57 protein-coding genes (1 of these 57 only partly in view) are annotated in these 57,671 nt (G+C 45.3%); 49 read left to right on the top strand and 8 right to left on the bottom strand.

Annotated elements, in window-relative coordinates; genetic code table 11:
* The 8 genes from AAB523_00370 to AAB523_00405 all read left to right on the top strand — a co-directional run.
* A partial coding sequence (locus AAB523_00370) for a hypothetical protein (GenBank protein MEK7555722.1) occupies positions 1-233 on the top strand: 233 nt, incomplete at its 5' end.
* A gap of 143 nt (positions 234-376) precedes the next feature.
* Positions 377-883, top strand: a complete 507-nt coding sequence (locus AAB523_00375) for a hypothetical protein (protein MEK7555723.1) — start codon at positions 377-379, stop codon at positions 881-883.
* Positions 858-3,827 (top strand): peptidoglycan-binding protein, encoded by a 2,970-nt coding sequence (locus AAB523_00380; GenBank protein ID MEK7555724.1) that lies wholly within the window; start codon positions 858-860, stop codon positions 3,825-3,827. Before AAB523_00375 ends, AAB523_00380 begins: the two co-directional genes overlap by 26 nt.
* Before the next feature lie 57 nt (positions 3,828-3,884).
* Positions 3,885-4,493 carry a hypothetical protein gene (locus tag AAB523_00385; protein ID MEK7555725.1) on the top strand — a complete coding sequence of 203 codons (609 nt, stop codon included), beginning with the start codon at positions 3,885-3,887 and terminating at the stop codon, positions 4,491-4,493.
* 282 nt (positions 4,494-4,775) lie between these two features.
* A complete protein-coding gene (locus AAB523_00390) occupies positions 4,776-5,630 on the top strand; it encodes a SipW-dependent-type signal peptide-containing protein (protein ID MEK7555726.1) in 855 nt (284 codons plus the stop codon).
* A 79-nt stretch (positions 5,631-5,709) separates the two neighbouring features.
* Positions 5,710-7,092: a SipW-dependent-type signal peptide-containing protein gene (locus AAB523_00395; protein MEK7555727.1), complete on the top strand. Its 1,383-nt coding sequence runs from the start codon at positions 5,710-5,712 to the stop codon at positions 7,090-7,092.
* Positions 7,093-7,240: 148 nt separating this feature from the next.
* Entirely contained in the window at positions 7,241-7,768 is a 528-nt protein-coding gene (locus AAB523_00400; GenBank protein ID MEK7555728.1) for a signal peptidase I, read from the top strand.
* 17 nt (positions 7,769-7,785) lie between these two features.
* A complete protein-coding gene (locus AAB523_00405; GenBank protein MEK7555729.1) occupies positions 7,786-9,480 on the top strand; it encodes a lamin tail domain-containing protein in 1,695 nt (564 codons plus the stop codon).
* Positions 9,481-9,541: 61 nt separating this feature from the next.
* On the opposite strand, the gene AAB523_00410 is transcribed toward AAB523_00405, so the two are convergent.
* On the bottom strand, positions 9,542-10,867 hold the full coding sequence (locus AAB523_00410; protein ID MEK7555730.1) for a S8 family peptidase: 1,326 nt from the start codon (positions 10,865-10,867) through the stop codon (positions 9,542-9,544).
* Positions 10,868-11,208: 341 nt separating this feature from the next.
* Between AAB523_00410 and AAB523_00415 the strand changes: the two genes are divergently transcribed.
* The 4 genes from AAB523_00415 to AAB523_00430 are packed head-to-tail and all read left to right on the top strand — an operon-like array spanning position 11,209 to position 14,977.
* The gene (locus AAB523_00415) at positions 11,209-11,688 is read left to right on the top strand and encodes a hypothetical protein (protein ID MEK7555731.1); all 480 of its coding nucleotides are present in this window, start codon (positions 11,209-11,211) and stop codon (positions 11,686-11,688) included.
* 31 nt (positions 11,689-11,719) lie between these two features.
* A complete protein-coding gene (locus tag AAB523_00420; protein ID MEK7555732.1) occupies positions 11,720-12,976 on the top strand; it encodes a glycoside hydrolase family 1 protein in 1,257 nt (418 codons plus the stop codon).
* Between the two features lies 1 nt (position 12,977).
* The gene (locus AAB523_00425; protein ID MEK7555733.1) at positions 12,978-13,946 is read left to right on the top strand and encodes a hypothetical protein; all 969 of its coding nucleotides are present in this window, start codon (positions 12,978-12,980) and stop codon (positions 13,944-13,946) included.
* Complete coding sequence (locus tag AAB523_00430; GenBank protein ID MEK7555734.1) at positions 13,946-14,977, top strand: cellulase family glycosylhydrolase; 1,032 nt, start codon at positions 13,946-13,948, stop codon at positions 14,975-14,977. Before AAB523_00425 ends, AAB523_00430 begins: the two co-directional genes overlap by 1 nt.
* Positions 14,978-15,053: 76 nt before the next feature.
* Here the strand turns inward: AAB523_00430 and AAB523_00435 are convergent, their stop codons facing one another.
* Positions 15,054-15,422 carry a hypothetical protein gene (locus AAB523_00435; GenBank protein MEK7555735.1) on the bottom strand — a complete coding sequence of 123 codons (369 nt, stop codon included), beginning with the start codon at positions 15,420-15,422 and terminating at the stop codon, positions 15,054-15,056.
* A 200-nt stretch (positions 15,423-15,622) separates the two neighbouring features.
* Between AAB523_00435 and AAB523_00440 the strand changes: the two genes are divergently transcribed.
* The 10 genes from AAB523_00440 (at position 15,623) to ychF (ending at position 21,026) form a co-directional block, all read left to right on the top strand.
* The gene (locus tag AAB523_00440; GenBank protein MEK7555736.1) at positions 15,623-15,922 is read left to right on the top strand and encodes a hypothetical protein; all 300 of its coding nucleotides are present in this window, start codon (positions 15,623-15,625) and stop codon (positions 15,920-15,922) included.
* 145 nt (positions 15,923-16,067) lie between these two features.
* Entirely contained in the window at positions 16,068-16,349 is a 282-nt protein-coding gene (locus tag AAB523_00445; GenBank protein MEK7555737.1) for a hypothetical protein, read from the top strand.
* Positions 16,350-16,361: 12 nt separating this feature from the next.
* The gene (locus tag AAB523_00450) at positions 16,362-16,865 is read left to right on the top strand and encodes a hypothetical protein (GenBank protein MEK7555738.1); all 504 of its coding nucleotides are present in this window, start codon (positions 16,362-16,364) and stop codon (positions 16,863-16,865) included.
* 2 nt (positions 16,866-16,867) lie between these two features.
* Positions 16,868-17,323, top strand: a complete 456-nt coding sequence (locus AAB523_00455) for a hypothetical protein (GenBank protein MEK7555739.1) — start codon at positions 16,868-16,870, stop codon at positions 17,321-17,323.
* Positions 17,324-17,333: 10 nt separating this feature from the next.
* The gene (locus AAB523_00460) at positions 17,334-17,657 is read left to right on the top strand and encodes a hypothetical protein (protein ID MEK7555740.1); all 324 of its coding nucleotides are present in this window, start codon (positions 17,334-17,336) and stop codon (positions 17,655-17,657) included.
* A 25-nt stretch (positions 17,658-17,682) separates the two neighbouring features.
* Positions 17,683-18,261 (top strand): NAD(P)H-dependent oxidoreductase, encoded by a 579-nt coding sequence (locus tag AAB523_00465; protein ID MEK7555741.1) that lies wholly within the window; start codon positions 17,683-17,685, stop codon positions 18,259-18,261.
* A gap of 131 nt (positions 18,262-18,392) precedes the next feature.
* Positions 18,393-18,674 carry a helix-turn-helix domain-containing protein gene (locus tag AAB523_00470; GenBank protein MEK7555742.1) on the top strand — a complete coding sequence of 94 codons (282 nt, stop codon included), beginning with the start codon at positions 18,393-18,395 and terminating at the stop codon, positions 18,672-18,674.
* 2 nt (positions 18,675-18,676) lie between these two features.
* Entirely contained in the window at positions 18,677-19,108 is a 432-nt protein-coding gene (locus AAB523_00475) for a type II toxin-antitoxin system death-on-curing family toxin (protein MEK7555743.1), read from the top strand.
* A gap of 26 nt (positions 19,109-19,134) precedes the next feature.
* Positions 19,135-19,842: an alpha/beta fold hydrolase gene (locus AAB523_00480; protein ID MEK7555744.1), complete on the top strand. Its 708-nt coding sequence runs from the start codon at positions 19,135-19,137 to the stop codon at positions 19,840-19,842.
* Positions 19,843-19,922: 80 nt separating this feature from the next.
* On the top strand, positions 19,923-21,026 hold the full coding sequence (ychF, locus tag AAB523_00485; GenBank protein ID MEK7555745.1) for a redox-regulated ATPase YchF: 1,104 nt from the start codon (positions 19,923-19,925) through the stop codon (positions 21,024-21,026).
* A 295-nt stretch (positions 21,027-21,321) separates the two neighbouring features.
* On the opposite strand, the gene AAB523_00490 is transcribed toward ychF, so the two are convergent.
* Complete coding sequence (locus AAB523_00490; protein MEK7555746.1) at positions 21,322-21,792, bottom strand: hypothetical protein; 471 nt, start codon at positions 21,790-21,792, stop codon at positions 21,322-21,324.
* 139 nt (positions 21,793-21,931) lie between these two features.
* Here AAB523_00490 and AAB523_00495 point away from each other — a divergent pair, with 139 nt between their 5' ends.
* The 6 genes from AAB523_00495 to AAB523_00520 all read left to right on the top strand — a co-directional run bounded on the left by AAB523_00495 (position 21,932) and on the right by AAB523_00520 (position 29,621).
* Complete coding sequence (locus tag AAB523_00495) at positions 21,932-22,912, top strand: DUF5671 domain-containing protein (GenBank protein MEK7555747.1); 981 nt, start codon at positions 21,932-21,934, stop codon at positions 22,910-22,912.
* A 77-nt stretch (positions 22,913-22,989) separates the two neighbouring features.
* Positions 22,990-25,401, top strand: a complete 2,412-nt coding sequence (gene leuS, locus AAB523_00500; protein ID MEK7555748.1) for a leucine--tRNA ligase — start codon at positions 22,990-22,992, stop codon at positions 25,399-25,401.
* A gap of 198 nt (positions 25,402-25,599) precedes the next feature.
* Positions 25,600-26,625, top strand: coding sequence for a sigma factor-like helix-turn-helix DNA-binding protein (locus AAB523_00505; protein MEK7555749.1), 1,026 nt, complete (start codon positions 25,600-25,602; stop codon positions 26,623-26,625).
* Positions 26,626-26,712: 87 nt separating this feature from the next.
* A complete protein-coding gene (locus AAB523_00510; protein ID MEK7555750.1) occupies positions 26,713-27,954 on the top strand; it encodes a hypothetical protein in 1,242 nt (413 codons plus the stop codon).
* 40 nt (positions 27,955-27,994) lie between these two features.
* Positions 27,995-29,023, top strand: a complete 1,029-nt coding sequence (gene mltG, locus AAB523_00515) for an endolytic transglycosylase MltG (GenBank protein MEK7555751.1) — start codon at positions 27,995-27,997, stop codon at positions 29,021-29,023.
* Between the two features lie 37 nt (positions 29,024-29,060).
* Positions 29,061-29,621, top strand: coding sequence for a 3'-5' exonuclease (locus AAB523_00520; protein MEK7555752.1), 561 nt, complete (start codon positions 29,061-29,063; stop codon positions 29,619-29,621).
* Here AAB523_00520 and AAB523_00525 read toward each other — a convergent pair.
* A complete protein-coding gene (locus tag AAB523_00525; GenBank protein MEK7555753.1) occupies positions 29,608-29,880 on the bottom strand; it encodes a hypothetical protein in 273 nt (90 codons plus the stop codon). The two genes, AAB523_00520 and AAB523_00525, sit on opposite strands and share 14 nt — an antisense overlap.
* 104 nt (positions 29,881-29,984) lie before the next feature.
* Here AAB523_00525 and mnmA point away from each other — a divergent pair, with 104 nt between their 5' ends.
* The 8 genes from mnmA (at position 29,985) to AAB523_00565 (ending at position 36,510) form a co-directional block, all read left to right on the top strand.
* Entirely contained in the window at positions 29,985-31,094 is a 1,110-nt protein-coding gene (mnmA, locus tag AAB523_00530) for a tRNA 2-thiouridine(34) synthase MnmA (protein MEK7555754.1), read from the top strand.
* A gap of 254 nt (positions 31,095-31,348) precedes the next feature.
* A complete protein-coding gene (locus AAB523_00535) occupies positions 31,349-31,882 on the top strand; it encodes a hypothetical protein (protein ID MEK7555755.1) in 534 nt (177 codons plus the stop codon).
* Between the two features lie 19 nt (positions 31,883-31,901).
* Positions 31,902-32,321, top strand: a complete 420-nt coding sequence (locus AAB523_00540) for an EamA family transporter (GenBank protein MEK7555756.1) — start codon at positions 31,902-31,904, stop codon at positions 32,319-32,321.
* Positions 32,322-32,382: 61 nt separating this feature from the next.
* Positions 32,383-32,673 carry a hypothetical protein gene (locus tag AAB523_00545; protein MEK7555757.1) on the top strand — a complete coding sequence of 97 codons (291 nt, stop codon included), beginning with the start codon at positions 32,383-32,385 and terminating at the stop codon, positions 32,671-32,673.
* Positions 32,674-33,196: 523 nt separating this feature from the next.
* Complete coding sequence (locus tag AAB523_00550) at positions 33,197-33,805, top strand: GGDEF domain-containing protein (protein MEK7555758.1); 609 nt, start codon at positions 33,197-33,199, stop codon at positions 33,803-33,805.
* Positions 33,806-33,872: 67 nt separating this feature from the next.
* Positions 33,873-34,655 carry a PD-(D/E)XK nuclease family protein gene (locus AAB523_00555; GenBank protein ID MEK7555759.1) on the top strand — a complete coding sequence of 261 codons (783 nt, stop codon included), beginning with the start codon at positions 33,873-33,875 and terminating at the stop codon, positions 34,653-34,655.
* A gap of 28 nt (positions 34,656-34,683) precedes the next feature.
* Positions 34,684-35,757: a DNA recombination protein RmuC gene (locus AAB523_00560; protein ID MEK7555760.1), complete on the top strand. Its 1,074-nt coding sequence runs from the start codon at positions 34,684-34,686 to the stop codon at positions 35,755-35,757.
* Positions 35,758-35,826: 69 nt separating this feature from the next.
* Positions 35,827-36,510, top strand: coding sequence for a class I SAM-dependent methyltransferase (locus AAB523_00565; protein ID MEK7555761.1), 684 nt, complete (start codon positions 35,827-35,829; stop codon positions 36,508-36,510).
* A 53-nt stretch (positions 36,511-36,563) separates the two neighbouring features.
* Here the strand turns inward: AAB523_00565 and AAB523_00570 are convergent, their stop codons facing one another.
* Positions 36,564-36,926 carry a hypothetical protein gene (locus tag AAB523_00570; GenBank protein MEK7555762.1) on the bottom strand — a complete coding sequence of 121 codons (363 nt, stop codon included), beginning with the start codon at positions 36,924-36,926 and terminating at the stop codon, positions 36,564-36,566.
* Between the two features lie 367 nt (positions 36,927-37,293).
* On the opposite strand from AAB523_00570, the gene AAB523_00575 reads away from it, so the two are divergent.
* From AAB523_00575 to rplU, 12 genes are all read left to right on the top strand, one after another.
* Positions 37,294-37,746, top strand: a complete 453-nt coding sequence (locus tag AAB523_00575) for a GtrA family protein (protein MEK7555763.1) — start codon at positions 37,294-37,296, stop codon at positions 37,744-37,746.
* A 2-nt stretch (positions 37,747-37,748) separates the two neighbouring features.
* Complete coding sequence (locus AAB523_00580) at positions 37,749-40,109, top strand: glycosyltransferase (GenBank protein ID MEK7555764.1); 2,361 nt, start codon at positions 37,749-37,751, stop codon at positions 40,107-40,109.
* Position 40,110: 1 nt separating this feature from the next.
* Positions 40,111-42,537 (top strand): glycosyltransferase, encoded by a 2,427-nt coding sequence (locus AAB523_00585; GenBank protein MEK7555765.1) that lies wholly within the window; start codon positions 40,111-40,113, stop codon positions 42,535-42,537.
* The gene (locus tag AAB523_00590) at positions 42,534-43,517 is read left to right on the top strand and encodes a glycosyltransferase family 2 protein (GenBank protein ID MEK7555766.1); all 984 of its coding nucleotides are present in this window, start codon (positions 42,534-42,536) and stop codon (positions 43,515-43,517) included. The genes AAB523_00585 and AAB523_00590 overlap by 4 nt, the downstream gene beginning before the upstream one ends.
* Positions 43,510-44,439: a glycosyltransferase gene (locus AAB523_00595; GenBank protein MEK7555767.1), complete on the top strand. Its 930-nt coding sequence runs from the start codon at positions 43,510-43,512 to the stop codon at positions 44,437-44,439. The genes AAB523_00590 and AAB523_00595 overlap by 8 nt, the downstream gene beginning before the upstream one ends.
* 11 nt (positions 44,440-44,450) lie before the next feature.
* A complete protein-coding gene (locus AAB523_00600; protein MEK7555768.1) occupies positions 44,451-45,650 on the top strand; it encodes a polysaccharide pyruvyl transferase family protein in 1,200 nt (399 codons plus the stop codon).
* A 14-nt stretch (positions 45,651-45,664) separates the two neighbouring features.
* Positions 45,665-47,716, top strand: a complete 2,052-nt coding sequence (locus AAB523_00605) for a glycosyltransferase (GenBank protein MEK7555769.1) — start codon at positions 45,665-45,667, stop codon at positions 47,714-47,716.
* Between the two features lie 21 nt (positions 47,717-47,737).
* Entirely contained in the window at positions 47,738-48,892 is a 1,155-nt protein-coding gene (locus tag AAB523_00610) for a glycosyltransferase (GenBank protein MEK7555770.1), read from the top strand.
* Positions 48,882-50,417 carry a hypothetical protein gene (locus AAB523_00615; GenBank protein ID MEK7555771.1) on the top strand — a complete coding sequence of 512 codons (1,536 nt, stop codon included), beginning with the start codon at positions 48,882-48,884 and terminating at the stop codon, positions 50,415-50,417. The genes AAB523_00610 and AAB523_00615 overlap by 11 nt, the downstream gene beginning before the upstream one ends.
* On the top strand, positions 50,407-52,104 hold the full coding sequence (locus tag AAB523_00620) for a glycosyltransferase family 39 protein (GenBank protein MEK7555772.1): 1,698 nt from the start codon (positions 50,407-50,409) through the stop codon (positions 52,102-52,104). The genes AAB523_00615 and AAB523_00620 overlap by 11 nt, the downstream gene beginning before the upstream one ends.
* A complete protein-coding gene (locus AAB523_00625) occupies positions 52,088-53,359 on the top strand; it encodes a hypothetical protein (GenBank protein MEK7555773.1) in 1,272 nt (423 codons plus the stop codon). Before AAB523_00620 ends, AAB523_00625 begins: the two co-directional genes overlap by 17 nt.
* Before the next feature lie 124 nt (positions 53,360-53,483).
* Entirely contained in the window at positions 53,484-53,804 is a 321-nt protein-coding gene (rplU, locus tag AAB523_00630; protein MEK7555774.1) for a 50S ribosomal protein L21, read from the top strand.
* 98 nt (positions 53,805-53,902) lie between these two features.
* On the opposite strand, the gene AAB523_00635 is transcribed toward rplU, so the two are convergent.
* Together AAB523_00635 and dnaB are read right to left on the bottom strand one after the other, a co-directional pair.
* A complete protein-coding gene (locus tag AAB523_00635; protein ID MEK7555775.1) occupies positions 53,903-54,517 on the bottom strand; it encodes a toprim domain-containing protein in 615 nt (204 codons plus the stop codon).
* Positions 54,518-54,644: 127 nt separating this feature from the next.
* The gene (gene dnaB / locus AAB523_00640; protein ID MEK7555776.1) at positions 54,645-56,018 is read right to left on the bottom strand and encodes a replicative DNA helicase; all 1,374 of its coding nucleotides are present in this window, start codon (positions 56,016-56,018) and stop codon (positions 54,645-54,647) included.
* 189 nt (positions 56,019-56,207) lie between these two features.
* Between dnaB and AAB523_00645 the strand changes: the two genes are divergently transcribed.
* Positions 56,208-56,465, top strand: a complete 258-nt coding sequence (locus tag AAB523_00645) for a hypothetical protein (protein ID MEK7555777.1) — start codon at positions 56,208-56,210, stop codon at positions 56,463-56,465.
* 108 nt (positions 56,466-56,573) lie between these two features.
* Here AAB523_00645 and cysS read toward each other — a convergent pair whose 3' ends face one another.
* Positions 56,574-57,671, bottom strand: the 3' portion of a protein-coding gene (gene cysS, locus AAB523_00650) for a cysteine--tRNA ligase (protein MEK7555778.1). Its footprint extends 285 nt past the window's final position; 1,098 of the gene's 1,383 nt are visible here — the last part of the coding sequence; its start codon lies off the right edge, out of view — the gene reads right to left on this strand; its stop codon occupies positions 56,574-56,576.

The following is a 57,671-nucleotide window of genomic DNA, read 5'->3' on the forward strand; positions in this document are numbered from 1 at the left end:
TTGTAGCTATGGCGAACACCGGCGACAACTCTGCTGATGGAAGTTCCGGCGGCGAGGGAGGCAATGGCGGTGACATTGACAACAACGGTGACGATGTTGACGACAGTACAACCGGTTCCGGCGGAACAGGCGGTCAGGGAGGTCCTGGCGCGTTGATCCAAACGGGTCATGCAAACGCAAACGCAGGTGTGATCAACGTTATCAATCGCAACCTGACACGCATTCTGCGCTAACAAATACATAGGACGGTCCTGTGTGTTTAAAGAAGGTGTGGGAAAGGGCTCTTTCAAGAGTGTTTTCCCGCCTTCTACTAAGGTCTTGATTAAATTGCACTTGTGTTGTATAAGGAGCTCATTGAGATCTTAGAGAGGGAACTATGAACAAGGCACATAAAAAAGTGAACATAGTGTGCGGCGCGCTCGGGGTGCTCCTTCTCATGCCCATGTTCTCTGTTACGGCGGCTACGAACTCGATTACCAACACGGTTTCCAGTTCTGCTGGAAGCGGGGGCAACAGCGCAGAGGGGGGTGAAGTAGTGGAAGGAACAACGTCGGCTAACGTGTTCATTAAAACGGTCGTAGACGGTAAGGTCATGGAGTTCATCAACGAACACACCGATAACGCCGGGGAAGGAAAAGAGTTTAATACATTTTACAAAGACGAGACGGTGGAAGTAACCACAAAAGGGGAAGCCGGAGCAAATAATCCTAATCTTGAACCGGGAGGGGGTGCGCTCACGGGGGAAATAATTAACAATACGGAAGAGAATACACCGAATGAAGTAGTGGATGAATCGGTCGGAATATTCACGGAAACAAAATTTTCCTTCATCAAGTTTTTCTCACAAATGATGGCTTATGTATTCAATATATTCACAAAATAAAGTAACCAAATTGACGATGCGATTCGTCGGCTTCTTGGTGCTTATCCCTCTCTCGTTCGGCAGTTTGACCGGTGTCGCGTTCGCAGAAACTTTAGGAGACGACACTGCATCTTCCACACCTGCGTCACTGAACACAGAGGGTAGCGCTGGCGACAGCGGTACTCCGGCCGAAGAAGGCGCGTTTATTAAAACAGGCGACGCGGGTGCGGGAGCAAACGTAGGAAATACTGCAAATACGAACATAACTGATACAACGGGAAACGCCTCATCCACGCCGGAGATGACAGAAGGCGACACCGCGTCTTCCACGCCGGAGCTGTTGACCACAGAAGAAGAAGCGACGACCACCGCCTCAACAACCGTAACGAATACCAATGAAGCGACCACTACGAACACGGTAAGCGCGAGCGCCGCTACGGGTGACAATAGCGCGGAAGGAGGCGGAGACTCGGTGATAGATACAGGCGATGCGTTTGCCTACGCGAATATCATCAATGTGGTCAACACGAATATTTTAAATTCAAACGGTTTCCTATTCTTTCTCAATAGTTTGTTTGGCAACGGTACCCTTGATCTGAACGACTATTTCAGCTTCTTTGAAAACGGCGGGGGAGAAGGATCACCATGTACACTGGAATCCTGCGAAGGGGGAGGAGCGACACTGAATGTCAAAAATGACAACAATGCGACAATCACCAACACTGTTATCGTTCGGTCAACGACTGGCGGCAACAACGCGACCAGCACAAGTGGCTCTGCCAACATCTATACCGGTGACGCGTACGCCGCAGCGAATGTGTTCAATCTCGCGAACACGAATATCACGAACTCAAATTATCTTTTATTTGCGTTCAATAATTTCGGCGATTACGACGGTGATGTTCTGCTTCCCGGAGAGAATTTCTTTTCTCATCTTCTGGGCGCGAACGGCTCCTCGCCTTCCGGTGGTGATGTTACGGTACACAATACGAATGAAGCTACTGTTGAAAATAGCGTGAACGCGGAGGCAAATACGGGAGAAAACAGCGCGAACAACACCGGCACGAGCAGTGCATTTATACAAACCGGCAACGCGTACGCGGGCTCAAATGTAGCCAATGTCGTTAATACCAATCTCTTTGGCGGCAGTACGGTTATCATGATGTTCCGAATCTATGGAAATTGGTCGGGAAGCGTCTTTGGTACGCCACCGGGGATCTCGTGGGCCGAAACACCCTACGGCGTCCAATTATTCAACACACCGGAAGAGACAGACGGCGCGCCAGCGGAAAATTCCGACGGCACTCTAGGCGGGTCGCTTCATGTAGAAAACAACAATACGGCGCTTATAAAAAACAACGTGCAAGTGTACGCACTCACGGGAGAAAACAAAGCGTATACGGAAAACGGTCAGGCGGCAATACGGACAGGTAATGCGTACGCGGGAGCAAATGTCGCCAATGTTGTTAATACTAATATAGTTGGGAAGAACTTGATGTTCCTGTTCTTCAATATCTTTGGCAATTGGCGCGGTAACATTTCATTCGGACAACCGGATCTGTTGACCGTAGGGTCAGCACATTCGGAAGCAAGCTCCATCGGTCCCGGTTCGGATATTACCTATAACTTTACGGTTTCCAACTTGGGCAGCGCCCGCGCGACAAACGTGAAATTAAAGAACATCTTTGACGACACGTTCCTCTCCTTTGACGAGCATGACAGCGTGTTCCCCGAGGGTATCACCTGGAACATCGGGAATATTCCGGCCAACGGAAGTGTGAATGTGTCGTATATGGCGCATGTCGGCAGTGATATTCCCTACGGAGAAACACTGCTTCGCGCGAGCGTGACCGCCACTCTTAACGAAACTGACAGTGATCCGTCAAACAACACGGAAGTGATTGACGTCATGGCGCTGCGAAGCAATCCTTCTTCCGGAAACAACAACAGCGGCGGTACAGGCGTTTCTTATACCCCTGATCCGGTATTGAAAATTACAAAAACATCCAATGCAAGTTCAACGGTTGCTATTACCGCCTCAAGCACCGTTGACTACACAATCGTAGTCAACAACGAAGGCGGAATGGCATACCACGCAGTATTGGTTGATACGATTACCGACGAAGCCGAAAAAATCATCCATGAAGAATACTGGGAACTTGGCGAGATATTACCCAATGAGGAAATCACCGTCACTTATACGGTTGTCTTCAACGCAAGTACAACACCGGGAGTGTATAAAAATCATGCCCAGGTGCTTTCTATCGGCAGGCATCCTTCCGTTAATCCATTCTACGGCTATTTTGCAGATTCAGCCGTTGTGACGAGCGATGTAATAATTGTGGGCAACGAAGTGATATCTGCCCCGGAGTTAGCACCCGCACCTACCTGCGAGCCGTATCTGCGCGGATTTATCCGCACCGGCGCCAACAATGACCCGGCGGAAGTCACGAAACTCCAGCAATTCCTGAAAACGTATGAAGGGTTTACCGACCTTGCGGTAACGGGAACGTACAATAGCGCGACGCTCGCGGCGGTAAAAGCACTCCAGAGCAAGTACCGCGATGACATTTTGGGTCCATGGGGACTTGAACGCAACACGGGGTTTGTGTATTTCACTACGAAGAAAAAGATCAACGAACTCTATTGCGCCGGACAAGCAGAGTTTGCGCTTAGTCTGGAAGAACAGCTGGAAGTGAACGCGTTCAAGGCGCTCATCGGGAGATTGAAGACACAAGTGAACGAATTGCCGGAATTTACCCAAGTGGGCGTGGTGAATGCGGCAAACGAGGGAATTGCCGCCGTGGAAACACCGGAGAGCGGTACAGAAAATAACGGCAACAGTCTTGTCGCGGGAGCGATTGAGTCGCTCCGCGGAGATGCCAACAAGGCTCTCCGCTCGGTTACCGACGCGGTAAAGAACGGTGTTGGAAGAATGGTTTCGTGGCTTCTATTCAATTTCTAGCCACAAACAATAAAAAGGTCGGACTTATTAATTATAAGCATTAAAAGAAATAAAAATATGAAAAAATATATTATGAAAATTCCTACACTTATCCTTACTCTGGCGATCCTCATTACTCCGACATTTGTGTTTGCAGCACCAACAACATGCGCGGTCATTGGTGATGGCACTATTACTGATTCAGTCGGTAACCCAATAACAACCGGTTATGATGAATTCGGTTATAATTATCAAGCGCACATGTTCAACGGGACATACGACAGCTCAGATAGAAATATTGACGGAACATATTGGGGTTCAACCGGTGATTACGTTGACGATTCATTGATGATGAAGTGGAGCGATGCGTGGCTTAGCAATAAGGATTGCAATAATGACGGCAAGTTAGATCGCGGATTGGTAAATGGAGCGGTATCCGGAACAAGCATGGGATGGTTAACCAATCAAAATGAGGGCGATTATGATTCCGACGGAAACGGCTCGCAGGATGCTCACTACACTTATTTCACAAAGATAGTCTGGACGGGGCCCGGAAGCTCACTTTGGGGACAGTATACTACTATCCAAGAGGTTTATAACGATCCGGTAGGAGGGTTCAACGGCCTTCTCACTAAAATCGGAACTCCAGGATTTGGTCTTAACGATCAGTGGACAATGCTTCCGTAAACATACAAAGACGCCTTCATGAAGGCGTCTTTGTTTTCGTCAGTTAACCACAGCTTATCTACACTTTATCCACTTTTTTTGCAATAGAATTTGCTGAAAAATGCATAGCTCACAACATACTTTGTTTTTGTGAGGATGGATAACGCAAATAAGCGTGGTAGAGAGTGATATAGCTTCTGCGTCATATACTTGCGATACTTTGATTAACAAGAGTACGAGATGTGGTCTGACATCTCGGCACTAATTATTATTTATTAGTTTATTAATTATTTGTTAATTCGTATGAAAAAAATATTACTAAGTTTAAGTGCAATCGCTTTTGCGGGAGTTATTGTAGCGGGCGCCACTGGCGCATTCTTCCAGGATACGGAAACTTCAACGGGCAATACGTTTGCGGCTGGAGCAATTGATTTGAAAGTAGACAATGAGAGCTATTATAACTCTCAAGTTTCAACAAGTACTTCTTGGCAACTTACAGACTTGACCATTGAGAAATTTTTTAATTTCTCTGATGTAAAGCCGGGTGATGACGGAGAAGACACGATCAGTCTTCATGTCAATAACAATGATTCGTGGCTTTGCGCGGATGTAACTCTTACCAGCAACGACGACAACGGCATTACAGAGCCGGAAGGTGAAGATGGTGATGTTACTGATGGTCCCGGAAACGGAGAATTGGCAAATCACATTGAATTCATGTGGTGGGCTGATGATGGAGACAATGTATTTGAGTCGGATGAGGCAACTCTTCCTGGAACGGGAGGTACTCTTGGCGCTTTGAGTCTTAACGCGACAACGAGTGTGACATTAGCAGACGCAAGCTTCAATGTTTGGAGTGCTACGAGTAGCGACCCTGTTCCAGGAGATGGATCAACTCGCTATATCGCAAAAGCATGGTGTTTTGGTGATATTGGGCAAGCTGCGCTTCCTCAAAACAGTCCTACAGGTGACTGGAGCCCGGCGACGAACAACAATGGGGATGGAGTTATTGACGAACTTGATGGCGGATTCAGTTGCAGTGGCGCTTCAAGTCTCAACAATGTTACTCAAACCGACAGCTTGACTGCCAACATTGGTTTCTATGCCGTGCAAAGCAGAAACAATGCCGGTTTTCTTTGCAGTCAGAGAGATCTCTAGTAGGTTTATCAATTAATACGTCAAATCTAAGTTTCGAGTTTGAGGGGAATTTCTTGATATTTAGGAGCGGCATAAACCTATGAAAAAAATTCTGTTAAGTCTTGGAATGATGCTCGCGGTGATCGCGGTAGTTACCGTGGGTACCGGCGCGTTTCTTTCGGATACCGAAGTTTCTGCCGACAATACGTTCACGGCGGGAGAAATTGACCTGAAGGTAGATAACGAAAGTTACTACAACGGGGCGGTTTCAACTTCGACGACATGGCTTGCTTCGGATCTCGTCAACGGCCTGCTCTTCTTCAATTTCACCGACCTTAAGCCGGATGATGAAGGAGAGGACACCATTTCGCTTCACGCAGGCACGAATGACGCGTACGCATGTATGGACATCTCGCTTACTTCGGATGACGACCGCTCTTCAAACGAACCCGAACTTGGGGCCGGCGACGTAGCGGAGGATATCAACGATACATGGGACGGCGAGCTTGCCGACAATCTCCAAATGTTCTGGTGGGCCGATGATGGTGATAACGTCTTTGAAGACGACGAGAATTCCATTTCCGGCGGCGTTAAAACACTTACGGAACTCGCGACAACCTCAACCTTCTCTGTTGCCCTTGCCGATTCATTAAACAACATCTGGACGAACGCGCCCGGACCAATTCCCGGAAATGAGACGCGCTACATTGGAAAAGCATGGTGCTTTGGAACATTAACTCTTGACCCGGTAGCAGCCGGACAGGGGGTTGATCCGACCGTAAACCCGGGTGTTGACTGCGATGGAACGACGCTTAATAACCTGACACAGACCGATGGAGCAACGCTTGATATTGCTTTCAGAGCAATTCAGGCCAGGAATAATCCTAATTTCCTCTGCAGTGGGCAGGAAACCCGCACGGCCGAGCTCACCGTCGTTAAGATAATTACAAACGATAACGGCGGAAACAACGTTATTGCCGATTTCCAGCTTCAAGTTGTGGGGACGGTGGTAACCAATGTGACGAGTGGCGCAACGACAACGTTTGCGGCGGATAATTACATAATCACGGAGACAGGTATCTCTGGTTATGTCGCTTCGTTTAGCGGCGATTGTGATGCTTCAGGTCAAATCACCCTTAATCCGGGCGATGCCAAAACCTGCACGATCACGAACAACGACCTTCCGGGAAATATTACTCTTATTAAGAGCGTAATTAACAATAACGGCGGAATCAAACAACCGGTTCAGTTTCCACTCCTTGTTGACGGTAGCTTGGTGCAGAACAACACAGCAACTTCAACCCTCGCGAATATAGCTCATACCATTAATGAAACACAGCAATCAGGATACACATTTATCTCAATGTTAGGCGTGTCTAACTATGGGCAATCATGTCCGGCAGTGCTTGGAGGTTCAATCACTCTTGCTGAAGGCGAAGCCATTACCTGCACCATCACGAACGACGATAATCCGCCTCTGTAAATTTCGCCGCGGATATAATGCCTCTCGCCCAACTCCACATTCTTATGAGTGGGGTTCTAGATTGAGGCATGAATAGTCGCACCACACGGGCACTTCTTGTTTTCTAAGTCGCTTCGCGCCTAAGAAAACAATGTCGCGCTCTTCATATATGGTAACAAAAATTGTATCGTACCTATTCGGAGCAATGGTGGTGATTATCACGGCACTTTTAATCGCTTCAGTCTTTCCTATCGCGGGCAACTTCAAGATACTCATTGTTCAATCCGGTTCTATGGAGCCGGCGATCAATACCGGAGGCATTGTCGTGGTGAAGCCCGTGTCTCAATATAGTGTGGGAGACGTGATCACTTTCGGTCCCGTATCAAAAACGAAAGCGCCCACCACCCACCGTATCGTTGATATACGATTTCAAAACGGAAATCCCGTGTATGTGACGAAGGGCGACGCGAACGAGGATACAGACACGCAAGAGGTATTGGCGAGACATGTGATCGGAAAAGTGCTTTTTGATATTCCCTTTTTGGGATATGTACTCGCGGCGGCGAAAACGCCCATCGGATTCGTGGTTTTGATCGTCATCCCCGCGGGACTCGTCGCGATTGACGAAGTGTACAAAATATATAGAGAGGTAAGAAGGATGAGGGGTAAAGCAAGAGAAAACGGGAAGAGGGCATAAACAGTAAATATATTTGTATGGCACGACATATATTACAACTGAAAAAAATCAAAGAAACTCACGCTCATACTCTTAATTTGCGTGGTGCAATGCCTATTTCCGCGCGGGGAAAAAGAAGGAAGATCATTGATATCAAGATTCTGCCTGTTCTCAAAAAACCGACTCTGACGACAGCGCGACCATCCGTTGCCCCATCGTACGCACGAATAATTGCGGTGTTCCTTATCGTTGTGGGGAGTGGAATGGCGCTTGGAACCGTGGGAAAGACTGTCTCCGTGTTCAACGACCTTGAAAGATCGTCGGCAAATTTGTTTGCGAGCGGTGTCATTGACTTTTCACTTACGCTCACGCCATGGAGCAATTCCGTATGGCTTAATATGGAGCAGGGTACATCAAGCGCATACGATGTGGGCGTCTCGGCGCTTGCGGGAAGCAATCCGTTCCAGTATTACGCGTCAAGCACGAATTTTGGCGGCGATCCGGATTTTTGCGGCGCGCTTTCAACAAGAGCGATAGTTGGCAGTGAAGAACCATACAACGGCTTACTGCGCGACATGCTTACGGCGACAACGACGACTCTTGGAGCCTGGAATTTTGAATTTTCCACCGGTCAAAATTTTGCGAACCGGATATGCCGCTTTGACACCGACTTTAACGGCTGGCAGACGAGGCATAACCTGCCAAATTATGAAGAGGGTGGGTTTAAGGACACGGAAAAAATAACGCGGAGCATTTATTCCGCGGGATTGCGTATCAATAAGGTATATTTTGAAAAAGAGGGCGAAGAAGACGGAGGCATCCACACGGGGGACGCTTCTTCAACAGTGACCGTCATAAATATCATCAATCAAAACGAAACGGATATTAACACCTGCGCGTGCGGAGATCCGCTTCATGATACGTACGGAGATGACAACGAAGCGCATTGCGATCAAGAGGGAGGAGACACTATTGTCGTGAACGACAATAGTGTGATAGTCACGAATAATGCGACCGCAACAGCAAATACCGGCGGAAATAACGCAGAGGGCGGCGGCACGTTCCATGCGGATCACGAATGGGTTGAACTTTACAACCAAACGGATGAGGAGGTTAACATATCCGGTTGGACGATATGCGACAACGCGTCATGTGATGAACTTCTCGCTGACGCCCCCATTCCTCCTCATGGATTCGCGATCATTGCAGGCTCTGCGGAGGCATGGGACACGCACGACATCCCTCCAGGGGTGGTAACAATCGTTGTTTCTGATGGGGTCATTGGTGACGGACTCGGTAACGGCGCGGACATGCTCGTGCTTAAACGTCCGGACGGTGAGATTATTGACCAGATGAATTGGGGTGCGCCTGATGGGAGTTGGACGAATTATAATGCCGATATATGGAATCCCGGAGTCGTGCCGCCCGGCGCGGGTGGCACGCTCGGGCGCGTACCGGATGGCTACGACACGAATAATCCAAGTGATTTTTCCTCACTTCTTACTGTTTATCGGGAAGCCCCACCTTTAAATTTAAATGATGGAGAAGAAGGTTCTCTAGACGCGACAGAGGACGCCGAGATACAAGAGGAAACTTCGCAAAACACCGAGAACGAGGGAGAGCCAGAACCGGCACGCGCGCCGCGCGATGCGAGAGATTCCGAACGGTCGCAAAGAGGCGCACAACGTGAAGAAGATGTGACTAATGAAGAGAATATTGAAATTAGTTCTTAGAAAACAAAAACCCCCGCGCGGGGGTTTTTGTTTAACCGGTCTAACTAGGAATAGGGTTCAGTTATGGCCTCCAGTCGAGCGCCGCCGCAGCATTCACCAAGCCGTTTCCATACGTGTTGTCTTTTCCGGGAGCGCCTAGGTCTTGGGCGGTTGTTTCAATTGCCGCTCTTACATCGGCAGGTGTGGTGGCATAGCCGTTTGCAATGAGCAGTGCGGCGACTCCCGCCACATGAGGGCTTGCCATGGATGTTCCGTTATAGAAATAGTATCCCCAATTATTTGTTTGTCTGCTGAATGTTTGCTGTAAGACGCCGTCTCCGTAGCCGTCGCCATTTTGATCAACCGAGAGATCGCCGCCTGGAGCAACGATGTCAATACTTGCGCCGTAGTTTGAGTATGGCGCCAGGGTTTCATCATAGCGAGTCGCTCCAACTGAAATGACATACGCGTCATATCCGGCAGGGTAGGAGGGGGTGTCATTCCCGCTGTTGCCTGCCGCGGCGACGATGGTCACCCCTTTTCCATAGGCGTAAGCGAGCGCCTCTTCAAGGTAGGAAGCTTTTGCGGAACCGCCAAGCGACATGTTGATGACTTTCGCGCCATTATCGGCCGCGAAACGCACACCGAGGGCTATGTCTGCGTAGGTGCCGCTTCCATTTTTATTGAGTACCTTGATCGGCATAATGCGCGCTTTGTGGGCAACACCCGCTACGCCGACGCCATTGTTGGTACTTTGTGCGATAGTGCCCGTCACATGCGTTCCGTGGCCTTCGTCGTCATTAGGATGAGTGTCTTTGTTCACAAAGTCGTAACCGGGAGCAAAGAGCGTGACAGCGAGGTCGGGGGCGCGATAATATTTATTCCGGCGATTCTTCTCGGTATAATTTTCATACGCCACTCCGGTGTCAATGACCGCAACGGTAACACCTGAACCTGTTGAAGTATTCCAGGCCTCTTCTGCTTCAATGCCTCCGTACACAGGGTTATCCAAGTGCCATTGATATTTATAGAACGGGTCGTTTGGCACCATGAATGAGTGTGCGATATAATTCGGTTCGGCATAGAGAACATCCGAGTTTGATCGGTATTTGCCCAATGCTGTTTCAAGTGTTTCTCCTGGTGAAAGACGTATCCTCTGGAAACGGGATTCGTTTTTGAATTTTACGATAACCTCGTCTTCTGCGCGGAGCGCTCCCTCGCGCGCGTTCATGTTCCTTAATTCCAAACGCGAACTTCTTTCGCGAGAAACGACGCCGTTCTCAAGCCGCTCTTGCATGACCGTGAAATCCACTGTGATGCCGGGAGTTGCGTATACCGCTTGAGAATATACGAATCCGAGCGACAACATAAGAGCAAAGAAAAGAATGTATTTTTTCATATTTTTCATGGTTTTTTGAGATATTAAAACGAGTAAACAACGACATTGTTTTCTTAGATGCGAAGCAACTTAGAAAACAAGAAGTGCGCGTGTGGTGCGACCTTTTTGAGAACTTGCATATTTCAAGCTTAGCACCACCGTTTCAGGTGTCAATAGGTATATTTGATATGCCGGAGCAGCGTTTTTTACGGAGGGCGGCAAAGCGTTTTGTTTACCGAGCACCACTTTTACTAACTTCTTCGTTAGGTATCTACAGAAACAATAATATGCCATGCGCAAAAAACCTCCTGTTTCAAGGGTAAAAGTGGTGCTCGGTTTACCTGTGGTGCTGTGTGCGGTACAATAGACTCATGTTAAACGAGAAGATCATATTTTTGTTTCTACTGCTTATCCTTGTCCTCGCCGGCATAGCCGGCGCTATTTTAAATAGCGTGGAAATGCAAAAGGAAAAAATCAGGAAAAATAATACCGCGGATCTCATAAACACATTTGAAGAATGCGCCGCGGCGGGGTTTCCTGTCATGGAGTCTTATCCGCGCCAATGCAGAACATCGGAAGGAAAGCATTTCACTGAAGAGATTGAGGCGCCTCTCAAAGAAACACCTACCGCAGATGTCGGATCTAAGAGCGGCTGTGTGCCTGCCGGATGCAGTGGTCAGTTGTGTCTTGAAGAGGAACAAGCGGGCAACATCATGACCACGTGCGAATACAAACCCGAGTATGCCTGCTATCGGAGTGCGGTGTGTGAGAGGCAAAAGAGCGGTGCGTGCGGTTGGAGAGAAACAGAGGAGTTGCGAATATGCAGAACGGAAGCCCTAAGAGAACAGTAGGACAAAAGTTTTTATGGTATAATTTTTAATAATGGAAAAAAAGGCATTACAATTTCCGAAAGGATTTCTCTGGGGCGCGGCAACTTCCGCGCACCAAGTGGAAGGAGGGAACACCAATGATTGGTCGGAATGGGAGAAGGAACACGCGGAGCGTTTTGCAGAGGAGGCGAAAAAACACTGGGAGCCATGGCAACAGGAGCGATTTCCCGAGATGTTTGACCCGGCGAACTATATTTCAGGGAAAGCGGCGGATCACTACAATCGGTACGAGGAAGATTTTGATATCGCGAAGTCGCTTGGGCACAATGCTCATCGGTTTTCCATTGAATGGTCGCGTATTGAACCGGAAGAGGGAAAGTTTGATACAAAAGAAATTGAACATTACCGGCAGGTGATCCAAGCGCTCAAAAAGCGTGGCTTGGAGCCGTTCGTAACGATCTGGCACTGGCCTCTGCCACTATGGCTTGCGGAGAAAGGAGGATGGGAAGCACCCGGGGCGACCATGTATTTTGAGCGTTATGCGGCAAAGCTCGCGTCTCTCTTCAAAGACGATGTGCGTTTTTGGATCACCATCAATGAGTCGCAAATATACGCGCTCCATGGATATACCACAGGGGAATGGCCTCCGGGAAAAAAAAATGTATTTCTCTATTTCTGGGTCATCCACAAAATTATCGGCGCGCACAAAAAAGCATATCAAGCGATTAAGGCAATAGCGCCCTTGGCGCAGGTGGGAGTCGCGACTCATAATATTTATTTTGAAGCGCACCAAAATACGTTTATCAATAGAATGTTGAAAAAGGCGGTTGACTGGTGGTGGAATGATTATTTTTTAAACAAAATTTCGCGCTATCAAGATTTCGTCGGTCTCAATAATTATCTTCACAACCGAATAGACTACGGCTTCAACAAGAACGAAAACATGAAGCTTTCTGATATGGGATGGGAGCTGTATCCGGAAGCGCTCTATTATACTTTGATGGGGCTCAAAAAATATCATGTGCCCGTGTATGTCATGGAAAGCGGATTGGCGGATGCGGATGATTCCCGTCGAGAATGGTTCATCAAGGCGCTCGTTGAACAAGTGTATCGCGCCAATAAAAGTGGTGTGGACGTAAGAGGATTTTTATACTGGTCGCTTCTGGATAATTTTGAATGGGATAAGGGATTTTGGCCCAGGTTTGGATTGGTGGAAATTGATTACCAGACGCTGGAACGCAAGATTCGCCCAAGCGTCCGAGCCTACGCGGAGATTTGCAGATCAAATTCTCTTATCCAAAAAGAATAATATGATCAGTTGGGTATATATTGCCATTGTCGCGTACTTTCTCACGGCTCTCAATTCCGTTGTTGATAAGTATTTGTTGGGACGATCCATTCCGCATCCCGTGGTGTACGCATTTTATGTTGGCGTGTTCAGCATCTTTACGATAATCCTTACGCCATTCGGCTTCATGTGGCCCGGATGGGTGCAATTCGGCGCGGCGCTTTTTGTCGGTATCGTGTTTCTTTTGGCTCTTATTTCGTTCTTTGCCGCTCTGAAGGCGGATGAAGCGTCGCGTATGGTTTCCATTGTTGGCGGCGTTACGCCAATTTTTATTCTTATTTTGTCCGCGGTCGTATTTGGGGATAGTCTCAGGGGAAATGAGTATTACGCGCTCGCTCTTCTCGTCTTAGGGACAGTGGTTATTTCCGCACGCCGCAACCGCACGTGCAGTATTTTTCAACTGAACAAACACGAATGCGCGCGCAGTACGGAACTCGCGATTCTCGCGGCGCTCTTTTTCGCGCTCTTTTTTATTTCCGCGCGATTTGTCTTTGATAATCAAGAATTCATTTCCGGATTTATATGGACACGCATCGGAAGTTTCCTCGCCGCATTTCTGTTGCTCTTGATACCAAGCAACAGAAAACTTATTTTTAATACAACAAAAAAAGTGGGCGCAAAAATGGGCGGATTGTTTGTCGCAAACAAGACGCTGGCCGGATTTGCATTTTTGATGCTTAATTACGCGATTGCCATCGGAAACGTTACGCTAGTGAACGCTCTTGAGGGGGTGAAGTATATATTTCTCTTGGTGCTTGTGTTTATTATCTCAAGATTCCGCCCTTCCATACTGCAAGAAGAGACAACCTTTTTGATTTTACTGCAAAAGACCACCGCCATCACCCTTATTTTCTTGGGAATACTATTATTGTCCGGACTATCATTGACTGATCTATGGGGGACGTTATCACCCGTTAACTATTATCAATAATGCGTTTTAAACGACTCACAATCATTTCGGTGCTCGTGCTCATACTTGTTGTCGCCGTACTAGCATTTTCGTTGAAAAGGCCCGCGAGCGCGACCGGCGTAGAACGTTGGGGTGTAACGTTTTCTCATCAATTTGGGCAATATCTGGAGATTGATTGGCGTAAAGCATATATTGCCATACTCGATGAATTGAAACCGCCGATGATACGCTTGCCGTTTTACTGGAATGATATTGAGAAAAACGAAGAGGAATTTAATTTTGAAATATATGATTTTCTTGTTGATGAAGCGGAAAAACGAGGAGTGGAGCTTACGCTTGTCGTAGGCATGCGGGTGCCGCGGTGGCCGGAATGCCATATTCCGCTTTGGGCAAAAAGCTTGCCGCTCGCAGAGCAAAAAGAAGAAGTCAAAGACGTGATTGTTGCTGTTGTTGAAAGGTATAAGCAGAGGAAGAGCGTTGTTATGTGGCAGGTGGAGAACGAGCCGTTCCTGCCGTTTTTCGGGGACTGTCCCGCACCGGATGGCGATCAACTTGATGAAGAAATTAAAATTGTGCGTTTTCTTGATCCGGAACGCCCTATTTTAGTGACTGACAGCGGGGAGCTTTCTACGTGGGTTCCTGCCGCTAAAAGGGGAGATGTATTTGGAACGACCATGTATCGCATCGTGTGGAGCGATCTGTTCAGTCCATACCTTGGGTTCATTGATTATCATTTGCCCCCAAAATTTTTCTGGCTGAAGGCGAACATTGTTCATTTGTTTTTCGGTAACAACAAGCGGATTATCAACGTGGAATTACAGGCAGAGCCGTGGAATCCGGAATTTTATCAAGGCGTTTCAAAAAGTCTTGACGGAAACTCGCCATCAATGAATCTTCCGCAGTTTCTTGACAACATAGAGTATGCGCGCGAAGTGGGATTTCCCGATGTCTATTTATGGGGTGTTGAATGGTGGTATATAATGAAAGAAGAATTTGACGATCCTCGCTTTTGGGAAGCGGCAAAGGACGTCATCGCGACCTCTTCGCGTTAGCGTTAACAAAGACTGCAGGGTAACCCTTGGCAAAACAAAAAGCCGAGCGAGAAGCTCGGCTTTCACAATATATGTATCACAAAGAGGGAGGAACTGACGCGCGTTGAAAGAATTTTTCCAGAATTTTTTGCACACATCCTCTGTTGTAACGCCCCCATTCCCATAAGGTGTTGTACTGACGATGGGTCCAAAATTCTTCTCGTTGTACATAAAAGAGCTTTGTTTTGGTTACAATCCGATAGTTCATCGTACCGTCAGAAGATCTGCGTGTGTCGATCACCCGGAGCCATTTGCCGATCAGGTGGCAAACACAATTATGTGCAGGCGAGTGGATGGCACAAACACATCTTTTTATAAAGACTGACTGATCGACTATTGATGGGGTATCTTCCGGGTTGGTTGATACCAATCGCAACACAATATGATGTTTTTGCGCCTGGAGCATGGTAATCTCCCTGTGTGTTTCCTAAATAAAATGATACCTATGGATATGCCGTCTGTCAATATTCACCCGACCAACACTTGACATTAATATAAAGATAGTGTATTATGCATGCATCGACCTTCTCTGGGCCGATTTCATCTTTTGCCATGCGGCCAAAAGTGAATGTTCCTTCAACCAAAACTACACGGAGATTCATAACGATGAACAATCCTAATGGTAACGTACAAAAGGTTGTTGTTATGCAGGGGTCAAGTAAGAATGTCATGGTGGCATTTCTGCTCTCCTTTTTCTTCGGTCCCCTGGGTATGTTTTACTCAACGGTGTCGGGTGCCCTCATCATGCTGGTAATTTCCATCGTGGTCGGCATCTTTACACTCGGTTTCGGACTGTTCATTACTTGGCCGATCTGCATCATCTGGGCATGTGTCGCGGCAGGTAATCATAACAAAAAAGAATCGGCGGCATTTGCCAAACCGTGTGGTGGTGAGATTCCATTGTGAAAGTAATCGTTAGCCGGTAAGTGAACGCGGAAGTCAAAACCGAAGACGGTCCTTCAAAAGGACCGTCTTTTTTTTGCTCACTTTTGTTGCCAAGTGCTACCCTTAACAACATGAGCTTGGAGCTTTAGCGGCACCGAAAGGTGCTATGCCATTTTTCACTACGGGGCTTGCCTTGCGGTTTAATGCCCTTTATAATATTGGGAATATGCTGAAGAAATTTTTAATGAAAAAAATGATGAAGTCCCAGCTTAAAAATGTGCCGGAAGACCAGCAGGAGAAGATACTGAAAGCAGTCGAAGAGAACCCCGATCTGTTTCAAAGCATCGGTCTGGAGATACAGGCAAAGATGAAGGAAGGGAAGGACCAGATGTCCGCGACGATGGAGGTTATACACAACCACCAAGAGGAACTGCGCAACATAATGTGATAGCATTTAATCATGGAGTGGCACACTTTTTTAATAGTTGTTCACCTCATTGGCGCCGCTCTTGGTGTCGGCGGGGCGACATTTGCGGAAATTTTTCTTCTCAAAGCGGTGCGAGACGGGGAAATTGATCCCGTTGAAAGCAGTTTCATGCAAGTAACTTACCGCGTCGTGCGGGTGGGGCTCTTCCTTTTGATACTTTCCGGTTTCGGATTTCTTATTTTGTATCGTTTCACCGGTCTGGAAGAACGCTTGTATAGTCCGCTTTTGTGGTCGAAACTGAGTATTGTGGTAGTGATCCTTATTAACGCCATCCTTTTGCAAGCACGGCATATTCCGCTTTGGCTCGGCAGCGCGCTTTCTTTTGCCTCATGGTACGCGGCAATGCTCATTCTCCCCCTACGTTCAGCAATCATGCCGATTTCATATCTTGAGATAATGGGGTGGTACGTCGTTTCTGTCGCGGTCGTCGCCGTTGCCTTGAGCATTATCAGAAGATCTCTGGGTATTAAATTTTAAATATGAGCACATTTCTTGGATACATGCTTGTCGCGCACATCATTTTAGGCCTCATCGGTATCGGGGCGTTCTACGCTGTGTGGATGGGGCTTTTAAAAAAAGTTCCGAAACTTGCCTTTTTGTTCTGGGCATCCCTGCTTGGCTTTCTTTCTTTCATCGCTTCGTGGCTCACGGGCGGATATTATTACGTGGAGTATTATGGAGGAGCGGTGAAGCCCATTATCAAGGCGGGTGAATATCCGTGGGCGCACCTTGTGGTGATGGAAGCAAAAGAACATATCTTCTTGTTTTTGCCGATCCTTGCGACGCTTGTTTTCCTCTCGTTGGCACTTTTGAAAGAGACCGCACTTCTCAATCAAGGGATCAGAAAAGCGCTTGCGTACGTTGTAGGATTCATTGTTATCGCGGGTATCGCCATTACGCTTGGGGGAATGCTGATATCAGGCGCAGTGAGATAATCTAATACATATGGACAAAAAATTAAAAATCGTCAATTCATTTATCGCCGGAGCTATTGTTGCGAGCGCATTTATTGCCGGGGCAACGATCGGCGGGGAATTATATAAACCGTTTAAAGATTGGCTCGCAGGGACGTTTTACCATCATTGGGTTGGGAAAGGCGTCTTGTCGGTTCTAATCTTCTTGGCAGTCGCTTTTGTGCACGGATTTATCGTAAAACATCCGACCGAAGAGCGCGTGCACAAGTCTCTCCTGGTACTCTTTGGCGTCCTCGTACTTTCTTCACTTTCTATCTTGCTCTTTTTCCTGTATGAGTTTAAGATAAGTCATTAACTAGAATAAGTAACAGAAGAAAGGTATGGAAAAAAAGAAGGTGTTGGTATTTTTAGGACAAGAGGACAGCGAGACACTTTCGGGTTTCCTTGCGGACAGCTATGAACAGGGCGCGAAGGATGCAGGTCACGAAGTCAAAAGAATAAATATTGGTGATCTCAAATTTGATCCACTATTACACAAAGGATACAAAGAGATCCAGGAGCTTGAGCCTGACCTCATACGCGTACAAGAAGAGATGAAGTGGGCTGATCACGTTGCTCTTTTTTATCCCAATTGGTGGGGTACCATGCCTGCGATACTCAAAGGCATGTTTGATCGGATGTTTCTTCCGGGCTTTGCTTTCAAGTTCCACAAGAATTCGTGGGGGTGGGATAGGCTCCTGAAAGGCAGAAGCGCGCGTGTCTTTATCACCATGAACAGAAATCCATTTTTGATGTGGATTCTTTATGGAGACAACAGCAATGAGATTGAGAGAAATATTTTGAAATTTGCCGGTTTCTCGGTGCGACTCACAGAGATCGGTCCTGTGAAAAATATGAGCGACAAGAAACGGGATGCCCTCAAGAAAAAGACATACGAGTTCGGTAAAAAAGCACAATAACAAAGACACTCTATGTAAATAGAGCCCCCCGTGCCGGGATTTGCTCTTTTGTGGTGTATGTTGTTAACCCTCTTGACTTATCAGTTAACAATTGTTAACCTTATTATTTACTTAGGTTAACAAGCAAATTCATGGAAAATACAGGTAAAAAAGCAATATATATCTCTGTTGCAGAGCTTGCGGAAATGCTAGGTATTAGTCGTGTTGCTGTTTTTAAGAAAATCAAAAAAGGCCAAATTCCCGCTGAAAAGATTGGTCGTTCTTATGCTATTTCCATGGAACACGTTAGTGAATTGGTTAGTGATGTAAGTTCTCCTGTTTTAACTGATGAAAAAAAAGAGGAGATAAAAAAGGCAGTAGAAAAAGTTGTGAAAGAGTACGGAGAAACACTACGCCTTCTCGGTAAAGAATGAATATGAAATTTAAAAGACTTACAATCATTGATATTGAGTATGTTGCTCATAGTTTGGCAAAAGAAACAATGACATGGTCAGAACCAATTCCTGATTTTAGCACGCGATACACGAACTCATTAGAAAGATGTATTGAAACTCCATTTCAATCTTTTGGCGGTAAACAATTATACCCCGGACTTTTGAAGAAAGCTTCCATCCTTTTTTATCTCATGGTAAAAAATCACCCATTTCAGAATGGCAATAAACGTATCGCCATGACAACATTATTTTATTTTTTATTTCAAAATAAAAAGTGGCTTAAAGTAGATAACCAAGAATTGTATAATTTTGCCCGCTGGGTTGCGGAAAGTAATGCCAAACTCAAAGACGATACAGTTAGTGCTATTGAGACCTTTTTATCATCTTATCTTGTAGACCTTAAAAATAAGTAAAATATTATGTCGTCTTTTTAACAAAAATGGAAGATCGTATCAAATGCGGGTCAAAAACACTCAATATACATATAGTGAATTCTGGTCAATTTAAACTGTGTATATTATTTCTTTCAGGCGGTGTCACTAAGTTAGGCAAAGAGCGTTACTACGAATGGCAGGAGAACTTAAAGTCTCTCGGCATTAGCTCTGTGAGTTTTGATTACTCAGGAGTGAATGGTTCTGGTGATTTGCTTAAAAGAAGTTCCCTTGAGTCAAGGGTTGAGGAAGGAGCTTTCGTGGCAGATTGGATGAAAAATCATATCTGCGCTGAACACTACATACTCTACGGAGTAAGTATGGGTGGTTACATAGCTCTTGGTTTGACTGCAAAGAGACCAGGCATATTTAAAAAGTTGATTCTCCACGCACCAGCCGCTTACCCTTTGAAAGCTCATGGTATACCCTTTGGAGAACAGTTTACGGAAGAAATAAAAAGGGGAAGCAACCGGGAAGACTCACTCTCATTTGACTGGTTGAGGGAATATGATAAACCAACTTTGCTTATAGAATCAGAGAATGACGAAGTGATACCGGAGCAAATTATTGAAAGGTATAGAACGATCAAGGGAGAAGACAAGGATTTTAAAACCCTTTCATTAAAAGATGCCCCCCATGATCTGTGGGGAAATGCATCCGAAAGTATCCAATTCAGAAACGAAATATACAATATGTTACTAAGTTTTATTAAGTAGGTTTATGATTATTGACAGGATAACAATTAAGTACATCCCACCTCTGGCGGGATCTGCTCTTTTATAGTATATTTTGCCTCATGTCGCTTTCTATTGGAATTGTAGGATTACCGAATGTCGGGAAATCAACCCTCTTCAACGCGCTTACCCAAAAAGCGGTTCCCGCGGAGAATTATCCGTTTTGCACCATTGATCCGTCGGTCGGTGTTGTCGCTGTGCCGGATGAGCGATTGGCTAAACTTTCGGAATTTTCAAAGTCGGCGAAAACAATCCCCGCGGCGATTGAGTTTGTGGATATCGCTGGGCTTGTGAAAGGGGCCGCGGAAGGCGAAGGACTTGGCAACCAATTCCTTTCAAACATCAGAGAAGTGGACGCGATCGCCGAAGTGGTGCGTATCTTTGAAGATTCCAATGTGACGCACGTGGAGGGAGAAATAGACCCGTCTCGTGACATAGAGATCATCAATCTTGAGCTTATTCTCGCCGATATGCAAACACTCGGGAAGCGTCTTGGTAATATTGAACGAGACGTAAAGCGCGGCGATAAAGCGGCTGCTCTGGAGAAAGAGGTGCTCAAAAAAGTTGAAAAAACGCTGGAGGAAGGGAAGCTTGCCAATTCGGTTTCTTTGGGGGAAAAAGAGAAGGAGGCTATTCAGAGTATGCATCTTCTCACCATGAAACCGATCCTTTATATTTTGAACAAAAAGTCCGGAGGAAAAAATTTGGATGAGACGAATGATGAACGATATCAAAAACTTTTAGCGCTTTTTAAGGAAATTGGCGCTCAGTACGTGGTGGTTGATGCCGGCATTGAACATGAGCTCTCGGGTATTGAAGGAGAAGATCGCGCGGTGTTCAGAAAAGAACTTGGCGCAGAGGAAGGCAGTGACGGCATTGATATGCTCATACGCGGAAGCTATGAGTTGCTCGGACTGATCACCTATTTTACGACCGGGGAAGATGAGACGAGAGGCTGGACCATCAAAAAAGACTCCGCGGCGCCAGTGGCGGGTATGGCGATACACACCGATTTTCGCGATAAATTTATCCGCGCCGAAGTGATCAATTGGCAAGATCTTCTTTCTGCCGGGTCAATGGGGAAAGCCCGCGAGCAAGGACTACTTCGCACCGAAGGAAAAGAATACGTAGTGAAAGACGGAGACGTGGTGGAATTCAAGATCTAGCACCATTGAACCCCCATTGGACGTCCGACGTCCAATGGGGTGTGTGCAAAGAAAAATCCCCGTGTCTTCACACGGGGATTTGGATAAAGCAGGAGCGTAATTATCGATAGTTGTACATTTCCCTCATCGGATCTTCGTTACGTGTCCGCCACTTTTTGCAAGACACAGTTTGGCAAAAAACCTTCCATCCCAAACGAAAACGATACTTCATGGCCGCCTTCTCCTTTTTAGTGTTATCTTCGCTATAGAGAACTACCACTTAAAGCATACATCATTATGTAATGTATGTCAATCATTACTTGAGCGTGGCGGTGAGAAAGTTGTAATCTACTAATACACGTTCAATGACTTGTTTTTCACCGTCCTTTGTGTCGTACGTTGTTCGGTAGACCTCGCGATAAGCCACATCCACCGTCTTGCCCTTGTGGTTCTTAAGTTTTTCGTAGGTTTCCTTCCGGGTGATGATGAATTGACCGTGCTGGCACTTAAAAACAATTGCGAATTTTTCGGGCACCGTTACGCTACTGATCTGAAGACCGCCACCGAGTACGATACCAAAGTTACCGCCGAAGTCCATACCTATCGGCCCCGGCCCAGTCTTAATGAGAGTGAGACCGAGTTCGGCGTTGTGTCGAGATGGAGTGTAGACCGTCTCGATGATCACCGCATCTTCGTGTAAAGTGTCCGAAAATTCTCGCTTGATCTCCTTACAACCGGTCGAGAGGAGAACAATTCCACAGACAAAAACCGCCACAAAGTTTCTCATTCGCCCAACCTCCTTTCAAGGAATGATAATTAATCTAATTATAGAATGACAAATATAAATGGATTTGTCAATAGTCACCCTTGAATCTTCTTTAGGGAGTTATATACTGTAACCATTAACTATAAGTACCTCTTTATCTATGGAACCAGCAATTACGCAAAAACCTAGAACGACACCGAAGGACTTCTTTCTTCATTTGGGCGCGATTGTGGCGCTGTATATAAGCATCATAAGCGTTCTTACGCTCCTGTTTGAGATTATTAACCAGCTCTATCCTCAGCCGTTTGGATACACGGACCCTTACGCGAGCGGCGTCTCCTTGGCGATGTCGATGCTTATCGTCGCGTTCCCGCTATACGTTCTTTTTATGCGTGTCATTTCCGGTGTAGAGAGATCTTCCCCTGAAAAACGCGAGCTTTCGGTGCGCAAGTGGCTTATCTATCTCACGCTTTTTCTCGCGGGAGTAGTTATCGCAGTTGATCTTATCGTGCTTCTACAAAAATTCTTCGCGGGGGAAGAAATCACCATTGCGTTTGCTCTGAAAGTCCTTTCTATCGTTGTTGTCCTTGTGGCGGTATTCGGCTACTATCTCTACGACATTAAACACGATCAAGGCGAGGGAGCGAAAATACGAAGACTCTCCGCATATGGCGCCGGTGCTTTCGCTATTCTTGCGATTGCAATCGGATTTTTAGTGATGGGGTCGCCTTACACACAGAGAGAAAAGCGCTTTGACGCGGATCGCGTGACTGACCTTCAAAGCATTCAATATCAAGTTGTTTATTATTGGCAAAGCAAAGAAAAATTGCCGGTAACACTTGACGATCTCAAGGATCCGATAAGCGGCTTTGTCCTTCCTATGGATCCGGCAACTGACGCTTCCTACGAATACGTGCTGACAGGGGAACTCTCATTCCAATTGTGCGCAACATTCACCAGAGAAACACCGACAGGCGTAAGCTTACAAGAATACACTACCCCGCAGGCGTATCCGTATAAAAACGGGCTCAATGAAAATTGGCAACATGGAGTGGGGAGAGTATGTTTTGACCGTACTATTGATCCGGAGCTGTATCCTCCGCGGAGCGTGACGGAAAAAAATATTCCGGCGAGCAGGTGATTTTGCGAGAAAACTGCTTTCCACGGGACAAACAAAAAGCCCTTTAACGAGGGCTTTTTGTTTGTTATAGTAAAGAGATGAAGTCTTACGACCACAAAAAGATAGAAAAAAAATGGCAAAAGAAATGGGAGGAGGGCGGTTTATATCACGCCGGTGAAGATTCTCGTAAACCGAAACAATACGTGCTGGGCATGTTTCCCTATCCTTCGGGAGATGGTTTGCATGTAGGGCACGTTCTAGGATATACGGCGACGGACATATATAGCCGATATAAAAGGATGGGGGGTTTTGATGTGTTGCAACCAATGGGGTGGGATGCATTCGGATTGCCTGCGGAAAACTATGCTATTAAAACCGGTACCCATCCGCGCGAAACGACCGATACGGCGATTAACAACTTTCGCAAGCAAATAAAATCACTCGGTCTTTCATATGATTGGACGCGAGAAATAGGAACGCACACGCCGGAATATTATAAATGGACACAGTGGTTTTTCCTGCTTTTATATAAAAATAACCTCGCATACAAAGCACGAGCGCACGTGAATTGGTGTGATTCGTGCAAAACGGTTCTGGCAAACGAACAGGTAGAGAACGGTCTGTGCGAGCGTTGTAAAAATCAAGTGATCCAAAAAGATCTGGAGCAGTGGTTTTTTAAGATCACCGATTTCACGGAAGATTTGATAAACGGTCTTGATACGGTGAATTGGCCGCAATCAACGATAATCAATCAGAGAAATTGGATAGGGAAGTCGGAAGGATCGGAGATCGGATTCAAAATTAAAGATACGAAGCATACGATACAAGTATTCACTACGCGCGCTGACACGCTTTTTGGCGCAACATACCTCGTGCTTGCGCCGGAGCACGAGGAAATAACACATTTCAAAGAACAAATCACAAATTGGGAAGAAGTGGAAAAATATATTGAGGATGTGAAGAAAAAAACCGAGCTTGAGCGCATGGCGGAGGGGAAAGACCTGCCTACCGGCAAGGCGGGGAAAACGGGAGTTCCCTTAAAAGGAATCAAAGCGATCAATCCGGCGAATAGCGAGGAAGTCCCTATTTTTATCGCCGACTACGTACTGGCGCACTATGGCACTGGGGCGATCATGGCCGTGCCTGCGCACGATGAGCGCGATTTTGAATTCGCGAAAAAATTTAACATTACCGTTAAAGAAGTAATTCAAGGTGGTGACCTAAGTAAGGGGGCGTATATGGGGAGCGGAACTCTGATTAATTCGGGGACGTTCAACGGAGTGGGCAGTGTTGATGCAAAAAAGGCAATCACGGAATTTGTGGGCGGGAAAATGAAAACGACATACAAACTTCGCGACTGGCTCATTTCACGACAAAGGTATTGGGGAGCACCTATTCCTGTCGTCTATGACCCACAGGGTACACCGCATGGAATTCCCGAGGAACACCTGCCGTGGCAGTTGCCTACAGATGTGGAATTTAAACCGACGGGCGTATCGCCACTCTCGCAATCCAAAGAACTCAAAGACCGCACGGAAAAAATATTCGGAAAAGGATGGACACCCGAAGTGGACACCTTAGACACGTTCGTATGTTCCAGCTGGTATTATTTCCGCTTCGCCGACCCGCACAACAGTAATGCTTTTGCTTCAAAGGAAGCGCTGAAACGCTTTCTTCCTGTTGATATGTACGTAGGCGGTGCCGAGCACACGGTACTTCACTTGCTCTATGCGCGTTTTTTTACAAAAGTACTTCATAAACTCGGATATATATCATTCACAGAACCTTTCGCAACCCTCCGACACCAAGGAATGATACTTGCCACTGATGGAAGAAAAATGAGTAAAAGTTTTGGCAATGTGGTAAATCCGGATGACGTCGTAGAAACTTTCGGCGCGGATTCAGTCCGTATGTATGAAATGTTTATGGGATCGCTTGAAGATGCAAAACCGTGGAAAACGGATAACATTATCGGCATAAGAAGATTTTTGGAGAAAGTGTGGAGATTGCAGTTAAAAGTGCAAGAGGAAGCGTCAAAAACAGAAGATAGTACGGTAGAAGCGACACTGCACAAAACGATAAAAAAAGTGTCAGACGACATTGAAACATTCGGGTTCAACACGGCGATCTCGCAGATGATGATTTGTGTAAATACTTTTGAAAAACAGGGAACGATCGATAGGGAAAATTTCAAAATCTTACTGAAGCTCCTCGCCCCTTTCGCGCCACACATTACGGAGGAATTATGGGAAATGCTCGAGCATACCGGATCAATTCATTTGGAAGAATGGCCAACATACGACAAGAAGAAGATAAGAGACGAAACGTTTGTTATTGCCGTTCAAATAAACGGGAAAGTGCGCGACACATTTGAGATATCCGCTGACCTGGACGAAGAGCAGGTAAAAGTACGCGCGACTTCTCTTGAAAGTGTCCGCAAATGGACCGAAGGCAAAGAGATCAAGAAATTTATCTATGTAAAAAATAAATTAGTGAGCATTGTGGTCTGAAAAAGAGGCGGATCGGGTGCCAAGACTTGACCGAGCACCACCTTTACTCTTGAAACAAATAATGTAATTATTATTTCTGCAGATACCCAATGGAGGACTTAGTAAAAGTGGTGCTCGGTTGACTCCGATTTGACATCATGCTAAATATAGTATATTGTATTAGACAATTCCATTGAGAGCATTGCGACAACCACTATTATGACGGTAATCACATTCAAACCAAAGCAGGTTTCCAACAGACTCCTTTCCGTATTGCCGGAGAGAACCAGGGATATATTAGTTCAGCGTTACGGCCTTTCTGATGGAGAAAGATCCACACTTGAAGCGATCGGGCAAACCTACGGTATTACCCGTGAACGGGTGCGACAAATTGAAAATTTCGCGCTCAATACGATCCGGAAATCCGACACGTATCAAAAAGAAACTCCCGCATTTGAAGAATTGAAGAATGTTGTTATTTCACTCGGTGGGGTGGTTGCCGAGGATGATCTGTTGTCTCATGTCACCAAAGACCCGAACACGCAAAACCACGTACACCTTTTTCTTGTTTTGGGGGATACCTTCCAGCGCCAAAAAGAGGATGAGCAATTCAAGCACCGATGGGTTGTGGACAACACTGTGGCGCAAAAGGTGCATCAATCATTACAACGTCTGCATGAGGGTCTCTCAGATGAAGATCTCATCTCCGAAAGCGAAATAATTTCACGATTTTTGGGATACCTGAAAGATGTCTCCGAAGAATATAAGAACGAAGAAATCGCAAAGCGATGGCTTTCCATTTCTAAAAAGGTGCAGAAAAATCCACTGGGGGAATGGGGTATTGCGGAGTCGCCAAACATCAAAGCGCGCGGTATGCGTGATTACGCCTTTCTGGTTATCAGGCGCCATGGCAACCCAATGCATTTTACCGAGGTGGCAAAAGAAATTGAAAAATCCTTTGGGAAAAAAGCTCACGTGGCAACCTGTCACAATGAACTTATCAAGGACCCTCGTTTTGTACTTGTAGGGCGAGGTTTGTACGCCCTTTCTTCATGGGGATATTCCAGCGGTATCGTTCGCGATGTCATTGCCGACATTCTCAAAAAGAACGGCCCGCTCCCCAAACAGGATATCGTAGATAAGGTACTCAAAGAACGCTACGTAAAGCCGAATACCATTGTTGTTAATCTTCAAGACGTTAAGTATTTCAAAAAGAACAAGGACGGATCTTATACATTGGTGTAAGTTTCCTTTCCGTCGCCATATACTCTTTGTCTGTGGCGATTTTGAGTTCCGAAAATGTGATCTTTCGTGTATGATAAGACATATAGTATGGAATTGATCATAGATTTCTTCTCTCGTGCATTAGGAAGCGTGGTTCTCGCTTCTTATGACACGGCACCCATTTGGGTACCACTCGTACTCGGCGTAATCGCGGCGCGGACATGGGTATATTATGTTCGCGCAAATCATCTTGCCCAACAAAAATGGGTAGTACTTGAGATAAAGATTCCCCGGGATACTTTCAAGTCGCCGCTTGCCATGGAGGTGGTGCTCTCCGCGCTTCATCAGACCAGTGGAGAGAGTAATTGGTATGCCAAATATATTCTCGGGAAGAGCAGAGTGTGGTTCTCTCTGGAATTGGTTTCCATTGAAGGGAAAGTGCGTTTTTTCTTGCTGACGCGGCCTTTTTTCAGAAGTGTCGTGCAAAATAATATATACGCCCAATATCCCACCATAGAGATCTTTGAAGTTGCGGATTACACATCACACGTGCCGTACGGACAAGAGGAGTCCCTCTGGTCGTTGTGGGGACTTGAATTTGCGCTTACAAAAGAAGATCCATATCCAATCAAAACCTACGTTGATTATGGACTTGATAAAGACCCCAAAGAGGAATTCAAAATAGATCCGATGACCCCCATGCTGGAAATGCTCGGTTCTATCGGCAAAGGAAATCAGATGTGGATACAAATTTTGGTGCGCGCCACCAAGAAGGATAACAAGAAGGCAGGCGGGTTATTTGGCAAAGCGGCGGATTGGAAAAAAGACGGGGAGGAACTCGTAGAGAAACTTCGCAAAGAGTACAGCAAACAAGAACCGAAACCCGGACAGACGTTTGCATTTGATCGGACACTTACGAAAGGCCAGCAGGAAGAAATTGCCGCCATAGAACGCAGTATAGCAAAGCCCGGATTTGATTGCGGTATCAGGGGAATCTATCTGGCAAAAGGAGACACCTTTGATGCTACCAACATTCCCGGCATGCTCGGGGCGTTCAAGCAATACAACTCAAATGAACTCAATGGGTTCAAACCGTCAAACGTAACGGGGTTTGACTTTCCGTGGGAAGATTTTCGGGGTATGCGCTTGAGCGAAAAAAAGGCGACACTATTCAATGCATATGTGCGCCGCAGTTACTTTCATCCTCCGTATAAGAGAAAGTCCTTTGTGCTCAACTCCGAGGAGCTTGCCACCATTTTCCATTTCCCGGGCAGCGTAGCGGAAACCCCAACATTTGAACGTATTGAATCCAAAAAAGTAGAACCTCCCGCAAATCTTCCGGTAGGATGATCGGCAGAAGTGTTCCACAAACGCGACTTTTTGATTTTTTATGAGGATAAGAACATATAAAGAAAAATTACAAACGGAGATACGGAAGGCAATTGACGCGTATTTCAAAAGCGATCACCCGAGGCACGTTCGCGTGGTCTCCACGGCGGCAATATCCCTGTTCGTACTGTTCGTGATCTCGTATCACGCGCTTTTTACGCCACCTCGGAACTTTCCCGTAGGCGGTCTTATCTCCATTGAAAAAGGGGAGACACTGGATGAAATTGCAAAATTGTTCGTGGAAAAAGGAGTGATACGCTCACCATTTTTGTTCAAGTCTTTTGTTATTATACTTGCCGGGGACAGGGGCTCGCTTTCCGGCGATTACTTTTTTGAGATCCCTTTTGATTCATGGCAAATGGCGACACATGTTACCCGCGGAGAATTCGGACTTGATCCTGTGCGCGTTACCATTCCGGAGGGGTTTACCGTTACTGATATTGCAAGGAAGCTCAGTGGATCACTGCCGTCATTTAATGAGGCGGAATTTATCAGATTGGCGAAAGATGAGGAAGGGTACCTATTCCCCGATACCTATTTTTTCCTGCCGAACATTAAACCGGCCAATATCATACGCGACATGAAAGACAACTTTTCTCAAAAAACGGCAATACTCCGTGACACATTGGAAGCATCAGGGAAGACTCCCCGAGAAGTAATTACCATGGCTTCCATCATTGAAAAAGAAGCGATTACTCCCAGCGATAAAAGACTCGTTTCAGGTATACTTTGGAAGCGCATTGATATCGGCATGCCGCTTCAGGTTGACGCGCCGTTTGCCTATGCGATCAACAAAAGTACTTTTGAGCTCACCTTGGACGATCTGGCATTAGATTCCCCATATAATACGTACAAAAACCCCGGATTGCCTGCGGGACCTATCGCAAATCCGGGGTTGGAATCAATTCTTGCCGCGTTGGAACCGGAAAAATCTTCGTATCTTTTCTATCTTTCCGATAAAAAGAGCACCATTCATTACTCGGCGACATTTGAAGAACATAAGAGAAACAAGAGCTTATTCCTTAACTGATTTTTATCAGAGAGTCCCTACGAACAGTTAAAATACCATGAAAGAACGCAACTTGGCATTCATTGATTTGGAGACCACAGGTCTGGAACTTAAACGACATGAAATTATTGAGATCGGCTGCATTGTCGCGCGGCAAATCCAGAGAGAACCCGGAGAAAAGGGCGGAGCATCTCTCCAGGTCATTGAAGAATTTGAAATAAAAGTAAAACCCGAACATTTTGAAACGGCGGATCCGGTAAGTCTTGAGATCAACGGCTATCGTGAGGATGATTGGAAGGATGCTCTCTCCCTTTCTGCCGCGATGCAAATAGTGGCCGAGAAGACCAAAGAGGCAAACATTGTTGCGCACAATGTCGCGTTTGACTGGATGTTTCTTGAAAAAGCGTTTGAGGAAACGGGCGTAAAAAACATGATGCATTACCACAAATTGGACACTATCCCGATCGCGTTTGCAAAACTCTACGACGTGCCTGAAGTACAAAAATTTTCTCTCCGATCGCTCTGTGAATATTACGGCATTGAAAACAAAAAAGCTCATACGGCCCTCTCGGATGCGAGAGCGACGTATGAGCTGTATCGGCGACTTATGAACGCGTAGGGTCTTTGTGACGTATGGTCACAAATTCTATCTCTTGCCACTTTTCAACAACATGTTGGATGCACCCGAAGTGCCCATTTTCTGTCTGAATGACGAACCAGGGGTCTGTGTTTCCGGAATGCCTGATATCTATTATCTGTGCTTCATGGACACCCAATGAGAGCTTTTCAAGTCTTATGGGGAATAATACTTCTTTTGTTTTTACATTCACGGGCAATAGAGTAACTTCTTTGTGCACTTCTAACCTGACTGATGCCATGCGGGACAACCTCCTTTGCGGCGTGAACAGTAAAAATTTTCATTTAATCTGACTTTTTATATCAAATTTGAAAGTTCATGTCAACGATGCTAGAGTTACGTAACATGTCGCCTACGAGCAAAAATACAAAGAAAAAAACAAAAGTTTTCGTCGGTCTCTCGGGAGGAGTGGACTCTTCGGTAGCGGCGGCGCTCCTCCAAAAAGAAGAGTTTGATGTCACAGGGGTGTTCATCAAGGTATGGCAGCCGCCGTTTTTGCCATGCACATGGCGAGAGGAACAGAGAGACGCGATGCGCGTTGCCGCCCACTTGGACATTCCATTTTACACATTTGATTTTGAAAAAGAATATAAAAAAGAAGTTGTAGACTACATGATTGGTGAATACAAAGAAGGAAGGGTGCCGAACCCCGATGTCATGTGCAATAAGAATATAAAGTTTGGCGCTTTTTTGGACAAGGCGCTTGCAATGGGGGCGGATCTTATTGCCATGGGACACTATGCGCGCATCAAACGAATGGGAGAGGGAAGCGGAGAAAAAAAGGAGGCGCCAGAGCATCTCTTGCTTAAAGGGGTTGATGAGAATAAAGACCAATCCTATTTTCTTTGGACACTGACAGAAAAGCAATTGGCGCAGACGCTATTTCCGATCGGGGGATATAAAAAATCGGAAGTAAGAGAGATGGCGGAAAAATTTGGGCTCCCCACGGCGCAAAAAAAAGACAGCCAAGGACTTTGTTTTATCGGCAAAGTGGAAATGAAAGATTTTTTGAAGCACTATATTGACGAGAAACCGGGCGATGCTATTGATACAAAAGGGACTGTTATCGGTCGCCACGAGGGGGCGTGGTTTTATACGATCGGACAGAGACATGGGTTTATGATCGCTAAAAAAAGCGCGCACGAACTCCCATACTATGTCATTGGAAAAGATATTCGGGCGAACACGATCACCGTGGCCAATCAGCAGATAGAGGAAGGTTTTGCGAAAAGGGAAGTTATCTTGAAAGACGTCAACTGGAATTACGCGACACCTCAAAAAGGAAAAAACTATCAAGCGAGGACCAGATACAGACAAGTATTGCAAGCATGTGAGATGCTCCCTTTGGGGAATGAGACGCAAGTGGTGTTTGCTGTGCCGCAAAATGTCGCACCGGGACAATCCTTAGTGTTGTACGATGATGATCAGTGCTTGGGAGGAGGTATTATCGCATAGAATAAAGGGTATTAAACCGCAGGGCAGCGCCTCTACCCATTTTGTGTTCACTTCGCTCACTCTTTCCCGCCCCAAGGGGCGGGGTATTAAACCCTTTGTTGCCGTCTCTCGCTCGGGAATGAAAAAAAGATTTTTTCATTCCGCTCACTCGCTAGGCAATAAACGTCAGGAATTCGTCTCTCTGTCAAGGTTGTCGTAAGGTTTTCATGTGGTAGAATGGCGGTGTCATTAGCAACTATATATTATTACGATTTATGCCGAATAACAAATATTACTCAAGAAACAACCTTATCTCTACGTTCCTTATTGGAGTTCTGGCGGGATTCGGCTTGTATTCCATGTGGGATAATTCCGCTGCCGTGAAGAGTTTCGTAAAACAAGACAAAGGGGTGCAAAAAGAAGGAGACGTGATGGATGAATCTTTAAATGAAGGTGCTTTGCTTGATACGAATAAAGAATCTTTCGGTACATACGTGCTCTCCGCACAAGACCAGCCGGAGGGGCTTAAAGTGCTTATTGATTCTGCAATAATGAGCGCGCAAGGATGGATCGTGATCCATGAGGATCGTGATGGCGCTCCGGGCAATATTTTGGGAGCGCAGCGCTTTGAGGCGGGTGTTTCCGCGGGGGAAGTGGAACTCCAGCGCAATACCGTTGAAGGGGGAACATACTACGCTATGGTCCATACTGATGATGGCGATGGCCAATTTGATCACACAAAAGATCTCCCCTTAATAGAAAACGACGCGCCGGTCATGGTGAAATTCAGCGCTATCCGCGCCCACTAATCAATTAAGCCCGCTACACATGTGGCTTTTTTACGCACTTCTTTCCGCATTGACCGCCGCGCTTGTCGCGATTTTTGCGAAGCTCGGCCTTAAAGACCTTGATTCTATTCTCGCGACGACCATTCGCGGAATTATCATGGCATCATTCCTTGTGGTGGTCAGCTTATTCTTGAAAAAATTTGACGGATTTTCTCTGGCATCACTGAATCAAAAGGAATGGCTTTTGATAACCCTTGCGGGTATTTCCGGCGCGCTTTCGTGGCTCTTCTACTTTTTCGCATTGCAAAAGGGCGACGCTACCGGCGTGGTGGCCATTGATAAATTGAGTATCGTGTTTGTCGTCCTTCTTGCCGCAATATTTCTTTCCGAAGGCATTGGCTGGAAGTCCGCCGCAGGCGCTCTTCTTATGGTGGGGGGCGCGATCCTTATCGCGTTCTAGAATGTATTCTACGGGGGTCAACTCAATTGTTTTTTATATAAATTTGATATAATGTATTCGTATGAATAAAAATAATCTCTCTTTTAATTTACCAGTTATGATTACAAAGCAAGGGCGACGTTTTGTTGCTTATACTCCCGCGCTTGATATATCCACTTCGGGGAAATCCGAAAAAGACGTTCAAAAAAAGTTTGCAGAATTGGCAAACTTATTTCTTGAGGAAATAATACAAGCTGGCACTGCGAATGATGTGTTGTCTGAATTAGGTTGGAAAAAAGCACAAAGAAACTGGAGTCCTCCGCAGGTTGTATCCTCAAAATTTGTCGGTGTGCGCATGCCTAGTTTTGCTTAAACATGCCACGTATTGGAACGATTCACTGGAAAGAATTTGAAAAATTTCTGCTCTTCGTTGGATGTAAATTCACAAGAGAAAAAGGCGACCACCGTGTTTATTAGCGACATAGAGCGAGTGAAATGTGTGAGATTTGTTTTGTGCTAACGCACAAAACAAATCTCACACATTTCCGAGCCGAGGAGCTAATATAGGTAAATACCGCGGGGCTTGCCCCGCGTAAGGACGAGCGAAGCGAGTACCTATATTACTCTGGGACTTTGCCCCTGAGGCCTATATTGGAAAGATGGGATAAAACGGCCGGTCGTTATTCCACGCGACACCTCATTGCCCCCGTTTATAATACTGAATAATTTGAAAGTTTTGGGTGTTTCTCGTGATGAGTACATTAAGATAATTAATAATTTATAAATTTACATGGGTAATAATACAAAACATCCATTAACTATCAGGGGGGTTGACAAAAACATCAAAATAGTTTAATATGCTTAATAGATTTCACATCATACGGAGGTAGATTCCGATGTTTATTGAATGGTTCTTACGGCTGTTCCCGCAGTATCGGGAGCTTGGAAGAAAGTTAAAAGAACTGGATTCACTTGCTCATGAAGATGTGCTGACGGGGATTTGGAACAGAAATGGCTTCAAGAGGCTCGTGGAGCCAATCCTTGAGACCATGGAACGCCAGAATGGCTATCAAGTCCGTGGAGGCGCGGTTCGCGACGTTTCGCTGGTGTTTATTGATCTTGATAAATTCAAGCCGATCAACGACACGTTCGGCCACGAAGTTGGCGACCAAGTCCTGCAGCGATTTGCTCAGTTTTTGAAAACGAGCACGCGAAGAGTTGATATTGTGGGTCGGTGGTATCAAGGAGATGAATTTGTTATTGCCTTTGTCGGGGTAAATCATCAAGACGCCCTCCGACATGTAGAGATACTCAAAAACAAAGCGAAATCGTCTCCAATGCTCACCCTTCAAACACCGTCCGGACACAGTCTCCAGATAAGCGCATCATTCGGTGTCGTATCCGTGTTTCAGGATCCCAATTGGCCAATCTTTGATCTTCTGCTACTTGCCAGAAAAGCTGATGTAGCGATGTACAAAGAAAAACAGGCAAAAGGGAAAACGTAAAGGTGTTGCAAAACGGGGTTCTTAGGAACCCCGTTTTTTTCTTTTTGGGGTATGCTACAATAGACCAATGTCACAGTACTATAATCCCAAACGCACAAGAAATATCTTTGATCCGAAAAGTTCCGAACCATTCCGCTTGAGCCGTTCAAAAATTGACCGGTTTCTGGAATGCCCCAGATGTTTTTATCTGGACAGACGGCTCGGCGTAGACAGACCGCCGGGATTCCCTTTTTCCCTGAACTCCGCCGTAGACAAGCTCTTGAAAAAGGAGTTTGACATGCATCGCGTGAAAAAAACCGCGCATCCGCTCATGACGGAATACGGTATTGACGCAATACCCTACAGTAATCCTGATCTGGACAAATGGCGGGAAAATTTCGTAGGCGTGCAATATCTTCATGAGCCGACCAACTTCATCATAACGGGAGCGATTGATGATGTGTGGGTGAATCCAACAGGGGAGCTCATTGTGGTGGACTATAAAGCAACCAGCAAAGAAGCACAGGTAAGCCTGGACGCCGACTGGCAGATCGGCTACAAACGCCAGATGGAAGTGTATCAATGGCTCTTGCGCCGAAACGGTTTCACTGTTTCCAGCAGGGGATACTTTGTCTATTGCAACGGCGACGCGGACAAAGAAACATTTGACGGGAAGTTGGAATTTGATATTACCGTACTGCCGTATGACGGGAACGACGACTGGATAGAAAAGACAATCAAAGAAGCGCGGGTTTGTTTGGACAAGAGCGTGTTGCCCGAAGCCGACGCGCAATGCGATTATTGCCGCTATCGCGACGCAGTAGCGACCGTATCACAAAAACAATCTCCAAAACAATCTTCGCTTTTATAGGTTTCAAGACGTGGTACAATAGATCAAAATGGAAGCGACACTATACATTACCATAGGAATTCTTTTTGCGATTATTTTTGCCGGCGCGGTGTTTGTATACATGAAAATTCGCTCGCAAAAAGAAGGCGAGGAACGCGAAGACGGGGACAAAGTATTTCTTTTGCTCCAAAATCAAATTGAAAATCTCGCACGCACGCTGGACGCGAAGCTCGGTGAATCGCAAAAGGAGATGCAGTCGGCAGTGCGCACGCAATTTTCCGAATCACAAAAGCTGATCCGGGACATCACGGAACAAATAACCCACGTGAAAGAGACCAATCGGCAGGTGATCAACGTGACCGACCAGCTTAAAACGCTTCAAAATACCCTGCAAAACCCCAAACAACGCGGCGTACTCGGCGAATATTATCTTGATACGGTCTTAAAGAACGTATTTCCTCCCGACCAATATAAACTTCAGTACAAGTTTGAGGACGGCGAGATCGTGGACGCAGTCATCATTTTGGAGAAAAAAATACTCCCCATTGACTCAAAATTTTCACTTGAGAACTACAACCGTGTCGTGCAAGAGACGGACCAAACGGAACGAGAACGATTGGAAAAATTATTCATACAGGACATCAAGATGCGCATTGATGAAACCGCAAAATATATCAGACCCAAGGAAGGAACGATGGACTTTGCGTTCATGTTTATTCCTTCGGAGGCGATCTACTACGATTTGTTGGTTAATAAAGTGGGTTCGGTGAAAAGTTCAACGCGCGACCTTATTGAATACGCTTTCCGCGAGAAGCACGTCATCATTGTTTCTCCCACCTCGTTCATGGCATACCTGCAAACAGTGCTTCAGGGGCTTCGGGCGCTCAAGATAGAAGAATCTGCCAAAGAGATCCAAAAAAGAGTGGGGGAGCTCGGACGCCATATAGCCAACTACGATCAATACATGCACAAACTGGGTAGCTCTCTCGGTACGACGGTAAATCACTTCAACACGGCGCACAAAGAGCTCAAGAAAATAGACAAAGATGTCATACGCATCGCGGATGCCGCTCCCGGCGTGGAGGTGCTCACGATTGAAAAACCCGAAGTGGAGGATGAGTAGAAATCAATACCGTGCGAAGTTGTCGTGATAGTACTTCAGTATTATCGTTTTTGATACAATCCAACAATAATGATCACAACAAATCAAAAGGATGTGCTTTTCAGGGAAATTTCTTTATATCTAAAAAAATATAAAGTTAAATCATTACTTGATATAGGAGCAGGGGATGGCATATTAGCTCAAAAACTAGCTAACAGAGTGTCTCGATACCTCGCAATAGAAAGCGACAGGGAACGTATTGAAAAATTAAGGGGTTTTGGTCTAGAAACCATCCATGCTACATTCCCCCAAGGCATAGCTGGCAAGTTTGACATGGTATTAGCGTCTCATTCTATTCCTGAGGATGAAAGTCTCTACAGGCCTTTTTTGGAAACGGCATGGAATACACTTAATGATAAAGGGGTTTTATTGATAGTCACGTTTAAAGGGCAACATGGGGAACTACACGATTTAAGAAATAAATGGAGGGACACTAAAGATTCCGATGGTATTGATGAAAAACTTTACCATGCGATGTTGAATATTTTAAAGACATACGGCAAAGTAGAAATTCATCGAGTTGTTAGTGAATTCCAATCAGAAAATATTGATGAAATTACAGATTTTGCGATCCGTTCTATAAGCCCCAAAGAGTCTGAAAAAGAAGCATGCGTACAGTTTTTAAGAGATTTCTTTAAAATAAAGCATTTTTCAGAGGGTAAATACTTTTTCCCCCACGAACATGTTTTTATTTCTGTTTCTCGTCTCTCATAAAAAATCCGGTAGCTTATTAGGCTACCGGTTCTCTCAATATGCCTAAAGCCGTCCTACGTTGAGTGGTGACCTTGGTGCTCTTTGCCGTCCGGCGTCATGAGACAATGACAGGCCATGAGAATTTCTCCATTCGGGCCCAATCGCCAGCTGGTCTCAAGGGCACCGAGAAGTTCGGCATCACCCACTAGGACAGGTCGTATGATCTGCTCACGTGCTTCACGGTTAGTGCTCTCGAGTAGCACTTCTCCTTCATCGATCGAGAAATGAGTATGCAACAGGGTAACACCGAACCGATTCAGAGCGTTATGCCTTGCGAGCACTTCGGCAAGTTCGCGGAAGAGCGGATCGTCCGCCTTCGTTCTTGGCCGGACGGAATCAACATCTGGTAGCTCTGCATATGTAAGCGCTGTACTCATAATTACACCTCCTATGGGTGTGTTTTTTCCGATGGGACAATCCCAGTGGTTTCGCGGTCAATATATCATTCCAAATGGTAGAGTGTCAATAACAAGTCTAAAACAAAATACCAAAAATGTTTTGGGCAGACATATTTAGTACATTACTAATGTAATGTACAAACTGTTGACCGAGCACCACTTTTACGAGCTTCTCCGTTGGATATTTACAGAAACAATGGTTATACCATACACCAAAAACCTTTTAAGAGCAGGAGTGGTGCTCGGTTGACAAATAAAGGAAAATATGTAATATCATCGTAAGAAAGCCTAGACGAAGGCTTTTTCTTTATTTATAGGATGTCGGGGGTATTAATTCAAGGTTTTTATGACAACAGAGGCGAAAAATTCCATTTTTCAATTCTTGAAATTTGGGGTCGTGGGAGTATTAAACACCTTAGTTGATCTTGGGGTGTTTAACCTGCTTATTTTCCTTTTCGGGCTTGTCCATGGGCCTTTGTTTGTCGGATTTAAGGCCATTTCGTTCGTCGTGGCAGTTACTAACAGCTACTTCATGAACAAACACCTCGTGTTTAATACCCGAGGAGCTTTGAATTTTACGGAAAAGGGGAGGGGTGCGGAATTCAGCCTATTTTTAATAGTGAGCGTTGTGGGCCTTCTCCTGAATGTGCTCGTTTCTTATGTCGTATTTATGGCAGGAAAAACGCTTGCGCCGGAAGTGTCGTATTATCTCTTCGCGAATACGGGAGCCATCCTTGGCTCCGGGGTCGTCATGCTCTGGAATTTTCTGGGCTACAAATTTTTTGTTTTTAAGAAATAACCATGCACCCGATTTTTCTTTCAGTCATCATACCGGCGTATAAAGAAGGAGAGAGAATTGGCTCTACGCTTCTTTGCCTGGATAAATATTTTCATGACAAGCCGTATTCATACGAGATCATCGTGGTAAATGACGGCTCGCCGGATGACACCGCCACCACCGTACTTTCATACAGGAAAAAGATCAAAAATCTTAAGCTTATTGATAATCCCCGAAACAAAGGGAAAGGTTACGCCGTGCAGACCGGCATGCTTGCCGCTCATGGAGAATACAAACTTTTCATGGACGCGGATAATTCCGTAACCATTGATCATGTAGAGCGGTTCCTTGATCACGCGAGAGAGGGGCATGACGTTGTGATCGGTTCTATAGAGGTGAAAGGAGCGATTGTTCGCGAAGGAAATCAGTGGTATCGGAGAATTCTAGGTGCGATATCAAAGGTGCTTGTGAGATTCGTCGCAGTGCCCTACATACGAGACACACAACGCGGGTTCAAACTTTTCACGAGGAAAGCGGCTGATGTCATATTTCCCGCGCAAACAATCCATGGCTTTGGTTTTGATATGGAATTGCTCCTCATTGCGCAAAAGAGAGGCTACAGTATTAAGGAGTTGCCGGTAAAATGGATCAATCCTGCAGGCTCCACCGTTTCTCCTATGGCATACGTTACGACGTTTAAGGAATTGATGCAGATCAAGTGGAATTCTATCTCGGGTGTATATGACAAAGCGCACTATCCGGAAATACATTACCCCGCGTACGCACCAGCACTTTCGGGTGGGAAACAAGTTTCGCCATCAAATTTTTCATTACTGGTTGAAAGTATTAAAGAATCTGCCGTGTTTGATTATTGGAGACAATCCACATATGACGCCAATATTGTACAGTTTAGCGAAGACCATGAAAGAGAGCGGGGGAAAGGATTCTTTTATCAGGACGATGAATTCGTGCATCATACCGATCTTCATCATCATGAGACAGCCTTTTACGTCCTTATGCAACACCAGAAGACGCTTTTGGGTGTTTTAGCGCTCGTGCTGGGAGCCTCTCTCATTATCAATTGGCACACTACCGTTTTGGTTCTTTTCGCCACGCTGACGATACTGTACTTTGCCGATCTTCTCTTTGGCCTCTTTCTCGTATTCCGCAGTCTCGGTTCTTTTTCTGAAATAAAAATAAGCTCTGCCGAGATGGAAGAGGTTCAGGGAGGGGAGTGGCCAACCTATACGATCTTTTGCCCCTTGTATAAGGAGTGGCAGGTAGTTGAACAATTCGCCGCCGCGATGGGCAATCTGGATTATCCGAAAGACAAACTGCAGATATTGTTTCTCCTTGAAGCCGATGATCAGGAAACCATCAGGAAGATCAGCTCGTTTGACCTGCCTTCAAATTTTGAGATCGTTGTTGTTCCGCATTCTTTCCCAAAAACAAAGCCCAAAGCAATGAACTACGGGCTTGCGTATGCAAAAGGGGAATACCTGGTGGTCTATGACGCGGAGGATGTCCCCGAGCGCGATCAGCTGAAGAAAGCTGTCCTTGCTTTCAAAAAATCCAGCCCGCAAACAGTATGCGTTCAGGCAAAGCTTAACTTTTATAATCCGAAGCAAAATCTGCTCACCCGAGTCTTTACCGCGGAGTATTCACTATGGTTTGATCTCATTTTGCCGGGCCTGCAGTCCATCAACGCGCCCATTCCGCTGGGAGGCACTTCAAACCATTTTCGGACAGAAGACATAAAAGCGCTCTTCGGCTGGGACGCATTCAACGTGACAGAAGACTGCGATCTTGGCATGCGTATCGTAAAACGAGGACTCCGAACCGCAATTGTTGACTCCACTACCTACGAAGAAGCGAATTCGGGTTTGAGAAATTGGTATCGACAAAGAAGTCGTTGGATAAAAGGGTATATCCAAACCTATTTGGTGCACATGCGCGCGCCGAGAACATTCGCCAAGATGAGCAGTCCCGCGCATCTTTTGGGACTCCAGCTTATCGTGGGCGGTAAAGTTTTATCCATGTTCATTAATCCGCTCATGTGGGGGATTACTATTGCTTACTTTGCATTCCGCGCGCAAGTGGGGGAGACCATTGAATCCTTCTTTCCGGACCCTATTCTTTATATCGGGCTTACTTCTTTTGTCTTTGGGAATTTCCTCTATCTTTACTATTACATGATCGGTTGTGCCAAGCGCGGTCTCTACGACATCATTAAATACGCGTTCTTGGTGCCGTTCTACTGGCTCGGCATGAGTATGGCGGCATGGCAGGCGCTCTATGAGATCATAGTGAAGCCGCACTATTGGGCAAAAACGGTGCACGGCCTCCACTTGAAACTGGAACAAAAGCTTAGCAGCGCGAAATAATATGAAAGAAAAAGTGGCATACCTGTTTAATAAGAAAGTACTTTCGGGGGCAACGCTCCTCGTCGCTTCTTTCATGTTTGCCAACGTGCTCAATTTTCTCTTCAACGCGTTTTTGGGAAGGGAACTCTCCGCGGAAGATTTTGGCCTGATAACCGTTTTGAACACTATTGTCTACCTCACAAGTCTTTTTATCGGCGGTGTGGGGACGACCGTTAACCACCGTACGGCTTATATTTCTGGACGCCAAAACCCTTCGGCAGGTGTCGCGTTTCTCTACCGCGTCCGGCAATACGGTTTTCTCATCACCATCGCGCTCTCGCTCTTGTGGGTCGCTCTCCTGCCTTCCATCGCGCATTTCTTTCAGATTGACCGTTTGGACCTTCTCTTTTATTTCACGCCGATCATTACCTTGGGCGTCTTAGTGTCAGCCAATAGGGGGTTCTTGCAGGGTAATTTCAAATTTATCGCGCTTGCGTTCATTGTGGCGTTGGAAGCGGCAAGCAAACTGCTCTTTGCCATATTGTTTGTGTATGCCGGAGCGTACGCGTGGGTGGCGCTCTCCATACCGCTTTCCACCGCGGTCGCGTTCCTCCTCTCTTCCATCTTAGCGCGTAAATATATCCATGTATTCACCGCAGAAAAAGAAGAAGAGACGAACATCCCCTTTCACTTTCCCGGCCGATTTTACGTCGCGGCGGTGTTCACCGGTTTGGCAACAGCGGGGTTTTTGAGCGTTGACATCATATTCGCGAAGCATTATCTGACCCCTATTGTCGCGGGAGAGTACGCTTTGCTATCTCTCGTCGGCAAGATGATATTTTTCTTTGGTTCTCTTTTGACTCCTTTTATTATTACCTTTGTGAGTCGTGCCGAAGGGGAAGGAAAAGACCCCAACACGACCTTCTACGCGCTTTTTGCCGGTATTCTCCTCTTAGTCGGAGGCGCCTTTGTCGCGCTCGGCCCCTTGGGTGACTTTTTTGTTCCACTGCTTTTTGGTGCCAAAGCAGAACCGATCCTTCCATACCTTGTTAAGTATTCACTCGGCATCATGCTCTTCACTCTCGGGAATGCCATTGTGATATACCATTTGGCGCGCAAACATTATATTTTTCCGGTGTTGGCGTTTTGTACGGCAATCGTTTTGTCCGTCGGCATCATATGGTCGCACGACTCCATCGGCGCCATTACCCACGTACTGCTTTTGGTAAGCAGTGTGAATTTGATGGTCATATTGATCCTTCACGCGTTCCAGAGAAATGAAAAATTCTTCCTCGCAAACATGGTAGACCTTTTGAATGTATTGTATCCGCTCCACTCACTCCACACCGCATCCAGCGTCGGTAAAAAGATATTGATATTCAACTGGCGCGACACCAAACACGTATTTGCCGGAGGAGCAGAGCTCTATGTGCATGAGCTTGCGAAACGATGGGTGAAAAACGGAAACAGCGTCACTGTCTTTGCCGGCAACGACAGAAAAAATACCCGATACGACCTCGTGGACGGCGTGCATATCGTCAGGAGAGGCGGGTTCTACACAGTCTATGCCTGGGCGTTTATCTACTATCTGATACAGTTCAGAGGAAAGTTTGATGTGATCATTGACGCGCAAAACGGTATTCCATTTTTCACGCCACTGTACGCGAAAGAGCCCGTGTATGCACTCCTTCACCATGTACACCAAGATGTTTTCTATAAATATCTTCCCTTGCCGCTCGCATTTTTCGCCGCTTCTCTTGAAAAATATCTCATGCCATTCGTGTATAGAAATACGCGCTTTATCACCGTATCAGAATCATCACGACAAGACATGATTCGACTCGGTATCACCAAAGCAAGCATTCAAGTGGTAAATCCCGGCGTTGATCTGGATAGTCTTACACCCGGAGAAAAAAGTTCTACGCCCGTTATTTTCTCAATTGGACGGCTGAAGGCGTATAAATCCATTGACGTGCTGGTAAGGGCGTTCAAAAAAGTGATCATTGCAGTGCCAACAGCACAGCTTGTCATCGCGGGAGACGGCGAAGAAAAAGAAACTTTGCGCGCGCTTGCGGAAGAGCTTGGTCTCAAACTCAAGGTGAAATTTCTGGGAAAGATATCCGAGAGAGAGAAACTCGCTTGGTTTCAAAAAGCATGGGTATTCGTGAATCCATCCATGATGGAGGGGTGGGGAATCACCACCATTGAGGCAAATGCCTGCGGGGTGCCGGTCGTGGCATCTGACATACCGGGACTTCGCGACTCGGTACAAAACCCGCATACGGGATTTCTAGTGCCTTATGGCGATACTGAAGCGTTTGCGAGAAAAATTGTGCTTTTATGCACGGACAACACGACCCGAGAAAAAATGGGCTCGGCCGGGCTCGCCTGGGCGCAAAACTTCGGATGGAACAGCGCCACAGAAAAGTTTTTAAAGATACTCATATGAATACGAAGAATCAAAAAAAACTTGAAGTCTCAATAGGAATTCCCGCGTATAACGAGGAAGCAAATATTGGCTACCTTTTGCACGCACTCTTGGCACAAAAAGAAAAAAATTTCACGTTAAAAGAGATTATTGTTGTTTCCGACGGGAGTACCGACAAAACAGCAGAAATTACCCGCTCTTTCACTGACATTCGCATACGTCTCATTGTTAATAAATCGAGAAAGGGTCAAGTAAGTGCACAAAATATAATCTTCACGATTGCAAAATCCGATGTCGTTGTCCTCCTTGAGGCGGATACTATTCCGTTGGATATTAACTATCTTGCACGACTCATTGAACCAATCGTTGTTGATAACAAAATAGGGCTTGTGCAAGGTAATTTGACTCCACTCCCTGCTCGCACATCGTTTGGCTCTGTATTAAAAGCACAGACTGATATTTACCACAATTTATCAATAAAAGATCGTGATGTTTCCCAATGGATAACATCAGGGCGAGGCGGGCGGGTATTTGCACGACACGTATATGAAAAATTACGTTGGCCAAATGCAGTACCAGAAGATTCGTATGCTCTTCTTTGGTGTCGTTCACGTGGTATTCCCACTGTTTTTCAAAAATCAGCCGTGTGTAATTTCTGCTGTCCCGAGACATTTTCAGATTTGTTGAAAACGCGAGCAAAGATCATGAGTGGGAAGAAATCTCTCGAAAAATATTTCGACAGGGATACTATAGAAAAAATCTACAACCGACCACGACATTTGCGTATGCGTATGTTTGCAGAGTTTATACTAAAATACCCTTTCTACGCTATTTACTATCTATGGTTACTAGTCGCGCTTAAATTTTTTCAAAACAGTAAACCATTCAGTGATTTTTCGGAGATGACTATTTCAACAAAAAATCTTAATATTATAAGCGGTGTTTCAAAATTCAACCCGCTCCATGAACCCTATATGCCATCAAAAAAAATATATGGATGATAAAAATAACAAATTAAAAGTTTCCATCGGTATCCCGGCTTACAATGAGGCTGGGAACATTGCCGTTCTTCTTGCATCAATACTGAAGCAAGATTCTCCAAATTTCACCCTGCAGGAAATAATTATAGTTTCCGATGGGAGCACGGACGAAACTGTTGCAAAGGTGAGGACAGTCAATGACCCGAGAATTAAGATTTGGGAATACAAAGAGCGTATAGGGAAGTCGCAACACCTAAACACCATTTTCCGAAAGGCAAAAGGGGATATTATTGTCTTATTTGATGCAGACGTAGTCTTGACGCACAAGAACGTCATCGCAAAGCTTATCACTCCTTTACTCAATAATACCAAAGTTGGCCTTGTTGGCGGCAACCCGCAACCAACAACCGCAAAAACGTTTATTGAAAAAGGGGTGAATGCCACATTTCGAGCGTACAGCCCTCTTCGCACAATTTTAAAAAATGGTAATAATGCATTTGGTTGTGACGGAAGAATTTTGGCACTTTCAAAAGTTTTTGCGGATGCCGTGACTGTTCCCGGGGATATGATCGCGAACGATGCTTTTCTTTACTTTTCGTGTATCACAAAGGGGTTTTTGTTCCGCCATGTGTCTGGAGCGCAAGTTTGGTTTACTTCTCCAAAAAATATCAAAGATCAGGTCAAGCAAAACAAACGTTTTATCGCAAGCCACTATCGTCTTGAACGAATATTCGGTCCCGTAGTCCCGGCTGAATACCATGTGCCAACATTTCTTGCGTACAAACTTCAATTGAGAGAATTTGTTAGAGCGCCGTTCTCAAGTCTGGCAGTTTTTCTCATTAATCTTTACTGTAAAGCACGCGCAAAAAGGGATGAGAAAAAGATGAATGCAAAATGGCTTATGGCGCATAGCACCAAAGAAGAGATTGCGGCTTATTTTTAATCAGGATGAGTATGAACATATTAATTCCCAACGCAACAGGACCAAACAATATCGGAGATCAAGCTGCTTTACGCGCATTGATCTCCTTACTGCGCGCGAAACACAAAGAGGCGGCTATTATAATTCATAGTTCCAATCCCGAATTATATCGCAAAAAAATCGCTGACAAAGTGCTGCCCCATCTGTATTTTTGGTCCGTTTTTCAAAATTTAAATCCTTTCGTGAGGATGTTTCGTCTTATTCAGCTTATTCTTCAATACATTCTTATTCGTTTCAATGTTCGGTCTGGTTTGGCAGAGCAAACACTCGTAGACATACTCAAGGATTATCGCAGGGCTGATCTCATTGTTTTTGTTGGGGGTGGTTATTTCAGGTCAAATAAAGGGGTAACGCAGTCGCTTAATCTTTTGATGATTCTTTCATTATTCTTATTTGCCAAGCTTTTTTCGGTAAGAAAAATCGTAGCACCGATGGGTTTTGGTCCTTTTGCATATCATTGGCAGGAGCGACTTGTAGTAAATGTTTTGCGAGGTTTTGACATCATTTCAGCGCGCGAAAATATTTCTTTTGATCTTCTTCGGAAGCATCAGATTGATAATGTTATTCTATCAATAGATCATGCGCTTCTCTTGAGGGGTGCCATTCACAAGAAAGAATCTTCTGATTTTATCCTTGGTTTTACCTTGCGTAAGTGGCTTGATAAAAAGAAGTGGGAGCAATTTGAAGATCAATTTCTAAATGCAATGGAATATTTCAGTAAAGATAAAAACATTCTTTTTCAGCCCATCGTCCAAGTACGGGGTATTAAATATGGGGAATTTGATATCTCTATCACGCAACGAATGTCTGCGTTATTGGGAAAAAGAGGGTTCCGCGCACTTCCAATTAAAGAGGTTGAAAATGTCGATGAGGCACTTTTAGCATACGCTAATATGGATTTATTGCTTGGTATGCGCATGCACTCCAATATACTTGCAGCTCTCTCCGGAACACCCTTTGTGGCAATTTCGTATGAACATAAAACCGAAGGCATTGCGGAATTATTGGGGATGAAGGAATATTCTATTCCTTGTAATAAAATCAGCGCGGGAAGTTTATTTGAGCTTTTAGAACGTGCGTACCAGTCACGTGATGAGTTGAGTAAAAAATTAACCGCACGGATTGATCAGATACGGAAAGAAGAGACTAAACGTTGGCACGAGATATTATAAATACCACTATTTATATGAAAAAAACTGTATCAATCGGCATTCCGGCATATAACGAAGAAGGAAATATCGGGCATCTTATTAACGCACTCCTGAAGCAGAAAGGGGATAATTTCACACTGAAAGAGATCATTATCATCTCGGACGCAAGCAACGACAAGACTGCGGAGACAGTGAAAAGCATATCCGATGAACGCATCATATTTAGTGAGAACAAGGAGCGTATCGGGCAAGCTTTGAGCCAAAACCTAATCCTCGAGCAATTTACAGGGGATATACTCATTTTTTTAAATGCGGATGTTTTGCCCGTAGATGAATATTTTATTCAAGAAATGACCCAACCATTTTACAAAGATCCTCGGATCGGAATCGTATCTTCGCGAGAAATTCCCCTTGATCCGCAAATTTTTTTTGAAAGGATCATCCACTATGGTTTCATGCTTAAGACGCGTATTTTCGAACAGAAAAACCATGCTCAAAACATGTACCTTTGCCGTGGTTCAAATCGGGCATTTTCAAGTGAATTTGTAAAACAAATGAAATGGCCCAGTGCTGTCGGAGAAGACGTCTATTCTTATTTTCAGTGTCTAGAAAAAGGATATACTTTTTCCTACATTACCATGACCGGAGTTCGCCTGAAACTTCCGGATAATTTTAAGGATCATTTGCAACAAAGCGCTCGTTATGTTGTATCGGAGAAAGCGATGCTCGATTATTTCCAAAAAGATTCCATAAAACAAGAATACAAGATACCGGTAAACATGCTGTTAAAAACCGTCATACCGTCGATTTTTAAACATCCGATATTTTTTTCCTACTATTTCCTGATATTTATAGCTACGCGAATCTACCCCAAGAAGAACAGATTCGGCAATAGTAAATGGGAGATTTCAAAATCTTCTAAAATTCTTATTAAAAAAGAATCTTTTGATATTAATATAGATGGAGAAGTTAGGCAAAAAATGAAAATTGCAATTCTCGATATGGATAATCTCAGAAATCCACATTGGAAAGGTGGCCAAGCAAGAGTTACATGGCAAATTGGAAGGCGCTTGGCCCAAAAAGGGCACGAAGTAGTAGTTTTTTGCTCCAAATATCGTACGTACAAGGATTACACCGAGGATGGAATCATTTACAAACATGTTGGTCTAGTTAGCAAAAATCCTCAGTTAACTAATTTCGTGTTTCTTTTAATACTTCCTTTTATCGTGAGAAAAATAAAAGCAGATATTATCTTAGAAAATTTTACGGCTCCAATTGCAACATGTTTCTCACCACTGTTTACAAAAATTCCAGTTATATTTACTACGCCATTTCTTAATCCAGGGTCAATGGAAAAAAGATACAAATTGCCCTTCAGTAAGATAATGAACTTCGGTCTTAAATTTTACAAATATGGCATACCACTTACCGTTGAGCAAGAAAATATCATCAAAAAAATTAATCCTCAGATCAAAACAAAGGTAATAGGAAACGCTGTTGAAAGTAGTTATTTTACCTACCCAACAGAAGAAAAAAATTACATTCTCTTTTTTGGTAGACTGGATATAAAGCCAAAAGGTTTAGATATTCTCCTGAAGGCATTTAGTCTGGTGTGCGGACAAATTCCAGAAAGCCTTTATATCATGGGGTCAGGCACGGAAACTAATCTTGCCTCTCTTAAGCAGATGATTAATAGCTATGATATTAATAGCCGAGTAAAATTACTAGGACACCTCGAAGGTACGGAAAAAGAACGGTATATTGCCGAATCTAAGTTTATAGCTGCACCCTCGCAGTTTGAGGGGCAATCGTTAAGTATGATAGAGTCAATGGCTCTCGGCAAAGCTGTAGTTTGTTTTGATATTTCAGGGTCTAAGTGGGCAGGAGATAATTGCTTTAGAGTAAAAAAAATAACTTGCGAGGCATTTGCGGAGGAAATGGTACGGGCTTCAAAAAACAATACCGAGAGGCAGGAGATAGGAAAAAATGCGAGGGTGTTTGTTAAAAATTATAACTGGGATGAGAGCGCTAAATCATATGAAAATTTCATGAAAGAGGTGATAAAAGAACCAGTAAGGTTAGGATGATGCTATAATTCAAGAAAATATATGACAATTTGTTATTTTGGAGCATACGACAAAACATATTCAAAAGATAAAATTAACTTAGACGGCCTTAAAAAGGTAGGGGTTAATATTGTTGAGTGCAATATAAAAAAACCACCAGTTAAATTTACATCAAAAATTTATTTTGCCTTTTTCACCATTCTCCATCCATTTACATTACCTTTTCGGAACATTTACGGGCTCGTGAAGGGAATTTATCTTTTTATTGTTACCCCCTATGACGTTATTTTGGTTGGACATCCGGGTCATTTTGATGTACCTGCTGCCTATCTATTGGCAAAAATAATTCGAAAGCCCTTGATATTTGATACAGTCCTCTCACTTTATGATGTTTTTGTGAACGAGAAAAAACTAATAAAGAAAGATTCCACTAAGGGAAAACTTTTATTTGCTGCAGAAAAAATAATATATTCTCTTTGTGATGTGATACTTGTAATAAGTAGGCAAGAAAAAGTATTCTTTGAAAAGCTGTTTACATTGCCATCTTCAAAAATAGATATTTCATATTTGGGTGCCGATGATGGCATATATTATGTGCGCCCAGAATCAAAGTTTGATACTCAAGGGAAGTTTATTATTGCATTTTACGGTTTTCACGCTCCTTTGCACGGCGTTCCATATATTATGAGGAGCGCGAAAATATGCGAGAAAGATCCTTCAATTCAATACCTTTTTATTGGTGCCGCAGGACAAACCTATGAGTCTGACATTCTCCTCTCCCAGGAACTTGGTTTGCAAAATGTCTCATTCTTGAAACTCAGCGAAACAACAGGGGCAATTGATGTGTTGAGTAAGGCTGATATAGTATTGGGTGTTTTTGAAAATATGGCAACCGGGTTAAGGGCAATCCCTAATAAAATTTTTCAGGGATTGGCGATGGAAAAACCTGTCATAACGGCCAAAAGCGATGGCATTTTAGAGCTATTCACTCACGGAAAAAATATTTACCTTTGTAATACAGCTGACCCTCAATCACTAGCAAACGCAATTCTTGAGCTTAAAAGTAATAAGCAATTAAGGAACACTATTGCAGAAAATGGGTACAAGTTGTACCGTGAGCAATTCACTTGCGAAGCCGTAGCAAGAAATATTGTGAAAATTTGCAAGAGAGTCATTCAACAAAAATATGAAAAATAAACTCGCCATCATTTTTATAGTGTTGATCGCAGCGTCTCTATATGCGCTTACTTTGCATGGCGTTCCCGGTAATCCAGGGCCGGCGCTTATTAAAGACAACCTTGACCAGGCAACCAAACCGTTTGAACTTTCTCCCGAGCGAGGGCGATACGCGCATGTCGTTGCATTAGCCGAAACTGGTCACTACGAGTTGAGTCAAGAATGGGCGAATGCCGTATATCCGGATGTTGGGTATGTAAACGGCAAGTTCTACAGTTTCTTTGCACCGGGAATATCTTACATGGCGGCACCGTTCTATTTGCTCGGTAAAAATTACGACCTTGCGCAAGTATTCACGTTCGGGTTTGTTTCCCTTATGAGCATTCTTGCGATGATATTTCTCTATAAAATCGCGAGGGAAATATTGTTATTTCCTGTCTGGGTGTCTCTTTTTTCGGTGTTGGTATTTGCGTTTGGTTCCACAGCGTGGAGTTACGCGATAACGCTCTATCAACACCATGTAACGCTCTTTTTCATGCTCTCTTCTTTTTATGCCGTGTGGAAATATCGCGCAGGCGGTGTGGCAAGCATCTTCTGGGCGATATTTGTCTGGGTTCAATACGCTCTCGCCATATCCATAGATTATCCCAATGCCATTCTCATGCTTCCCGTCATGATCTATTTCCTTGCTTCTTCGTTCCAAATCGTAACAAAAGAGCGGGAATACAAGGTCAAATTTAAACTCGCCATTCTCTACACATTTCTTGTTTTTATCGTGATATCGGGTTTCCACGCTTATCACAACGAACATTATTTCGGCAGCTGGAAAGCGGTAAGCGGCGGTATTCCTGGGTATAAAACTATTCTTGAACAAAATATTTTCGCGCAAGAAAATGCGGAAGCGGAAATAAAACGACTGCATCAAGAAAAAAAGATCGTAGGATTTTTTAAAGAAGTGAACGTACCGCGAAGTTTTTACGCGCTTACAGTTTCTCCAGATAGAGGAATAGCACTCTATGTTCCTATACTCCTTCTTGGATTATTGGGAATATATCGTATGCGCAAAACACTGACACCCGAGATAGTCACGCTCCTTGGGCTCATCGGTGTCAATTTCTTTTTTTACAGCAGTTGGGGCGACCCGTGGGGTGGATGGGCATACGGCCCGCGCTATCTCATACCTTCCATGGCAATATTGTCACTTTTTGTCGCGTTGTGGCTTGCTCGCGGTAAATGGGAGATCTCAAAAAAGTTCTTAGTATTCGTTTTGTTCGCTTATTCAAGCGCTATCGCGCTTCTCGGTGCTTTGACCACCAACGCAGTTCCGCCGAAAATTGAAGCGGACTTTCTTGGACTGAAATATAATTTTCTCTATAACTTGGATTTCTTTCTTGACGGCAAGAGCGGAAGTTTTCTCTATAATACGTATTTTGCGCACTCTATCAGCTTACAAAATTATTTTCTTCTGATTTACGTGGCGCTTCTCGTTGTGGTAACCGTCATTCTCTTTATCGTGCCTCTTTTTGAAACCAAACATGAATCTTAGCATTACCATAACAAAAGAGCGGCTTCTCGCACTCAAGAACTGGTTCTCTGCCCGCGATCCGGAGCGATGGATCCTTTGGAGCGCGGTAGTACTTGCGATCGGGGCAACGGTCTACTCGTACCTTCACGGCTACATCATCGCGTACGGAGACGCGGAGTCGCATTTGAATATCGCCAAACGCGTGGTCGACAGCCTCACCCCGGGCTTCGCCCAATTGGGCGGTATTTGGCTGCCATTGCCGCACATCCTCATGATACCGTTCATGTACTCCGATTTATTATGGCGGAGCGGGCTCGCGGGTTCCATTATTTCCGGCGCGGCTTTTGTGGTTTCGTCACTTTTTCTCTACAAACTCGTGTGGCGCGTTACGGCAAGAAGAGGGGCGGCGCTTGTTGGGGCTATTGTCTTCATGACCAATCCAAACGTGCTGTATTTTCAGTCTACGCCGATGACGGAATTGACGCTCATCGCGTTCTTTGTGCTTTCAACCTACTATTTCGTTAAGTTTTTACAGGAAGACCGGATCATATCGCTTATCCTTGCCGCGGCATTCGGATTTGCCGCCACGCTCTCACGCTACGACGGCTGGGCGCTCGTGCTGATGGAGGCCGGCATTATTGTTCTTTTGTATTTTCCGTACCGATTTAATGGGGACGCGTGGAAAAGCTTTTGGAAAATGGACAGCATAAAACATTTTGTGGTAAGTCGTGCTGAAAGCACAAAAGAATCACTCCGCGATTTGATAGGCAAACTTGAGGGAAAGCTGGTCTTGTATTCCACGCTCGCATTCTTTGGTATTCTCTTGTGGTTTGTGTGGGACTGGCTCATTTTGGGTGACCCGCTGTATTTTACCCATAGCACATTTTCTGCCGCCTCCCAACAGCAGGGCTGGCTCGCGCGCGGCGAACTCCCGGCGTATAAAAATGTTTGGGTTTCATTCTTGTATTACTTTGTCACCAGTATGAGTAATATCGGGATCGTAGCGTTTTTGGTCACGCTTGTCGGCTTGGCATACTTTATCTTTGATACAAGCGTTAAACACCGCATATATATTCTTCTGGTACTATTGGTTCCATTTTTCTTTAATGCCACGACGCTTTTTCTTGGGCAGTCGGTTATTTTTATTCCTCACTTAACCCCGACTTCTTTTGAGTGGACGCTCTTTAACGCGCGCTATGGCATCATGATGGTTCCTTTTGCGGCGATGTGTGTGGGGTATCTATTTTATCGAAGCAGAGGGGCAGGGAAGGCGCTCATCGGAGGACTTCTCATTTTTCAAATAGCGCTCTATGGCATCGGGTACTCCGAGGTGATCTCTTTAGCGGACGGCACGAGGGGTCTTTCTTCGGGCATCACCAAGATGCACGATGCCCAATTTTGGTTTGCCGAAAATTATGATGATGGACTGGTGCTGGAAGACGACTTTGCGCGCAGTGTCAGTCTCATCAGAACCGGCGTTCCCATGGAAAAATTCATCTATGTCGGCAACAGGCCGTATTGGGAAGAATCCCTGGTTGAACCGCAAAAGTACGCGACGTGGATCATCATGCAGGAAAATGACACGTTGTGGAAGAATTTCTTTGAAAGACCTGAATTGGAAGCGAGACTTTATAAATATTTCAATAAAGCGTATACTTCACCTGAAATCCTTATCTTTAAACGAATCAAAGATGTCCCATCTATTTAAACTGACAGCAATACTGCTTCTTTTCTTCGTTCTGTTTTTCTCTCCTGCCATAAACCCCGAAATACCCGTTTTCTCGGGAACGTTATGGAAGTATCAATGCGTTGATACGGTAAAATATTCACGGGATACGGCGCGAGAGTGGGGTGGCAAGAGTGATGCGGTGGAATGGATAGAAGAACAGGTGGGCGCGATCAAAGAAACGGGTGCCAACTGCATATCCATCGGTACGCCGTATGACGAGGAATTTGTGCCGTTCCTGTCGCTGTGGGTGGAGGCGGCGCGCCGACACAATCTGCATGTGTGGTTTCGCGGCAATCTCTCTTCATGGGAAGGGTGGTTTAGTTATCCGCTCTATACCGATCCGGCGGAACATCATCGCGATATCTACACGTTTATCATCGCGCATCCGGAACTCTTTCGGAAAGGAGATATTTTCACTCCCGCGCCGGAGGCGGAGAACGGCATCTTGAAGAACGTATGGGAATCAGACGCGAAAAAAGAAGCGTTTCGTGATTTTCTTGTTGACTCTTACGAGAACTGTCAGAAGGCGATGGAAAAGGCGGGAGTAAAAGCGACCTGCGGGTATTTCTCCGTGAACGGCGATGTCGCTAAGTCAATTCTCACCAAGGAAGTGGTCAAAAAAACAGGGAACGTGGTGGTAGTGGATCATTACGTGAAAGACTCGAAAAAGCTCGTGGCGGATGTGGAGTACTTGTATGAAAAATATGACGCGCCCGTGGTGCTGGGAGAATTTGGCGCGCCCATTCCCGATATTCATGGATACTTGTCAGAAACAAAACAGGCGCAAGTGGTGGAGGATATTCTGGATGAAGTGTATAGAAAAAAAGGGTCTGTTGTTATAGAAGGATTAAATTATTGGACGCTTCTGGGCGGTTCTACTTCGCTTTTAAACGATGACAAGAGCGAACGGAAAGTTTTTAAAACCATTCAAAAATACTATAAGCCGTTTGTGGTGGAGGGAATCGTGACCGACACGCGAGGCACAAGACTTGCAGGCATACCTCTCATTATCGGCGGAGGCAAAAACAGTATAGAAAGCGACAGGGACGGAAATTATCAGATATTGACCCCCTATGACAGTATTGAGCTCTCTATTAGCATGGATAAATATGTGCCGGTTTCGGAATCTTTCACGCGAAATGAGGACGGACGCCAGTATCACAATATCGTACTGGAACCCACAAATCCAAGCCTCTTCTATAGGTTTACGCTCTGGCTCCAAGGTGCCAAATAGAGTAAATACTTGCCCCGCTAGTAGAAAACGGTATGGTCATATCAAAGATATGACGCGCAAGGCGCCATACCGTTTTTCACTACGGGGCTTGCATTTTTTAGTATTTTAGGTAGAATAAGAAGCTATGAAATTCGCAGTTATAGAAACAGGTGGCAAGCAGTACAAAGTCTCTGAAGGAGACGCTCTTACCATTGAAAAGCTCCCCGGCGAGCACAAGGAAGGGGACACAATCATCTTTGATAAGGTGCTTCTTGTAGATGACGGCAAAACCACGAAAGTGGGGACCCCGTATCTTGAAGGTGTTACCGTGGAAGCGGTATTTACTGAAGAGGGGAAGGGAAAGAAGGTGGTCGTCATCCGATATAAGTCAAAAAGTCGTTATTTCAAGAAAAAAGGTCATCGTCAGCCATACAATACGGTGACCATCTCATCGGTGGCAAAGTAACACATAGGACGGTCCCCTGTATTTAGCACTAAAGCAAAACCCCGCTCAAACGAGTGGGGTTTTGCTTTATGAAGGCAATACGAAGGCAAGGCCTTCGTTTAATTTCTGTTCTTGAGAGCGCTTTCAAGGGTGTCAGTGTCGGAATATTCAACTTCGGTTCCGGTGGAGAAGCCGCGGCCAAGCGTGGTGACTTTCAATCCTGCCTTTTGCGTGAATGGCTCCAATATCTTTTTTACATATTGAGTCGCGTTTTCTCCTTCCGGATTAACGGAAAGAGCCACGATCACTTCTTTGAGACCGATCTTTACTCCTCGAGACACTGCGTCAATAAGCTCTTTTGCGCGAATCTTTTTTGCGGGTTCAGCCACTAGAATGGGGAGCGAGCCGCCCAGTACGAAAAACCTGCCGTGGTAGACATTCGTTTTTTTGACGTTCTCAAGATCAACGTCCTTTTCAACCACCATAAGTATTGAGATGTCGGTGTTTGGGTCGGCACAGATATCGCAGAGGCGCTGTTTTTCGCCACCCGTGAAGTGGCGATAACAAAACTCGCATTGGGAAATTTCTTTTTTCAGATTCGCGATAAGGCGCGAAAGCTCTTGCAGGGATTCACTGTCTTGCGTGAGCAAAAAATAGACAAAGCGTCTTGCTTGCCGCAACCCTATGCCGGGAAATTTTCTAAACAGCTCGGTAAGTTTTTCAATTGAATTCATCCCGTTAGAGGCAAGTCGCGATCATCGCGCCGTGTACCCGGTTATTTTTATAATGTTGTGTTTGAATTCGTAACATTGTTTTTTATATTAAAACGACTGCGGCCTCTAACGGGATTCATGGTTTACGTTAGAATGCCTCAAAGTCTTCGCTGGTGCCGGCGTATTGGCTCTTCTCAATATTAAGAAACGTTGTTTTTTTAGCATCAAAATAGAGTTCAATTTTTCCCGTAGGACCATTTCTGTGTTTCTCAATAAGAATCTCGGCGATATTCGGCTTGTCGGAATCTTCTTTATATTTATCCTCGCGGTGAATAAAGAGCACCATGTCCGCGTCTTGTTCAATAGAGCCGGAATCGCGCAGGTCGGAGAGTCTGGGTTTGCCGCCGCGGGATTCAACCGCGCGTGAGAGCTGAGAAAGCGCCAACACCGGCACCTCAAGCTCTCGAGCGAGTGCTTTCAAGGATCGGGATATTTCCGTCACTTGATTCACCATAGAATCATAGTTTTTGGATGTCTGCATAAGCTGGAGGTAGTCTACGATAATAAGTCCCAAGCCGTGCTCGCTTTTCAGGCGTCGTGCCGTGGAGCGCATCCCCAAGACGGTGTTGGAGGGCTTGTCATCAATGAAAATAGGCGCTTTTGCAAGCTTGTCCAGAGAGTCTCTGATTTTTGAGAATTCCTCATCGGTGGTGAGTTTGCCGGTGCGCAGTTTCCATGCATCCACGTGCGATTCGGCGGCAAGCATACGGTCTACCAGCTGTTGAGAACTCATCTCAAGAGAAAAAATGCCGACGGGGATATTGTGTTGTGTGGCGGCTTGTCTGGCAATATCAAGCGCAAGCGCCGTCTTACCCATGGAAGGGCGCGCCGCCAAGATGATGAGGTCTGATTTTTGGAGACCCGCGATATGATCATCAAGAGCTTTGAATCCCGTAGGAATGCCGCGAAGCTGGTCCTTTTTATGGTGGAGGGACTCAAGACGATCCCACGCCTCCCCAAGCGTTTCGCGGATACTTACGAACCTCTGTCCAATGGGTGCATTCGTAACGGCAAAGATCTGTCTTTCCGCTTCGTCCAAGAGCTCTTCAATGTGCGAGTCTTCTTTATAGCCAAGTTCTGATATGCGGCCGGAGACATCAATAAGGCTTCGCATGACTGCCTTTTTTTGCACGATCTCGGCGTAATGTTTTAAATTGGACGCCGAGGGTACGGCGTTTACCAGCTCTGTCAGATAGGTGCTTCCGCCGATCTGGTCCAGTTTCTTTTTTTCTTGCAGTTTGCTGGAAAGAGAAAGAAGATCAATGGGTTCGCTTCTTGAAAAAAGTTCAAGCATTGACTGGAAGATGTAGCGATGCTTTTCGGCGTAAAATGAATCCGGCGTAATGATATCAATTGATTCATTCATCCCATCCGGTTTGAGCATGAGAGAGCCCAAGAGTGCCTTTTCTGATTCAAGATTCTGCGGCGGAATGCGCATGTTGGTGTTTTGTTTTTGCGCCATAGTGTAGCCATTGTAGCATAGAATTTTAGCCAGGAAAGAAAGCGCTACGGGAGAACATGTAGACAAGGTGTGGGTATCTAGGGCTATCATCCGCCAAGGGTTACCCTTGGCGGATGATATTGACGATACACGTCAATAAAGGTATAGTTTTCAATAGAACATCAACCATCACAAGAAAGGAGGTTCCCTATGCGCCCTGTGTGGTATCCGCGAAAAGAACACGTGGCTCTTGCTGTTATCTTTGGAATTGCCGTTGTTCTGCCAATCGCAGTAATGGGATGGCGCAAAGCGATCTTCCTGGTGATAGTGAATGTCATCATCATTCTGGTAATAGGAGAGCATAATCGGTCAAAAGACATATTTGAAAAATGGAAAAAAGAACGGGAAGAACTCCTCACACCCGTGGAGAAAAACAAGAAACACTCCTTTGATCTTGGTAAAAAGTAAAAAGCAATAGAGGCGCAAACGCGCCTCTATTTTTTATTGCCTAGCGAGTGAGCGGAGAGAAAAAGTATCTTCTTTTTCTCTCCCGAACGAGCGACGGCAACAAAGGGTTTAATACCCTTTATATATTCTCGCCCCCGTGTCCGTATCTTTTATTTCATATCCCAACGATTCTATCTGTGTGCGCAATTCGTCGGACTTTTGCCAGTTCGCATCTTTGCGATATTGTTCGCGCTCTCGTGCAAGTTTAATTATTTCTTCGGGAATCTCATCGGGTTTCTGATTTGCGATATTGAGACCGAGTACTTCGTCAAACAAAACAATTGTTGCTTTTTTGTCGGCGGGGGAGAGAGTGATATCTTTAACCAGTTCCCACAGGAGCGCTATCGCTCTCGGCGTATCTAAGTCGCTATTGATGAATGAGTGAAATTTCTCCGCGTAATCTTTATCAGCGCGCCCGATTTCTTTTCCGTATTCCACAAACAATGCGTAGAGTTTCCCTAGTGCGGTTTGCGCGCCGCTCTGCGCCTCCCAGGTGAAGTTAATTGTTTTTTTGTAATCGGCAGTGAGGAGCCAGTAACGATAGCCGAAAGGGGAATATCCCTTTTCTTTCAGCGTTTTCAGAGTAATGAAATTGCCCCCTGATTTTGCCATTTTCTCGCCTAGAATATTCACAAACCCAGTGTGCATCCAATAATTCACAAATCTCTCTCCCGTGGCCGTCTCCGACTGCGCGATCTCATTCGTGTGATGCACGGGAATATGATCAATTCCGCCCGTATGAATATCAAAATGCACACCGAGATATTTCATTGACATCGCGCTGCATTCCAAATGCCAACCCGGAAAACCGACACCCCACGGAGAGTCCCATTCCTGCTGACGTTTTTCTTCCGGCTTTGAAAATTTCCAAAGAGCGAAGTCGGTGCTGTTTCTTTTTTCCGGATTCTTCAAAACGCGTGCTCCTTCTTTGAGTCCCGCAATATTGAGACGCGCCAACTGCCCGTAGTGTTCGTATGTTGAAGTGTCAAAATAGACACCGTCGGATGTCGTATAGACAGCGCCTTTCTTCTCCAATGTTTTGATGAGTTCAATTTGTTCGGCAATATGTTCGCTCGCTTTGGGGAATAAAGTCCCCGTGGTGTCTATATTGAGCAAAGAGAGGTCAGCCAAAAAAGCGTCCGTATAATATGCGGCGATTTCTTTCGC

The organism is Patescibacteria group bacterium, from assembly GCA_038063375.1.
Classification (GTDB): Bacteria; Patescibacteriota; Minisyncoccia; order Phycocordibacterales; family JANLHH01; genus JANLHH01.

Coding starts and splice junctions, on each gene's coding strand:
- AAB523_00375 (MEK7555723.1), top strand. CDS start 377: ATGAACAAGGCACATAAAAAAGTGAACATAGTGTGCGGCGCGCTCGGG.
- AAB523_00380 (MEK7555724.1), top strand. CDS start 858: ATGTATTCAATATATTCACAAAATAAAGTAACCAAATTGACGATGCGA.
- AAB523_00385 (MEK7555725.1), top strand. CDS start 3,885: ATGAAAAAATATATTATGAAAATTCCTACACTTATCCTTACTCTGGCG.
- AAB523_00390 (MEK7555726.1), top strand. CDS start 4,776: ATGAAAAAAATATTACTAAGTTTAAGTGCAATCGCTTTTGCGGGAGTT.
- AAB523_00395 (MEK7555727.1), top strand. CDS start 5,710: ATGAAAAAAATTCTGTTAAGTCTTGGAATGATGCTCGCGGTGATCGCG.
- AAB523_00400 (MEK7555728.1), top strand. CDS start 7,241: ATGGTAACAAAAATTGTATCGTACCTATTCGGAGCAATGGTGGTGATT.
- AAB523_00405 (MEK7555729.1), top strand. CDS start 7,786: ATGGCACGACATATATTACAACTGAAAAAAATCAAAGAAACTCACGCT.
- AAB523_00410 (MEK7555730.1), bottom strand. CDS start 10,867: ATGAAAAATATGAAAAAATACATTCTTTTCTTTGCTCTTATGTTGTCG.
- AAB523_00415 (MEK7555731.1), top strand. CDS start 11,209: ATGTTAAACGAGAAGATCATATTTTTGTTTCTACTGCTTATCCTTGTC.
- AAB523_00420 (MEK7555732.1), top strand. CDS start 11,720: ATGGAAAAAAAGGCATTACAATTTCCGAAAGGATTTCTCTGGGGCGCG.
- AAB523_00425 (MEK7555733.1), top strand. CDS start 12,978: ATGATCAGTTGGGTATATATTGCCATTGTCGCGTACTTTCTCACGGCT.
- AAB523_00430 (MEK7555734.1), top strand. CDS start 13,946: ATGCGTTTTAAACGACTCACAATCATTTCGGTGCTCGTGCTCATACTT.
- AAB523_00435 (MEK7555735.1), bottom strand. CDS start 15,422: ATGCTCCAGGCGCAAAAACATCATATTGTGTTGCGATTGGTATCAACC.
- AAB523_00440 (MEK7555736.1), top strand. CDS start 15,623: ATGAACAATCCTAATGGTAACGTACAAAAGGTTGTTGTTATGCAGGGG.
- AAB523_00445 (MEK7555737.1), top strand. CDS start 16,068: ATGCCATTTTTCACTACGGGGCTTGCCTTGCGGTTTAATGCCCTTTAT.
- AAB523_00450 (MEK7555738.1), top strand. CDS start 16,362: ATGGAGTGGCACACTTTTTTAATAGTTGTTCACCTCATTGGCGCCGCT.
- AAB523_00455 (MEK7555739.1), top strand. CDS start 16,868: ATGAGCACATTTCTTGGATACATGCTTGTCGCGCACATCATTTTAGGC.
- AAB523_00460 (MEK7555740.1), top strand. CDS start 17,334: ATGGACAAAAAATTAAAAATCGTCAATTCATTTATCGCCGGAGCTATT.
- AAB523_00465 (MEK7555741.1), top strand. CDS start 17,683: ATGGAAAAAAAGAAGGTGTTGGTATTTTTAGGACAAGAGGACAGCGAG.
- AAB523_00470 (MEK7555742.1), top strand. CDS start 18,393: ATGGAAAATACAGGTAAAAAAGCAATATATATCTCTGTTGCAGAGCTT.
- AAB523_00475 (MEK7555743.1), top strand. CDS start 18,677: ATGAAATTTAAAAGACTTACAATCATTGATATTGAGTATGTTGCTCAT.
- AAB523_00480 (MEK7555744.1), top strand. CDS start 19,135: ATGGAAGATCGTATCAAATGCGGGTCAAAAACACTCAATATACATATA.
- ychF (MEK7555745.1), top strand. CDS start 19,923: ATGTCGCTTTCTATTGGAATTGTAGGATTACCGAATGTCGGGAAATCA.
- AAB523_00490 (MEK7555746.1), bottom strand. CDS start 21,792: ATGAGAAACTTTGTGGCGGTTTTTGTCTGTGGAATTGTTCTCCTCTCG.
- AAB523_00495 (MEK7555747.1), top strand. CDS start 21,932: ATGGAACCAGCAATTACGCAAAAACCTAGAACGACACCGAAGGACTTC.
- leuS (MEK7555748.1), top strand. CDS start 22,990: ATGAAGTCTTACGACCACAAAAAGATAGAAAAAAAATGGCAAAAGAAA.
- AAB523_00505 (MEK7555749.1), top strand. CDS start 25,600: ATGACGGTAATCACATTCAAACCAAAGCAGGTTTCCAACAGACTCCTT.
- AAB523_00510 (MEK7555750.1), top strand. CDS start 26,713: ATGGAATTGATCATAGATTTCTTCTCTCGTGCATTAGGAAGCGTGGTT.
- mltG (MEK7555751.1), top strand. CDS start 27,995: ATGAGGATAAGAACATATAAAGAAAAATTACAAACGGAGATACGGAAG.
- AAB523_00520 (MEK7555752.1), top strand. CDS start 29,061: ATGAAAGAACGCAACTTGGCATTCATTGATTTGGAGACCACAGGTCTG.
- AAB523_00525 (MEK7555753.1), bottom strand. CDS start 29,880: ATGGCATCAGTCAGGTTAGAAGTGCACAAAGAAGTTACTCTATTGCCC.
- mnmA (MEK7555754.1), top strand. CDS start 29,985: ATGTCGCCTACGAGCAAAAATACAAAGAAAAAAACAAAAGTTTTCGTC.
- AAB523_00535 (MEK7555755.1), top strand. CDS start 31,349: ATGCCGAATAACAAATATTACTCAAGAAACAACCTTATCTCTACGTTC.
- AAB523_00540 (MEK7555756.1), top strand. CDS start 31,902: ATGTGGCTTTTTTACGCACTTCTTTCCGCATTGACCGCCGCGCTTGTC.
- AAB523_00545 (MEK7555757.1), top strand. CDS start 32,383: ATGAATAAAAATAATCTCTCTTTTAATTTACCAGTTATGATTACAAAG.
- AAB523_00550 (MEK7555758.1), top strand. CDS start 33,197: ATGTTTATTGAATGGTTCTTACGGCTGTTCCCGCAGTATCGGGAGCTT.
- AAB523_00555 (MEK7555759.1), top strand. CDS start 33,873: ATGTCACAGTACTATAATCCCAAACGCACAAGAAATATCTTTGATCCG.
- AAB523_00560 (MEK7555760.1), top strand. CDS start 34,684: ATGGAAGCGACACTATACATTACCATAGGAATTCTTTTTGCGATTATT.
- AAB523_00565 (MEK7555761.1), top strand. CDS start 35,827: ATGATCACAACAAATCAAAAGGATGTGCTTTTCAGGGAAATTTCTTTA.
- AAB523_00570 (MEK7555762.1), bottom strand. CDS start 36,926: ATGAGTACAGCGCTTACATATGCAGAGCTACCAGATGTTGATTCCGTC.
- AAB523_00575 (MEK7555763.1), top strand. CDS start 37,294: ATGACAACAGAGGCGAAAAATTCCATTTTTCAATTCTTGAAATTTGGG.
- AAB523_00580 (MEK7555764.1), top strand. CDS start 37,749: ATGCACCCGATTTTTCTTTCAGTCATCATACCGGCGTATAAAGAAGGA.
- AAB523_00585 (MEK7555765.1), top strand. CDS start 40,111: ATGAAAGAAAAAGTGGCATACCTGTTTAATAAGAAAGTACTTTCGGGG.
- AAB523_00590 (MEK7555766.1), top strand. CDS start 42,534: ATGAATACGAAGAATCAAAAAAAACTTGAAGTCTCAATAGGAATTCCC.
- AAB523_00595 (MEK7555767.1), top strand. CDS start 43,510: ATGGATGATAAAAATAACAAATTAAAAGTTTCCATCGGTATCCCGGCT.
- AAB523_00600 (MEK7555768.1), top strand. CDS start 44,451: ATGAACATATTAATTCCCAACGCAACAGGACCAAACAATATCGGAGAT.
- AAB523_00605 (MEK7555769.1), top strand. CDS start 45,665: ATGAAAAAAACTGTATCAATCGGCATTCCGGCATATAACGAAGAAGGA.
- AAB523_00610 (MEK7555770.1), top strand. CDS start 47,738: ATGACAATTTGTTATTTTGGAGCATACGACAAAACATATTCAAAAGAT.
- AAB523_00615 (MEK7555771.1), top strand. CDS start 48,882: ATGAAAAATAAACTCGCCATCATTTTTATAGTGTTGATCGCAGCGTCT.
- AAB523_00620 (MEK7555772.1), top strand. CDS start 50,407: ATGAATCTTAGCATTACCATAACAAAAGAGCGGCTTCTCGCACTCAAG.
- AAB523_00625 (MEK7555773.1), top strand. CDS start 52,088: ATGTCCCATCTATTTAAACTGACAGCAATACTGCTTCTTTTCTTCGTT.
- rplU (MEK7555774.1), top strand. CDS start 53,484: ATGAAATTCGCAGTTATAGAAACAGGTGGCAAGCAGTACAAAGTCTCT.
- AAB523_00635 (MEK7555775.1), bottom strand. CDS start 54,517: ATGAATTCAATTGAAAAACTTACCGAGCTGTTTAGAAAATTTCCCGGC.
- dnaB (MEK7555776.1), bottom strand. CDS start 56,018: ATGGCGCAAAAACAAAACACCAACATGCGCATTCCGCCGCAGAATCTT.
- AAB523_00645 (MEK7555777.1), top strand. CDS start 56,208: ATGCGCCCTGTGTGGTATCCGCGAAAAGAACACGTGGCTCTTGCTGTT.